Annotated in this window: 51 protein-coding genes and 1 pseudogene (1 of these 52 only partly in view); 18 read left to right on the top strand and 34 right to left on the bottom strand. The window is 63.7% G+C overall.

What is annotated here, in order from left to right; genetic code table 11:
- The 3 genes from JSV08_09095 to JSV08_09085 form a co-directional block, all read left to right on the top strand.
- On the top strand, window positions 1-339 hold the end of the coding sequence (locus tag JSV08_09095; GenBank protein ID UCF80646.1) for a cysteine synthase family protein. 657 nt of this gene lie to the left of the window's left edge; 339 of the gene's 996 nt are visible here — the last part of the coding sequence; its start codon lies off the left edge, out of view; its stop codon occupies window positions 337-339.
- Between the two features lie 56 nt (window positions 340-395).
- Complete coding sequence (locus JSV08_09090; protein UCF80645.1) at window positions 396-2747, top strand: sulfurtransferase TusA family protein; 2352 nt, start codon at window positions 396-398, stop codon at window positions 2745-2747.
- Window positions 2748-3216: 469 nt separating this feature from the next.
- Complete coding sequence (locus JSV08_09085; GenBank protein ID UCF80644.1) at window positions 3217-5166, top strand: FecR domain-containing protein; 1950 nt, start codon at window positions 3217-3219, stop codon at window positions 5164-5166.
- A gap of 67 nt (window positions 5167-5233) precedes the next feature.
- Here JSV08_09085 and argH read toward each other — a convergent pair whose 3' ends face one another.
- The 10 genes from argH to JSV08_09035 form a co-directional block, all read right to left on the bottom strand.
- The gene (gene argH, locus JSV08_09080; GenBank protein UCF80643.1) at window positions 5234-6481 is read right to left on the bottom strand and encodes an argininosuccinate lyase; all 1248 of its coding nucleotides are present in this window, start codon (window positions 6479-6481) and stop codon (window positions 5234-5236) included.
- Window positions 6456-7712 carry an argininosuccinate synthase gene (locus JSV08_09075; protein ID UCF80642.1) on the bottom strand — a complete coding sequence of 419 codons (1257 nt, stop codon included), beginning with the start codon at window positions 7710-7712 and terminating at the stop codon, window positions 6456-6458. Before JSV08_09075 ends, argH begins: the two co-directional genes overlap by 26 nt.
- A 42-nt stretch (window positions 7713-7754) precedes the next feature.
- The gene (locus JSV08_09070; protein UCF80641.1) at window positions 7755-8453 is read right to left on the bottom strand and encodes an ABC transporter ATP-binding protein; all 699 of its coding nucleotides are present in this window, start codon (window positions 8451-8453) and stop codon (window positions 7755-7757) included.
- Window positions 8454-8629: 176 nt separating this feature from the next.
- A complete protein-coding gene (locus tag JSV08_09065; protein ID UCF80640.1) occupies window positions 8630-10081 on the bottom strand; it encodes a sulfatase in 1452 nt (483 codons plus the stop codon).
- Between the two features lie 10 nt (window positions 10082-10091).
- Window positions 10092-10865, bottom strand: coding sequence for a thiazole synthase (locus JSV08_09060; GenBank protein ID UCF80639.1), 774 nt, complete (start codon window positions 10863-10865; stop codon window positions 10092-10094).
- A 27-nt stretch (window positions 10866-10892) separates the two neighbouring features.
- Entirely contained in the window at window positions 10893-11096 is a 204-nt protein-coding gene (thiS, locus tag JSV08_09055) for a sulfur carrier protein ThiS (protein ID UCF80638.1), read from the bottom strand.
- Window positions 11093-11740 carry a hypothetical protein gene (locus tag JSV08_09050; protein ID UCF80637.1) on the bottom strand — a complete coding sequence of 216 codons (648 nt, stop codon included), beginning with the start codon at window positions 11738-11740 and terminating at the stop codon, window positions 11093-11095. Before JSV08_09050 ends, thiS begins: the two co-directional genes overlap by 4 nt.
- 136 nt (window positions 11741-11876) lie before the next feature.
- Window positions 11877-13343, bottom strand: coding sequence for a tetratricopeptide repeat protein (locus tag JSV08_09045; GenBank protein ID UCF80636.1), 1467 nt, complete (start codon window positions 13341-13343; stop codon window positions 11877-11879).
- A gap of 175 nt (window positions 13344-13518) precedes the next feature.
- Window positions 13519-14085 carry a UbiX family flavin prenyltransferase gene (locus JSV08_09040; GenBank protein ID UCF80635.1) on the bottom strand — a complete coding sequence of 189 codons (567 nt, stop codon included), beginning with the start codon at window positions 14083-14085 and terminating at the stop codon, window positions 13519-13521.
- A complete protein-coding gene (locus JSV08_09035; protein ID UCF80634.1) occupies window positions 14082-14816 on the bottom strand; it encodes a ubiquinone/menaquinone biosynthesis methyltransferase in 735 nt (244 codons plus the stop codon). The genes JSV08_09040 and JSV08_09035 overlap by 4 nt, the downstream gene beginning before the upstream one ends.
- A gap of 251 nt (window positions 14817-15067) precedes the next feature.
- On the opposite strand from JSV08_09035, the gene JSV08_09030 reads away from it, so the two are divergent.
- The 4 genes from JSV08_09030 (at window position 15068) to JSV08_09015 (ending at window position 20646) form a co-directional block, all read left to right on the top strand.
- Window positions 15068-16216 carry a PDZ domain-containing protein gene (locus JSV08_09030; GenBank protein ID UCF80633.1) on the top strand — a complete coding sequence of 383 codons (1149 nt, stop codon included), beginning with the start codon at window positions 15068-15070 and terminating at the stop codon, window positions 16214-16216.
- Complete coding sequence (locus tag JSV08_09025) at window positions 16213-17163, top strand: divergent polysaccharide deacetylase family protein (protein UCF80632.1); 951 nt, start codon at window positions 16213-16215, stop codon at window positions 17161-17163. Before JSV08_09030 ends, JSV08_09025 begins: the two co-directional genes overlap by 4 nt.
- A complete protein-coding gene (locus tag JSV08_09020) occupies window positions 17160-18854 on the top strand; it encodes a serine/threonine protein kinase (protein UCF80631.1) in 1695 nt (564 codons plus the stop codon). The genes JSV08_09025 and JSV08_09020 overlap by 4 nt, the downstream gene beginning before the upstream one ends.
- 130 nt (window positions 18855-18984) lie before the next feature.
- Window positions 18985-20646, top strand: coding sequence for an FAD-binding oxidoreductase (locus JSV08_09015; protein UCF80630.1), 1662 nt, complete (start codon window positions 18985-18987; stop codon window positions 20644-20646).
- Window positions 20647-20808: 162 nt separating this feature from the next.
- Here the strand turns inward: JSV08_09015 and JSV08_09010 are convergent, their stop codons facing one another.
- From JSV08_09010 to JSV08_08990, 5 genes are all read right to left on the bottom strand, one after another.
- Window positions 20809-21186, bottom strand: a complete 378-nt coding sequence (locus tag JSV08_09010; GenBank protein ID UCF80629.1) for a hypothetical protein — start codon at window positions 21184-21186, stop codon at window positions 20809-20811.
- Window positions 21179-21676: a DUF2085 domain-containing protein gene (locus JSV08_09005; protein UCF80628.1), complete on the bottom strand. Its 498-nt coding sequence runs from the start codon at window positions 21674-21676 to the stop codon at window positions 21179-21181. The genes JSV08_09010 and JSV08_09005 overlap by 8 nt, the downstream gene beginning before the upstream one ends.
- Window positions 21673-22143, bottom strand: a complete 471-nt coding sequence (locus JSV08_09000) for a hypothetical protein (GenBank protein UCF80627.1) — start codon at window positions 22141-22143, stop codon at window positions 21673-21675. The genes JSV08_09005 and JSV08_09000 overlap by 4 nt, the downstream gene beginning before the upstream one ends.
- A gap of 106 nt (window positions 22144-22249) precedes the next feature.
- Window positions 22250-23665 carry an ankyrin repeat domain-containing protein gene (locus JSV08_08995; GenBank protein UCF80626.1) on the bottom strand — a complete coding sequence of 472 codons (1416 nt, stop codon included), beginning with the start codon at window positions 23663-23665 and terminating at the stop codon, window positions 22250-22252.
- A 181-nt stretch (window positions 23666-23846) separates the two neighbouring features.
- Window positions 23847-24554, bottom strand: coding sequence for a (d)CMP kinase (locus JSV08_08990; GenBank protein ID UCF80625.1), 708 nt, complete (start codon window positions 24552-24554; stop codon window positions 23847-23849).
- Between the two features lie 333 nt (window positions 24555-24887).
- On the opposite strand from JSV08_08990, the gene JSV08_08985 reads away from it, so the two are divergent.
- Both JSV08_08985 and JSV08_08980 read left to right on the top strand, forming a co-directional pair.
- Window positions 24888-25205, top strand: a complete 318-nt coding sequence (locus JSV08_08985) for a zinc ribbon domain-containing protein (GenBank protein UCF80624.1) — start codon at window positions 24888-24890, stop codon at window positions 25203-25205.
- Entirely contained in the window at window positions 25202-26239 is a 1038-nt protein-coding gene (locus JSV08_08980; GenBank protein ID UCF80623.1) for a zinc-binding dehydrogenase, read from the top strand. The genes JSV08_08985 and JSV08_08980 overlap by 4 nt, the downstream gene beginning before the upstream one ends.
- Window positions 26240-26293: 54 nt before the next feature.
- Here the strand turns inward: JSV08_08980 and JSV08_08975 are convergent, their stop codons facing one another.
- From JSV08_08975 to rpsF, 8 genes are all read right to left on the bottom strand, one after another.
- A complete protein-coding gene (locus JSV08_08975) occupies window positions 26294-27010 on the bottom strand; it encodes a class I SAM-dependent methyltransferase (GenBank protein UCF81875.1) in 717 nt (238 codons plus the stop codon).
- A 208-nt stretch (window positions 27011-27218) separates the two neighbouring features.
- Entirely contained in the window at window positions 27219-29108 is a 1890-nt protein-coding gene (locus tag JSV08_08970; GenBank protein UCF80622.1) for a GGDEF domain-containing protein, read from the bottom strand.
- 111 nt (window positions 29109-29219) lie between these two features.
- Window positions 29220-29630 (bottom strand): VanZ family protein, encoded by a 411-nt coding sequence (locus tag JSV08_08965; GenBank protein UCF80621.1) that lies wholly within the window; start codon window positions 29628-29630, stop codon window positions 29220-29222.
- Window positions 29627-29797 (bottom strand): hypothetical protein, encoded by a 171-nt coding sequence (locus tag JSV08_08960; GenBank protein UCF80620.1) that lies wholly within the window; start codon window positions 29795-29797, stop codon window positions 29627-29629. Before JSV08_08960 ends, JSV08_08965 begins: the two co-directional genes overlap by 4 nt.
- Complete coding sequence (locus JSV08_08955) at window positions 29794-30282, bottom strand: hypothetical protein (protein UCF80619.1); 489 nt, start codon at window positions 30280-30282, stop codon at window positions 29794-29796. Before JSV08_08955 ends, JSV08_08960 begins: the two co-directional genes overlap by 4 nt.
- Window positions 30279-30725: a 50S ribosomal protein L9 gene (locus tag JSV08_08950; GenBank protein UCF80618.1), complete on the bottom strand. Its 447-nt coding sequence runs from the start codon at window positions 30723-30725 to the stop codon at window positions 30279-30281. The genes JSV08_08955 and JSV08_08950 overlap by 4 nt, the downstream gene beginning before the upstream one ends.
- A 12-nt stretch (window positions 30726-30737) precedes the next feature.
- Window positions 30738-30959, bottom strand: coding sequence for a 30S ribosomal protein S18 (locus tag JSV08_08945; GenBank protein ID UCF80617.1), 222 nt, complete (start codon window positions 30957-30959; stop codon window positions 30738-30740).
- A complete protein-coding gene (gene rpsF, locus JSV08_08940) occupies window positions 30959-31426 on the bottom strand; it encodes a 30S ribosomal protein S6 (GenBank protein UCF80616.1) in 468 nt (155 codons plus the stop codon). Before rpsF ends, JSV08_08945 begins: the two co-directional genes overlap by 1 nt.
- A 309-nt stretch (window positions 31427-31735) precedes the next feature.
- On the opposite strand from rpsF, the gene JSV08_08935 reads away from it, so the two are divergent.
- Entirely contained in the window at window positions 31736-32143 is a 408-nt protein-coding gene (locus tag JSV08_08935; GenBank protein ID UCF80615.1) for a hypothetical protein, read from the top strand.
- A 111-nt stretch (window positions 32144-32254) separates the two neighbouring features.
- On the opposite strand, the gene JSV08_08930 is transcribed toward JSV08_08935, so the two are convergent.
- Complete coding sequence (locus JSV08_08930; GenBank protein ID UCF80614.1) at window positions 32255-33799, bottom strand: glycosyltransferase family 39 protein; 1545 nt, start codon at window positions 33797-33799, stop codon at window positions 32255-32257.
- Between the two features lie 363 nt (window positions 33800-34162).
- On the bottom strand, window positions 34163-34792 hold the full coding sequence (locus JSV08_08925) for a hypothetical protein (GenBank protein UCF80613.1): 630 nt from the start codon (window positions 34790-34792) through the stop codon (window positions 34163-34165).
- A gap of 543 nt (window positions 34793-35335) precedes the next feature.
- On the opposite strand from JSV08_08925, the gene JSV08_08920 reads away from it, so the two are divergent.
- The 5 genes from JSV08_08920 to JSV08_08900 all read left to right on the top strand — a co-directional run bounded on the left by JSV08_08920 (window position 35336) and on the right by JSV08_08900 (window position 42904).
- The gene (locus JSV08_08920) at window positions 35336-35953 is read left to right on the top strand and encodes a sigma-70 family RNA polymerase sigma factor (protein UCF80612.1); all 618 of its coding nucleotides are present in this window, start codon (window positions 35336-35338) and stop codon (window positions 35951-35953) included.
- A complete protein-coding gene (locus JSV08_08915) occupies window positions 35953-36201 on the top strand; it encodes a zf-HC2 domain-containing protein (protein UCF80611.1) in 249 nt (82 codons plus the stop codon). The genes JSV08_08920 and JSV08_08915 overlap by 1 nt, the downstream gene beginning before the upstream one ends.
- Window positions 36202-36383: 182 nt before the next feature.
- Window positions 36384-39692 carry a hypothetical protein gene (locus JSV08_08910; protein UCF80610.1) on the top strand — a complete coding sequence of 1103 codons (3309 nt, stop codon included), beginning with the start codon at window positions 36384-36386 and terminating at the stop codon, window positions 39690-39692.
- Window positions 39693-40095: 403 nt separating this feature from the next.
- Window positions 40096-40791 (top strand): hypothetical protein, encoded by a 696-nt coding sequence (locus JSV08_08905; protein ID UCF80609.1) that lies wholly within the window; start codon window positions 40096-40098, stop codon window positions 40789-40791.
- A gap of 28 nt (window positions 40792-40819) precedes the next feature.
- On the top strand, window positions 40820-42904 hold the full coding sequence (locus tag JSV08_08900) for a sulfatase-like hydrolase/transferase (GenBank protein UCF80608.1): 2085 nt from the start codon (window positions 40820-40822) through the stop codon (window positions 42902-42904).
- A gap of 7 nt (window positions 42905-42911) precedes the next feature.
- Here the strand turns inward: JSV08_08900 and JSV08_08895 are convergent, their stop codons facing one another.
- The 7 genes from JSV08_08895 to JSV08_08865 form a co-directional block, all read right to left on the bottom strand.
- Window positions 42912-43949 (bottom strand): tetratricopeptide repeat protein, encoded by a 1038-nt coding sequence (locus tag JSV08_08895; protein ID UCF80607.1) that lies wholly within the window; start codon window positions 43947-43949, stop codon window positions 42912-42914.
- A 37-nt stretch (window positions 43950-43986) separates the two neighbouring features.
- A complete protein-coding gene (locus tag JSV08_08890) occupies window positions 43987-45498 on the bottom strand; it encodes a trypsin-like peptidase domain-containing protein (protein UCF80606.1) in 1512 nt (503 codons plus the stop codon).
- A gap of 116 nt (window positions 45499-45614) precedes the next feature.
- On the bottom strand, window positions 45615-46064 hold the full coding sequence (locus JSV08_08885; GenBank protein ID UCF80605.1) for a protein tyrosine phosphatase family protein: 450 nt from the start codon (window positions 46062-46064) through the stop codon (window positions 45615-45617).
- Window positions 46061-47344: a serine--tRNA ligase gene (gene serS, locus JSV08_08880; protein UCF80604.1), complete on the bottom strand. Its 1284-nt coding sequence runs from the start codon at window positions 47342-47344 to the stop codon at window positions 46061-46063. The genes JSV08_08885 and serS overlap by 4 nt, the downstream gene beginning before the upstream one ends.
- Before the next feature lie 389 nt (window positions 47345-47733).
- Complete coding sequence (gene def, locus JSV08_08875) at window positions 47734-48282, bottom strand: peptide deformylase (GenBank protein UCF80603.1); 549 nt, start codon at window positions 48280-48282, stop codon at window positions 47734-47736.
- 4 nt (window positions 48283-48286) lie between these two features.
- Window positions 48287-49303: a cyclic nucleotide-binding domain-containing protein gene (locus tag JSV08_08870; protein UCF80602.1), complete on the bottom strand. Its 1017-nt coding sequence runs from the start codon at window positions 49301-49303 to the stop codon at window positions 48287-48289.
- Between the two features lie 29 nt (window positions 49304-49332).
- Window positions 49333-49818 (bottom strand): bifunctional nuclease family protein, encoded by a 486-nt coding sequence (locus tag JSV08_08865; GenBank protein UCF80601.1) that lies wholly within the window; start codon window positions 49816-49818, stop codon window positions 49333-49335.
- Window positions 49819-50043: 225 nt separating this feature from the next.
- Here JSV08_08865 and JSV08_08860 point away from each other — a divergent pair, with 225 nt between their 5' ends.
- The 3 genes from JSV08_08860 (at window position 50044) to JSV08_08850 (ending at window position 56477) form a co-directional block, all read left to right on the top strand.
- Window positions 50044-52365 carry a transglycosylase SLT domain-containing protein gene (locus JSV08_08860; protein UCF80600.1) on the top strand — a complete coding sequence of 774 codons (2322 nt, stop codon included), beginning with the start codon at window positions 50044-50046 and terminating at the stop codon, window positions 52363-52365.
- Window positions 52353-53318, top strand: coding sequence for an NDP-sugar synthase (locus JSV08_08855; protein UCF80599.1), 966 nt, complete (start codon window positions 52353-52355; stop codon window positions 53316-53318). Before JSV08_08860 ends, JSV08_08855 begins: the two co-directional genes overlap by 13 nt.
- 84 nt (window positions 53319-53402) lie before the next feature.
- Window positions 53403-56477, top strand: a complete 3075-nt coding sequence (locus JSV08_08850) for an aminotransferase class III-fold pyridoxal phosphate-dependent enzyme (protein UCF80598.1) — start codon at window positions 53403-53405, stop codon at window positions 56475-56477.
- A 149-nt stretch (window positions 56478-56626) separates the two neighbouring features.
- Here the strand turns inward: JSV08_08850 and JSV08_08845 are convergent.
- Together JSV08_08845 and JSV08_08840 are read right to left on the bottom strand one after the other, a co-directional pair.
- Window positions 56627-56971, bottom strand: a pseudogene (locus tag JSV08_08845) (redoxin domain-containing protein).
- A 3-nt stretch (window positions 56972-56974) separates the two neighbouring features.
- Window positions 56975-57112 (bottom strand): hypothetical protein, encoded by a 138-nt coding sequence (locus tag JSV08_08840; GenBank protein ID UCF80597.1) that lies wholly within the window; start codon window positions 57110-57112, stop codon window positions 56975-56977.
- Window positions 57113-57413: the final 301 nt, after the last annotated feature.

Genomic DNA, 57413 nt, shown 5'->3' with positions numbered 1-57413 from the left:
AACCCGGACATCGAAGTAATCGCTGTCGAGCCCCAGCAGGGGCATAGAGTCTCGGGGTTGAAAAACTTGGAGGAATCGAAGGAGCCGGGAATTTTCGACCGCAGCGTCGTCGACCAGGTAGTTCGCGTGGACGACGACCCGGCCTACGCCATGACCAAGCGCCTCTTCCGGGAGGAAGGACTGATCGTGGGGCCGTCCACCGGGGCTATCGTGCACGCCGCCGCTGAGTACGGAAAGAACAGGGAAGGGGTGGCCGTGGCCGTCTCTCCGGACAGCGGGCTCAAGTACAGCTCGTTTTTCGTGGACTTTCTAGGAGAGGAAGGCAAGCCGAAGGCATAAGTCGGGCCGGGGGCCGCGCGGGAACGCCCCCCAACCCGGGTAGGAAGAGAAGCACCATGCAAACAATATTTAAGCTGCCGGATTCCCTCGAGGATGATCTGAATAAATTCAGGGAGAACGTGGAGCGGTTCGGGAAAGGGGAAATTTCCGCCGCCGAGTTCCGCTCCTTCCGCGTTCCCCTCGGCGTGTACGAGCAGCGGAAAGACGGAACATTCATGTTGAGGGTACGCTTTCCCGCCGGCGGCGTTCTGCCACACCAGATGCGGACCCTGGCCGGCGTGTCCCGAAAGTACGGCAGCGGCGTCCTCCACGTCACCACCCGCCAGGACATTCAAGTTCATAATGTGGAGCTCGAGGGAATCCACCCCGCCCTGGTGAAGCTCTACGGCGCGGGACTCTCGACAAAGGGCGGAGGCGGAAACACCGTCCGCAACATCACGGCCTGCTACGACTCCGGTGTCTGCCCCAAGGAGGCCTTCGACGTGACGCCGTATTCCATCGCGGTGACGGAGTTTCTGCTTGACGATCCGCTGAGCTACCGGCTCCCGCGCAAGTACAAAATCGCTTTCTCGGGATGCGCCGAGGATTGCGCCGGCGCCACGCTGAGCGACGTGGGGTTCATCGCGAAAAAACAAGACGGCGAACCGGGGTTCGCCGTTTACGTGGGAGGCGGCATGGGCGCAAAAAGTCGTGTCGCCGACCTCTTAGAGGAGTTCGTGCCCGCGCAGGATGCCCACTTCGTTGCCGAGGCGGTCAAGCGCGTCTTCGACAAGCACGGTGACCGAAAGAACAAGCACAAGGCGCGGCTGCGGTTCCTGGTCGAGCGGATGGGCCCGGAGCGCTTTCGCACCCTGTACGAGGACGAGCTCTCGAAGCTGCGCCAAAAGGGCCTCCCTCCCCTGCACGTGCGCGACCTTCCGGGCCCAGGCACATCCGTCCCCAAAAACGGGGAGCCGCCTGAGGAGGGCTTCCGTGAGTGGCGCGAGAAGAACACCACGGCCCAGAAGCAGAGCGGGTACCGCCTTGTCCACATACCTCTCGTCCTGGGGGACATTGACGCGGGGACGTTCGAGAAGCTGGCCGACGTCGTCGAGGCGCACGGGGAGGGCATAGCCAGAACCACTCAGTTGCAGAACCTGGTGCTCCGCTCCGTTCATGACAGGGAGCTTGCCGCGCTGCACAGGAAGCTCGGGGAGCTTGGGCTCGCGGAGACTTTTTCTCCGATTGCGCGCAACGCTATCGCCTGCACCGGGGCATCCACCTGCAGGCTGGGCATCTGCCTTTCCCGGGGGCTTTCCTGCGCCGTCATTGACGAGCTGACACATAGCGGGCTTTCTCTTGACAAGCTCGGTGAGTTCAATCTCCACGTCAGCGGCTGCCCCAACGCCTGCGGCCGCCACCCCGTAGGACAGATAGGGCTTTTCGGAGCGGCGCGCCGCGTCGACGGAAGGCTCGTGCCCTGCTACGTGGTCCAGCTCGGGGGCAGGGTGGGCGAGGGAATTACCAGGCTCGCCCGGGGAAAAGACGTCGTTCCGGCGCGGAACGTTCCGGCTTTCATCTCCGAATTCCTGCACGCCTTCGCGGAAGCGCCCCAGTGCCCCGACTTCGACGTTTTCCTCGAAGACGGCGGCCGGGAGCTCGCCGCGCAACTCGCCCGTAAGCACGGCCGCATTCCGTCCTTCGAGGAGGACAAGAACTGCTATTTCGACTGGGGCTCAGAGGAGCTGTTCTCCCTTGCGGGTCGGGGACCGGGCGAGTGCGGCGCAGGGGTGTTCGATCTGATCGAGGTGGACCTCGCGAGCGCCCGCGAGGCCGTCGAACAGGGGAGACTCTTCGCGGCCACCGTCCTCGCCTCTCGCGCCCTGTTGGTCACGCAGGGAGAGGAAGCCGGAGACGACGCCGAAGCCCTCGAGCTTTTCACCAAGCATTTTATTGATACGGGGCTCGTCAAGGAGACTTTCCGCAAGCTGACCGAGGGGGGGCTGAGCAGCGCGTCGTCTGGCAATCCAGAAAAAACGTTTCGCGCGGACGCGGGCGACGTGTCCGCGATGGTCGACGCGGTGCAGAAGCTGTACGACAGCCTGGACCCCTCCCTTCGTTTCAGATCCGCGGACGATGCGCCCGCCTCGCAAGCGGAAAAGGAAGCGCCAGACAACAGCGCCCCCGGCGTAAAAAGCGAAGAGGCAAAGGTCGACCGGGAGGAAAACTTGCAAGGCGTCACCTGCCCGCTCAACTACGTCAAAACCAAGCTTCTGCTCGGCCAGATGGCGAAGGGCCAGGTGCTCGCGGTTTTCCTTGACGGCGATGGCGCTCGCAACGTCCCGCCAAGCGCCGAGAAAGACGGGCACCAAGTGCTGTCCGTGAAAGAGGAAGGAGACAGGTGGCGGGTGACCATACGTAAAGGATAGGGCTTCCCGGCTCATTACGCTCCCGAGCGGCGCCGGGGAATGAGAAGTCCCGGTTCGTCGAACATTCAGCTTATGGTTAAAAGGCCTGCCTGCTCAAATTCTGACCAGTGCGCCACAATCCCTTGTAAATAAAGGTGATTTGGCTGAAAAATGTGAGGCCAACACTCCTGGTATCAGCTATTGATCGCCCGCTCCAGGCGGAACAAGCGCAATTTAGGCGCAACAAACCGTTTCTTGGACTATGTAAAAGTCTTTTATTTTCGCTGACTTGCGGGCAATGTGCGCACGGACTCCAGACGGACATTGAGAAAGCTGGCACAGCAATTGCTTTCTTTAATGTCACGATGAAACTAAACCGTGGGTATGATTCGGGCGTCTTAAGAGTAAGAAGGAAGAAAAGGCGAACGGGTAAACTTTCCGCCCCGCCCCGACGGGCTCGAGGCTGGGGGGAAGAAAGGAAGGCGAAGCCATGCACGAGTCTACAGTCGCCGCCGTCAGGAAAACGCTGGGGGGGATCTGGATTCTGGCCGTTTTAATCGCGCCGCCCGTCCTGGCGCGCCACGAGGAGGGGGAAAATTACGCCCGCGTGGGTGTCGTCGATGGGGGCCTCTACGCCCAGTTCCCGGGCGAGGAAGAGCTTCAGATTCTCACGCGAAACACCCCCGTCTATCCCGGCATGTACCTCGTGACTGAGGCCGAAAGCCGCGCCTCCATCGAGCTTGCCGAGGGCTCGACGCTCTTCCTCGACGCGAACACGGCGCTCGAGGTGGAGGCGCTCGGCTTTGAGACGTCTCCCGAGGCGGCCGTCGTGCATCTCGACCGGGGCGGCCTTCTCGTCCAGAAGGCGCGCTACGCGGGCGACATCCTGGTCTATGCAGGCGAAGGACAGGTGCGCCTACTGCGCGAGGGTCTCTACCGAATTGACGCCTTCGAGGAGGGCGACGTCCGCGTCACGACGCTCGAGGGCACGGCCAAGGTGTCGAGCGGCGCCGACGTCGCCTACGTGGACGCGGGCTACCGCACGCACTTTTCGCCCTTCGGCGAGGTCGATACGCCGGCCATCTTCCGCGAGCGCGCGGATTCCCTCGTCCGCTGGGCGCGCAATCAGGGCTATCTCGAATACTTCTACGACGGGGACCCGGACTACGAGACGGCCGTCGCGCGCTACGGCTTCCGGGGCGCCTCGGTCCGCTATGCGTACGAGCTCGCCGCCTACGGGACGTGGGAATACTATCCCGTGTACGGCTCCTTCGTCTGGATTCCCAGGAACGTGCCCGTCTCGTGGCGGCCCTATTACAACGGCTACTGGCGCCCCACGCCGGTGGGCTATTTCTGGGCTTCCTACGAGCCGTGGGGCTGGATGCCCTACCACTACGGGCGCTGGGTGTGGGCGGCGGACTTCGGTTGGTGCTGGGTGCCGGGGCGCACGTTCGCTCCCGCGTGGGTCTCATGGAGCACGTACGGCGACACCGTCGGCTGGTGCCCGCTCGGCCTCTACGGCCGACCGGCGAGCACCTACATCGGTTTTTCCGTGGGCACGAGTTATCACTCGGGCTGGACGTTCGCGCCCGCGGGGAGTTTTTTCCACGTCAGTCTTCCCCTCTTCTCGTTTTCCTACAGCCACATCAGCCACTACGTCCCTACTTCGATGTCCACCTGCAACGTGACGCAGATTGTGAACGTCATAAACCAAAACGGCGGAGGCCGCCGCCCGCCCGACAACCGGCCTCCGGATAACCGCCCGCCGCACCATCGGCCCGGCATGGAAGGCGGAAAAACCCCGCCCGGGCACGGTGCAACAGCCCGCCGCGCCGAAAGGGGCGGCGAAAATGCAGCGAGCCCCGCCCGCCGCCTATGGTCTACCGAGCGGCCTCATCAAGGCCGCACGGAGCGCCCCGGCGTGCAATCGCGCGAGGGCGCGCGACGCGAGCGTCTGGAAAATATCGACAGGCGCATGGGGCGCACATCGCGACCCGCACCCTCGAACAGGCAAGAGCCGAAGCCCGCGCAATTGCAGCCGCGCCCTGAAAGACAGAAAGCGCGCACGAATCAAGTGCTTCCAAGGGAACGCGGGAATGCGGGCGGGCGCGAGCGCGCGCCCGAGCGGGCGCGTCCGCAACGGTCGCCGGAGCAGCGGCCTCCCGCGTTCGAGCGCATCATGGAACGCTCCCAGCGCTTCGAGAACATACGAAACAAGATGTCTCAAAGGATTTCGCCTCCCGCCGCGCCGGCGCCCTCCGCCCGCCAGAACCGCTCCGCCTCGCGCCCCGTCCAGCCCCCGCCGCAGGCGCGCCCCGACGACCGAAACGTCCAGCAGCGCTCGAACACCCATAACAGCTACGGCGGCGCGGGGGAAAGCGGCCGGTCCGAGCGCCCCGCACGCACGGTGCGGCCCGCGAGATCCGCACGGCCGAGGTAGGAGGACGCGCCAGCTTCAAGATCGAGTGGGAGGCTTTAGAGGGAAACCGAGGGAAGCGGCAGCGAAGCTAATACCTTCTCGCCACCTCCCGGTACGCCTCGCGGAACGGCACGCCCTTTCTGACGAGCCGGTACGCCTTCTCCGTCGCGTAAATCTCCTCCGTCAGCGCTTTTCGGCAATTCTCCTTGTTGACGCGCAGTTTCTTAACGAGCCGCGACGCGACGGATAGGCTTTCCTTCGCAATCTCCAGTCCCCGCATCGTCGGCTCCTTAGTGAGCTGCACGTCGCGGTTGTAGCCGGAAGGAAGATTTCCCGTTACGCTCTTGACGTAAAACTCGCACGAGACGACCGCGTGGTATTTCGCCCGCAGGAGCTCCAGAACGTCGGGATTCTTCTTCTGGGGCATCATGGAACTCCCGGTGCAGAATTCCCTTGGTATCTCGAAATAGCCGAGCTCCGGCATGCTGAACAGGATGAGGTCGGAAGAAATTTTGTTCAGGTCGAACATGATCTGGCCCAGCGCGTGAAGGAGCGTCGCCTCGAATTTACCGCGGCTCATCTGCGCGTAAACCGGATTCTGCTGCACGCGCTTGAAGCCGAGAAGCTTCGCCGTGCGCTGCCGGTCGATTCTGAGCGGCACGCCGCACCCGGCGCCGGTGCCCAGCGGGGACTGATCCATCAGCCCGAGCACCGCGTTCACGAGCTTCAAATTGTCCTTCATCGAATCGACGAAGGCGCCGGCCCACATGGCGACGGAGGAAGGCATGGCTTTCCTCGTGTGCGTGTAGCCGGGGAATTTCACCCTGCCGTATTTTTTCACGAACCCCCGGAGGCTCTGCACGAGCGCTTGCGCGAGCTTCCTGCAATCTCCAAGCTCCTCCTTGCAATACAGCCGCAGCGCCGTGAGCACCTGGTCGTTTCTCGACCGGGCGGTGTGAATCTTTTTTCCCGCCTCGCCCAGCCGCCTCGTGAGATGGTTCTCGATGGCCGTGTGGCAGTCCTCCTCCGAGCGTGAGATCTTGAATTTTCCCTTCCTGTCGAGCGCGATGATGCGGTTCAACTCCCGGGTGAGCCGCCGGACTTCCGTCGTCTTCAGCAGGCCCGCCTTGCCGAGCGCCCGGGCGTGGGCGATCGAGGCAAGGCAGTCGTACTGCACGAGCTTCCGGTCAAGAAGATAATCCTCTCCCACGGTGAAGCGCTCCGCTTCGGGGTCAAGCGCGGCCCCTTTGTCCCAGAGCCTTGTCCTGAGCGGAGCCGAAGGGCTTGCCTTCCGGCCCCGCGCGGCGCGCCTATTTTTTCTTCTTGCGCCACTCATAGGGTTTTCTCTTTCTCAGCACCAGGTGGTGCGCCTTCAGCCGGACGGCATGGATATTTATGAAGCCTGTCGAGTCCGTCGCGTCGAAGCCTCCCTCCACTTCCATGCTGGAGAGCTTCTCGTCGTAAAGCGATGTGGGCGACTCCCGGCCGACGGTCGTGACGTTTCCCTTGTAGAGCGAAAGAATCACCCGTCCGCTGATGGCCTCCTGGCTTTTCTGGAAGGCGCTCATGAGGAAATCCATCTCCGGGGAATACCAAAAGCCGTTATAGATCAACTGCGAGAACCGCGGTATGAGCATGTCCCTGAGGCGCAGGACCTCGCGGTCCATCGCGACGCTTTCCAGGTCGCGGTGAGCGTGCCATAGGATGGTCGCGCCCGGCGTTTCGTAAATTCCGCGGGACTTTATGCCGACGAAGCGGTTCTCGACCATGTCCACCCTGCCGACGCCGTTCCGGCTGCCTAGGGCGTTGAGATAGAGGAACAAGTCCAGGGGTTTCGTCTTGACGGTTCCCGTGTTCCGGTTGACCACCTTGACGGGCGTGCCGTCCCGGAAGTGAATTTCAAGCACGGTCTCCTTGTTGGGCGCTTTTCGGGGAGACGTCGTGACGCTGAAGACGTACTCGGGCGGCCGGTACATCGGGTCTTCCAGCTCGCCGGCCTCGTGGCTTATGTGCATAAGGTTCTCGTCCTCGCTGTAGGATTTTTTCACCGAGGCCTTGACGGGGATTTTCCACTTCTTGGCGTAGGCGAGCAGGTCGCCCCGTCCCTTGAACTTCCGCAGGAATTGCGGGTCCTTCCAGGGGGAGACGATTTTGATTTTGGGGTTGAGGGCGTAATACGTGAGCTCGAATCTTACCTGGTCGTTGCCCTTGCCTGTCGCGCCGTGCGACACGTAGCGCGCCCCCTCCTGCTCGGCGATCCGGATCTGCTTCTTCGCCAGCAGGGGCCGCGCGAGCGAGGTCCCGAGCAGGTACCTTCCCTCGTAGACGGCGTTGCCCCGAAGCGCGGGGAAAATGAAGTCGGTGACGAACTCCTCGCGCAGGTCCTCCACGCAGACCTTGGACGCGCCCGTCCGGAGCGCCTTCCTTTTGACCGCTTGGAAATCGTCCTTCTGCCCGACGTTTCCGACGAAGCAGACAACGTCGTATCCTTTTTGAATCAACCATTTCAGAATGACGGACGTGTCCAGTCCGCCGCTGTAGGCGAGAACGAGTTTTTTCTTGGGCACGGGTTTCTTCCTTATAGGTTTCGCCTTCGACAACGGCCCGTCCTATCCGGCAAGCAGTCCCGCGGGCGGGTCGGTGAGGACGCCCTTGTCGAGATAGCGAAGCGTCTTGCCGCGTTTTGCGGCGCGCGGGTCATGGGTGACAAGGACGATGGTTTTCTTGTGCTCCTCGTTGAGGCGTTCGAGCAGCGTGAGAATTTCTTCCGCGCTTCGGGCGTCCAGGTCCCCCGTGGGCTCGTCGGCCAAAAGGAGCGTCGGATCGGTGACGAGAGCGCGGGCGATGGCCACCCGCTGTTCCTGGCCGCCGGAGAGCTGGCGCGGGTAATGATCGCGGCGATCCGAGAGGCCCACGATGTCGAGGGCGGTTTCGACGTGCCGGCGGCGCTCCTTCCTGGAAAGCTTCGTCAAAAGGAGCGGGATCTCGACGTTCTCGTAGGCCGTGAGGACGGGCAGAAGATTGTAAAGCTGAAAGATGAAGCCGATGTGCCGCGCCCGCCAGCGCGCCAGGTCGCCCTCGCGCAGCCCGGCAAGATTAATCCCCGCCACTTCGAGCACGCCCGAGGTGGGGCGGTCAATGCCGGCCAGAAGATTCAAAAGGGTAGTCTTTCCGGAGCCCGACGGCCCCATAAGCGCCATGAAATCGCCCTCCTCGACGCGGAGGGAAATTTTTTCCAGCACCGGAATGCGCTGCGAATCGCGGCGGTACTCCTTCGAGAGGTCTTCAATGCGGACGACGACGTTCATAAATCAGGGGTCAGGGGCCAGGGATGAGGATTCGGAGAGTTTCGACAAGAGCCCATAGATCATTTTACCGCTTCCAGAGGCTTCTTTCAAAACCCCGTCGGCCCCCAGCGGCCGATGCCCCTCATTCGACTAGGCCCGTCTCGGGGCTCGAGGCCGGCGCTCTTTTGCTTCCGGCGCTATCGCGCATATCCCAGAGCCTGCAAAGCACGAACTTGTTCTTGAGAATACCGCACCTCTTCCCCGTCGCGGATGCGAGTGGCAAATGCCTTCGCCTTCTCGTCGAACACAGAAAGCATCTCCGCCAAACGTTCAAGATTGTCTTTGTGAGATAGCTCTGCCGGCTCAGAAAGCCGGAAATATTGCTCGCCCAAGGGCTTCCAGAAGCTGCCGCTGGCGGGATTTGGAGCGGCCCAGAATTCCGCGTCGTCCTTCGGGCGACGGTCGCGCCGCAAGAAACCGTGCCGAAAAACAATTCCTACTTGGTTCAGGCTTTCCACGTAGACTGCCTGGGCTTTCCGGCTTTCCTCTCCCTTCGCCAGGGGAAGAAGGCTGTCCGCCCAACCCCGGGCAGGCGAAGGGACTCCGAGAAAGTCCAAAACGGTAGCGAAGACAGCCCGCGTCGAGACCGGCTCGGAAACCACGCGCCCCTCCGGAATGCCCGGCCCGACCATGAGGAGGGGGACATGCACTTGATCCGTTCCCACGGAATGACTGTGGGCAAAGTAAAACCCGTCTTCTCCAAAGGCCTCGCCATGGTCCGCGGTCACGATGACCATGGTGCTTGCAAGCCGGCCCGTCCGTTCGAGGGCGTCGAACAGGCGGGACAGCTCATGGTCCGCGAAAGCGATTTCCGAGTCGTACCGTCTCACGTAATCCCCGTAGCGCCGAACGTCATAATAGACCTGATAGGCTGGGATGGCTCGATAGCCGGAGTGGTCCTCGCCCACGGGCAGGGCAAATTGAGCATCGGCATAATCGCGGTCGCGGAATCCGTCCCATGACTCAGGCGGCACATAGGGTCCGTGCGGGTCATGAAGATGAAGCCAGAGAAAAAACGCATCGGAAGTGAATTCTTCCATCTTGGCCAAGGCCTTGTCCACCGCCGTGTTCGCGTATTGTTCCTTGTCGGGGCGGTTGAGTTCCTTGCCGTCGAGATGATCATCGTAGCTCTGGAATCCTTGATTCAAACCCAACGCCTTGGACAAAACCGGGTTGCTGACAATCGCCGCGGTGGTGCAACCGTTCCGGCCGGCAATTTCCGCCAGTGTCTCGGTTTCCGAAGAAAGCGCGTAAATGCCGTTGTAGGCACCCACGGAGTGAAAGCTCGGATACAGCCCCGTCATGATAGATGCATGTGACGGTGCCGTACACGGCGCGGGAGAGAACGCGTTCGTGAACTGCACGCCCTTCGCCATGAAGGCGTCGAGATTCGGCGACGTGGGGATGGTGTAACCGTATCCGGAGAGATGATCTGCTCTTAATGTATCGATCGTGATAAGGACGACGGATGGGTGGGCCTCCAGGGAATGTATGCTCACATTCCTGGCCTGGCAAGCGGTTGTGCTGAACGTGGCGAGAACCAACAGAAACGCAGAAGCGCCTTGGAGTCGCAATCCGAGGTTCGGCATTATTATGCCTTTACTCGATGAGTCCCGTTTCGGGGCTTGAGGCCGAGGCGTAGCGTTTCCTGGGGATTCTTCCTGATTCGTACGCAAGGCGGCCCGACTCGACGGCGAGCTTCATGGCGCACGCCATCTTGAGGGGATCCTTCGCGCACGCGACGGCCGTGTTCATGAGCACGCCGTCCGAGCCCAGCTCCATGGCGATCGCGGCGTCAGAGGCCGTGCCCACGCCCGCGTCCACAATGACGGGAACGCCCGCCTGCTCCAAGAGGAAGCCCAGGTGAAGGCGGTTCTGGACGCCCATCCCCGAGCCGATGGGGGCGGCGAGCGGCATCACGCACGAGGCGCCTGCCTCCTCCAGTTTCTTGGCCACGATGGGGTCGTCGTTCGTGTAGGGCATGACCACGAATTTGTCCTTGACCAGAACGCGCGTCGCTTCCAGCAGCCCCGCGGTGTCGGGGAGAAGGGTCTTCTCGTCGCCGATGACCTCGAGCTTGATGAAATCGGTTTCGCACAACTCGCGCGCCATGCGAGCCGTGCGGATGGCCTCGTCGACGGTATAGCAGCCGGCGGTGTTGGGAAGGAGAGAGATTTTTTTCGTGTCGATGTAGCTCCAGATGGATTCCTTCCCCCGGTCGGCCAGGTCGATGCGCCGCACGGCGACCGTCACGAGCTCGGTTCCCGACGCCTCGTGTGCTTCCTGCATGATGCGGAAGTTTTCGTACTTGCCGGTGCCGAGGATGAGGCGCGACCGGAACGTGCGCCCTCCGATTTTTAAGGGGCCTTTCACAGTTCTACCAATTTCCTTTCCGGCCCCTCATCCCCCTCCCACGAAGCGAACGACTTCCACCTTGTCGCCCTCGTGGAGGGCCGTTTCGCTGAACTCCGAGCGGCGCACAAGCTCCCGGTTCACTTCCACGGCCACGCGCTCGCGGGAAAGCTCCAATGCCTCGAGAAGCTCCGCGACGCAGAAGCCGTCCCCCTCCGCGTCGAAGCGCTCGCCGTTCACCATGAGGGTCATGGCTTGACGCGCTTGACGAATTGTTTCAATTCGTCGCTTCCGAGCTCGGACGTGCCCTTGAGGATGACGGCGGCGTTGCCGCCCTCGAGCACGGGAATGGTCACCGTGGCCGTCGCCCGCCCCTCGGCGTCGGTCTTGCCCTCAAAGAGCGTCGTGGGAGGTGCTGCCGTGCTGATGAGTTTGACGAGGACCGAAACGCCGGGCATGGGCTTGCGCGTGCGATCGTTGCAGGCGGTAATCTCGACGGAGGTTTCGCGTCCGTAGACGAACTCCGCGCCGTGGTTCATGCTGAGCTCAAGGTGCGCCTTCTGTTTTTCTTTGGACAGGTAGTCGATGATGAGGTCGTCGAGTCCGCGCTGGGCCCGAAGCGACTGGGTGCTATCCCGGCCCGCGACGCTCGAGATGGCGGCCTCGTAGGCGCCGCTTCGAATTTTTTTCAGGATGTCCTGGTGCTGCTTCTCCAGGAGCGCGTCGATTTCCTCGCCCTTCAGCGCCTGGTCGTAGGAAGAGCGCACGGAATCGAGGACCTGCCCTCCCACGTAGACGAGGCTCTCAATCAGGGGGTTGACGTCCCCCTTGTCCTCGGTCTGGACGTGGTAGAGCGTGGAGCCTCGCTTGATTTCCGTATTGAACCCGGTACGCATCGCGCCTCGCTTGCACTGCTCTTACGGTAGGATACGGGCGGTGCGTTCCGGTGTCAAGCGAAAGGAAAGACTTCGGGAGGCTGACTCCCGACTCGCCGCGGCCGGCCCCCGACGGTCGGAGCGGGTGACGCTTTTATTATCCCGAAAACTCGAACTGGACGTTCGCTACGATGACCTGGTAATCGGCCGCGTCTTCGACGCCGTCGACTTCCACGTTGAGAGGCCGGCTGCTTTTGGGTTGAAGGCCCTTGATCTCTTTGCGCACCCTCTGCATCTCGGCACCCGAAGCGTTGAGGAAGCGCACATCTATGAAGGCGTTGAGGAGGGTGTCGCTTTCGTTGTTCACCGTAGCGAATATGTAGGTAAGGGTCGCACCGCCCACCTTGGAAGTCGTGCGGCGGGGCTCGGTGACCTTGATGAGCTTCAGGAGGCGCTTGCGCTCGGCCTCGTAGCGCCTCTCGCGATCGGCAGCCGCCTGGTCGGCGAGGTCCGCCTCGAGGTTAACTCCCAATGCTTCCACGCGCGCCATGTCCGCGGCGGCGACACCGGGCCGAATCTGGTTGACCCGCTTGTAGGCGATGGTTGCCTGGGCCAGAGCGTCGGCATCCTCCTCCTTCTTGAACTTGTTCTCGTACGCCCAGCCCAGGTCGCGAAGGATGCGGTGGTCGTTGGGATCGCATTTCGAGGCGCTCGTAAGCGTCCTGACGGCGCTGTTCCAATCCTTTTTGAAGTTGTAGGCGCGTCCGAGGTTGTGCTTCGCAAGGCAGTGATCCGGGTCGAGGGAGGCGGCCTTCTTGAGCGAGGCAATGGCCGAGTCGAACTGTTTCGAGCCAATCTGCGCTTCTCCCAGGAGGCGGAAATACTTGGCCTCGTCGGGTTTTATCTTCGTGAGCGTGGAGGCGAGCTTGGCGGCCTCGGCGTAGTGCGAGGAGTTTTTCTCGCGGCGGGCCTTGTCGACGTAGATATCGGCCAGGCGGTACTTGGCGTCATGGTTCTTTGAATCGAGCGAGACGGCGTCTTTCAAAAAGGGAAACGCGGCGTCGGGATCATTGTCCAGCGAAAGAGAAAGGCCTGCCATGTAGGAGTTCTTGGCGGTCTTTTCGAGCCTGCAGGCCTGCTTGTAGCTTTCGGCCGCGGCGCCGTAGCGCTTGTTGTCGAAATGGAGCTTGCCGCGCAACGCGTAAAATCCGACGCGCTCCTCCACCGGAAAATTCGCCGGATCCACCTTTTCAAGAAGCTCCTTTGCCTTTGCGCCCTCGCCCTTCTGGTGATAGATGCCGATGAGGTTCGTGAGCATGGAAAGCGACTCGTGGCCGCTTTTGCGGGCGTTGGAGTAGCACTTCAGGGCGTTTTCGGGACTCTTAAGCTTCAGGTAGCAGTCTCCCAGCGCGCTCCAGCCCTCGCCCCACCGCTGGTTGTAATCCAAGCAGCACTTCCAGTGCGGGATGGCCTCCTTGAACTTGCCGGCGCTCATGAGCCGGACGGCGGCGGCGTAATTCATTTGCGTCGCCCCGTAGTCTTCCTTGCACTCCTGCGCCCAAAGCGCCGCCGCAAGAAGAAGGGCCGCGCCCAGTACCGCAATAAAACATTTAACTCTCAGCATAGTTTGTCTTCCCTTGTGTTAAGCCGCGAGTCGCTTCGTCTCATACTAACGTTACGCGCCTCCGCGCCCAAGCGTTTATCCGTTCCATCGCTTGCCCCTGCACCGGCAGGAGGCGTATTAAGACAGCCATATTAGATTAAAACGCCTCAAACCTCAACTTTTTTCCAAAAAAAACTCATTCCCCGCCGCCCCAGGGAGGCATGAGCGTGTGCGGAATTCCCATGTGGTCGAGGACGCGGGCGACGACGGTATCCACCAGGTCCTCCTTCGTCTTCGCTCCGCTGTAGAAAACGGGGGCGCCGAGGAGCACCGTTCCGCCGGCGCGCGTCACCGAGGCCATGTTCTCGATGTGCACGAGGGAGAGTGGCGACTCGCGGAACACGAGCAGCAGCTTCCGCCGCTCCTTGAGCATCACCTCCGCCGCGCGGGTAATCAAGTCCTCCGAGGCGCCCGACGCGATGCGCCCGAGCGTTCCGCCGCTGCAGGGAACGACGGCCATGCCGTCGTAGGGCGCCGAGCCCGAGGCGAAGGGCGCGCGGAAGTCATCTTTGCTGTAAAGGCGAAACGGCCAGTCCTCAAGCGGCGCGCCGGTCTCGTCGCGGTAGATGGCCCTGCCGTTCGTGCTCGCCACCATCTCGACCCGAAGGGTGCGGTCTTCCTCGGCGCGCTCGGCAAGAAAGGCAAGGAGGCGCTTCGCATACGCCGCGCCCGAGGCCCCCGAAACTCCAATGACCCACTTCACGGCTTTTCTCCGACCACGAGCGTCGCGACGCCGAGCGTCTGCGGCTCGCTCCAGACATTTTGAAAACCCGCCTCGCGCATGGTTTGCTCAAAGGCCGCCACGGTGCAAAACCCGTTCGCCGAGGACGGAAGGTATCTGTAAGCCCTCCAGTCGCCGGAGACGAGCCCTCCGACGAGGGGGATGACCGTACGCCCGTAGGTCCGGTGAAACGCCTTCGTCGCCCCGCGCTCGGGCCTGAAAAACTCCAAGACGGCCGCCTTGCCGCCCGGCCGCAGCACGCGGAAGATCTCTTCGACGCCCCGTTGGAGCGCGTCGAGGTTGCGAATGCCGAAGCCGCAGACGGCCGCCTCAAACGAATCCTTTCGAAACGGCAGCCTCAGCGCGTCCGCGCACGCCGTGCGAATCGCCTGTGCGCCGCGCTTCTTCCTTCCCTGCGCGAGCATGGGAAGGCAAAAATCGGCCCCGACGAGGCGGACGTCGGGCTGCGCCTTGCGGGCGGTGAGCGCGAAGTCGAGCGTGCCAGCGCACACGTCGAGCACGCGCGCCCGGGGGGGAAGCGGCGCGAGCGCTCCGACGGCGCGCCTCCGCCATGCGCGGTCCCGGCCCAAACTCAGAAGGTGGTTCAGGCAGTCGTATCGTCCTGCCACGCGGGCGAACATTTTCCGAATCTCATGCCCCATACCGCCGCCCGCGTCGGCGATGCGATCCCTGCTCGTGAGCGATGCGCGCATATTCCGAGGATTATGGCACGAGCGGTGGGAAGGGTCAACGAATCGAGCCCCGGTTCTTCGCTGCGCCGTGAATTGTCCCTCAAGCTATGGCATAATGGAAAGAGAATCGTATTTCGTATGGCGTATGGAGTATATCGTATGAAAACAAATGCTCCGAAGCCTCTGAAAAAGCTCACGACATAGAGGAGGTCTTTAGCGATTTCCCTTTATACGCGATACGCTATACGAGACACGTTATACGAATTATGAGCATGACGCATACTCGAAGCGAACGCTGGGCGCGCCTCTCGGTGCTGGCGCTGTCGGCCGCCGTGGGGCTTTTCGTGGGAGGGGGATATTTCCTCTCTTCCCAGGGCGCGCGGCCCGGCACCTATGAGGGGCTCGAGGTGCTTGCGCAGGCCTACAGCCTCGTTACGACGCGCTTCGTCGAACCGGTGGACGATGCGCGGCTGGGCGGAAGCTCCTACCGCGCCCTCGCCGAGAGCTGCGATGCCTACAGCAGCTATCTTTCCGCGAAAGAGGTTCGAGAGCTCAGCAAGCGCCGGAGCCCGGACGCGGACGTGGGGCTCGATCTCGTCAAGCAGCACGGCTATGCCTACATAGTAAGCGTTCGCCGCGGAAGCCCCGCCGAGGAGGCCGGCATCAAGCCGGGGCAGTATGTTCACTCCGTGGGCGGTGGCAGCACGCGCGCCATGACACTCCATCAGGTGCGAAGCGTCCTTCGGGGGAAGCCGGATACGGAGGTGACGCTTTCGCTCGTGGACTCGGGGGAAGGCGGGGAAGAAAAAATTACTCTCAAGCGCCGCGCGCTGAGCGAAGAACCCGTGATTCAAAAACGGCCCGAAGCCCGTTACATCGTGCCGCCGCCGATGGCGCAGAGCACGCTCGCCGCCTGGAAAGCGCTCCTTCAGAAAACCGCGCCCGACCTGCCCCTCGTCCTTGACCTCAGACGCTTCGTCTCGCAGGACTTCGAGGCCGCGCTTGAAATCGCCGACTTCCTGCTCGAGGAAGGGGAGACAGCGCGTATCAAAACGGTGTCGGAGGAGTCGGTGCGCTTCGCCGAGCCGGAGCGAATCGACGCGCCGGAGCGCCTCGTGTTCCTGGTGGACGGCTCGACGGCCGGGGCACCCGAGCTTCTGGCCGCCGTGCTTCACGAGTACGCAGGCGCCACGCTCGTCGGTGACCGGACGTTCGGATGGGGACGCGCGCAGGAGCTCGTGGAGCTGTCCTCGGGTGCCGCCCTTTGGATCTCGACCAGGGAGTATTTCCTTGCCGGGGGGGAGCCGCTCGAAGGCCAGGGACTGATGCCCGACCGGCCGCAGGCCGACGATCCGGAGACTCCCGAAGACGAAGTGCTCGACGCCGCGCTCAGCGCCCTGAAGGAGAACGCCACGTCGTGAGCCGCCGGCGCAGCAAGGCCCCGTCCTTGAAATGGGCTATTTTGGCGCTCGGCGTGCTCTGCGCCGCCGCCTACGCCGTGCTCCTCTACCTGGAGGACACGGGGCTGCCCGCGCCCGACGTGGCTCCGGTGGATGAGACCGCACCCCCGCCGCCAGCGCCCAAATATATTCCCGATCCCAGCGTCCAGCAAGGGGCCGAAGGTGCCCCGCCCCGGCCGGAGCCCTCTTTTCCGCGCTCGCATCCCGTGCGGGCGCCCGGCGAGCCGGCAAAAATCGCCATTGTCCTCGACGACGTGGGCTACGACGAGGCGGCCGTCGAGCGCGCCATGGCCGTCGGTGCGCCGCTCACGTTTGCCGTGCTTCCCAACGCGCCGCGCGGCGATGCCCTCGCCCGCCGGCTTCACAGCGAAGGCTTCGAGGTGTGGCTTCACCTTCCGATGGAGCCCGAAGGCGAGGGCGCCAATCCGGGCCAGGGCGCCGTCCTGACCTCCATGACGCGCGAGCAAATCACGGGCTCCGTGCTCGACGCCCTCAAGGCCGTGCCCTACCTCCAGGGCGTCAATACGCACATGGGCTCGCGCGCCACTACGCGCCGCGACGTGATGGAGTGGGCGCTCGCCCCCGTCCGCGACTGGGGCCTTTTCTTCATTGACAGCAAGACGACCCCCGATACCGTCGCGTTCGAGACGGCCAAACGCCTCGGCATCCCCTGCTCCATCCGCGACGTTTTCCTCGATACGGAGCCGGCATCGGCGTACACGAGGCAGATGCTTGAGCGCCTAGAAACCCTCGCGCGCGAGCAGGGCACCGCCGTGGGCATCGGCCATCTTTATCCGACAACGCTCGAGGTCCTGGAAAAAACCCTGCCGCGCCTCGAGGCGCGGGGCGTGCGGCTCGTCTCGGCGTCGGAGATTGTGGAAGAGGAAAACCTCCCGCTCGAGCCATGACCGAAGCGCCGACTTACTCGACTAAACCGCTTCCGAAAAAGCTCGGACGCTACAAAATCGTGTCCGAGGTGGGCAAGGGCTCGATGGGCGTCGTCTACAAGGCCAAGGACCCGACCATCGGCCGCCACGTCGCGCTCAAGACGCTCAACTTCGCGCTCCCGCTCTCGGAGAAGGAGGAAACGGAGTTCCGCGCGCGTTTTTTCCGTGAGGCCCAGGCCGCGGGCAACCTGGTCCATCCCAACATCATCCAAATCTACGACGTGGGCGAGGAGGCGGAGACGCATACGGCCTTCATCGCCATGGAATTCGCCCCCGGGGCCAACCTGCGCGACTTTATGGTCAGCGACCAGCTTCTTCCCATCCCGAAAATTCTCGACATCATGAAGCAGCTCGCGCGCGCCCTCGACTACGCGCACCAGCGCAACGTCATTCACCGCGACATCAAGCCGGCGAACCTCATCCTCACCACGGCCGGCGAGCTCAAGATCACCGATTTCGGCATCGCCAAAATCCCCCAGTCCTCGCTCACGCAGACGGGAAAGCTCCTGGGGACGCCCTACTACATGGCGCCCGAGCAAATCCTGGGCACCGACCTCGACCACCGCGCCGACATCTTCTCGGCCGGCATCATCTTCTACCAGCTCCTCACGGGCCGCCTGCCATTCTCGGGCTCCTCGATGGCCGCCGTGGCCTACCAGATCGTCAACACCGACGCCCCGTCGCCCTCGAAGCACCGCACCGACCTGCCCGAAGGCATCGAGGACATCCTGGCGAAGATGCTCGCAAAAAAGGCGCAAAACCGCTACGCCCGGGCGCTGGACATCATCCAGGCCATCGAGGACTTCGAGGCGGAAGAGCGGGCGAAGCAGGCGACCGCGCAGCCCTGGTGGGCGCGCCTGGAGGGCGAGTTGCGCCGAAGTCCGGCCATGCTGGCTGCCCTGATCGGCATCCCCCTTCTCGGCTTCGTCCTTGTGCTGGGCGTGGGCTTTTGGTCGCGCTCGAAAAACTCTTCGCACAATTCGGCGGGCGAGATCGTAGAGCTTCCGCCACCGTTCGTGGCCGAGGCGGCGCTTGAAGAGCTGCCCGTCCCGGAAGGCGGCATGCCCCCCACGGAGCAGGCTCCGTCGACTCAAGAAGAAGCAATTTCCCCGCCCGCCCCGGCCGAGGAGCCTCCGAAGCAAGAGGCAAAGGAACAGCCTCCGCCGCTTCCTCCTCCAAAACCCGAACCCGCGCCCAGGCCCGTGCGCACCCCGCCCGCTGAAAAGCCTCCGCCCGCGCCCAGGCAAAAGGCGCCGCCCAAAGCGCGGAAAGTCGAGGTGGCGCTCGGCCTCAAGCACAAGCTCGACAGCGGAACCGTCACCGTCAAGAACGAAAAGGGGCGAACGCTCCTGAGGGACGCGTTCGAGAAGGAAAAGAAGGGGGTCAAGAAACGGTTCACCCGCTTCTTCAAAAAAGGCTTCGACTGGGAAAACGTCCTGACGGTCTACGAGGGAACCCGAACGCTGGCGATAACGCTCGGCGGTCAGGAGGGCGAGAAGCGTTTCCTTGCCCGCTGCGACCTTCGCCACGCGTTCTCTCCGGACGTCGAGCGCGCCATTCATATGCAAGCCAGCTGGAAAAAAGGCGAGGCGGTGCTCGAGTGCTCCGTGGAGGAGGAGGTGGTGGAGGAGGAGAAAGAGAAGAAAGAATAGCGCGCCGACGTCGGCGCGGCGCTCCGCCGCCCGTTCATTGAACCACTTTCAGGGAGCAGGCCGCGGCATACAATCCGGGCGTGATATCTTCAAAATGCAGGAACGAAGCGAATCCGCGTAATATCAGATTATGGACACCGGCTACAGAGTGATTGAGCGCGAACGCGTCGCACTGGCGGGCGCTGCATACTTGCGGGATGAGTCAAAGATCATAATCGCGGAGCCCCAGGCGGCTTTAAAGATCGTGTTTCCCGGGACGACCGAGGAGTTGGAGGAAATTACTGCGAAAGCGTTCGAGACCGGTATTCCCGTAAGAGTCCAGGGTTGGAGATCCGGGTTGGCGGGCGGATGCGTTCCGCGTATGGGCCGGGATAAGAGACCGGAGGTCGTCATATCAATGGAGGAGTTTCTGACGGTGCCGGACGTCAGCGGGTTTGAAAAAGTCACAAAGCCGATCGAAACGGACACCCTGGGAACCCGTCAAATCACCTACGCCGTGAACGACGACGGAAGCGAAGTGCTGCTGCCGGCGGGGGTGACCCTTAAGGAGCGAAAGGAAATATTGGCACGCGCGGGCAGGATGTTTCCCGTCCAGCCGACAGACCAGGGCGCGTCATTCGGCGGGAACGTCAAGACGAACGCAAGCGGTCTCGAAGCCGCGTTCGGCTCAACGCGCGACTGGGTGACGAGGCTCGGCCAGGTTCTGGCGTCCGGGGCCAGGATGGATCTGGCGCGCGGAGCGAGAACCGAAAAGCCCGACTCCGTGGCTTTGGCAACCGGCGCGGGAGAAACGCTGCACCTCGACGTTCCAACGTATCGCTGGCGAGAAAACCTGAAGAACTCGTCCGGCATCTTCACGGGCCCCGGCTCGTATCCGTTCGATTTGTTTGTCGGCGACGAAGGGGCGCTGTCCATTTGCGCCTACGCCGGGATAAGAACCTTGCCGAAAAGGACCGGGGCGGGAGAAGACGTTTGGACGGGCGTGATATTCTTCGACGACCCTTACAAGGCGCTGGACTTCGTCGTAGAGGCCGCTTCGGACTACGGGTTGCGGAACGGAGCCGAGCTCGTAAGCCTCGACGGCGACGGCCTCGGGATTGTCGGGATTGACTGGATAGGAGGGGGGGGCCTGGAGCTGGCTCAACGCTTCCTGGACAAACAGGAAGTCAAAAGGAAGATCCCCTCTGCGGCCAAAGTCGCTCTCGAGGTGGGCCTGTTGATGCATGACGAAAAAACCGCGGAGAACGTCATGGGGCTCATGAGCAAGTACGATGTTTTAGAGGACAATTGGTTTGATCCCGATGCGGTGGATACCGTGAGGGCTCTGCGGCATTCCGTTCCGGTTCAGATAAATGAAAGGTCCTGCAGGAAGGTCGGGACGGACTGCGCCGTGCCTCTCGACAAATTATTCGAGATGCATCGCTACTGGGAGCGCGAATCCGCGAGGTACGCCAGGTATCGCGAGAACAGGGGCATTCCCGGCCCGCACGTCGTCGAAATCGGCCATCCCTTCAATGGGCACATGCATTACAACGCCCTGACCGCCGACGAGTCGGATTACGCCGAGGCAAGGATACTTCAAGGGGACGCGATTCGTTTCGCCGTCTGCAGCGGCGGCGTGCCGAGCGGAGAACACGGTCTGGGCGCCAAAACCGCTCTGGTACAAGGACGCGAAATCCCCTTAATGCAGTCCGTGTACGGGGAAAAAGCGTTGTTCGACGTTCAGAAAATAAAGAAGCAAGCGGGCAGCGCCGATCTCAACAGAGGCGTAATGGTGCCGCTGGAATATTAAACGATTCATTGCAGGGAGCGGTGAGTCGGTTGTCAATTGCAGACTTCGCGGAGCCGCCGCGCTGCAAGGCGGGAGGGGGCTGGCCGCCAGAGGCCAGCCGTCAGGGGCCGGGCAATCTTTTGCGCAGTGGTTTGAGGCTGGCAAGCCCGCTCGAGGGTTTGGCTAAAACCATTTGAACCTCGGGCGGGCGCGGCGAAATCTTCTCACCTCCTTCCACGTGTCCACGAGATGCCGAATGTCGCGGTCGCGGGAGGCGATTTTATCCACCTGGGCGTCGAAGATGCGAATCTTCGTAAGCGACCTCACAATCAGGTAAACGCCCAGAAGGAAAAACGAGAAGCACAAAATTCCCAATGTCCAGAGCGCCATCTTCATCTCTCCCGTGTCGTAATAGCGCGAGGTAGCCACCAGGAAGGACGCGATCGTAAGGGGCAGCGCGGCGATGAGGATGCCCGTGCGGAGCGTCGCTAGCGAGGTGCGCTTCATGGCGAGAAGGAGCTGGATCTCGTTGATGCGCAGCGCCTCGCTTTTTTCACGCATAAGAGAGCTCCCGCACGGCGTCCTTCCCGGGCGGCTTCGTGAAAAGCACGTGCCAGACGAGTGCGATGGCGGCGCCGCCGAGGGCGCCGGTCACGGCCCGAAGCGCCGGGGCGTCGTAGATATCAAGTGTTTGGAAAAAACCGTCCACGGCCATCGGCGCAAGCGCCGCGGCGGCGGCGAGCATGCCGCGACGCGTCGAGGGGCGCCTCCACGCGGCGGCCAGCGCGAGCAGGGCCGGGGGAATGGCCGCGTATATGGCCGTGCAGCGGGTGCAGAGCGCCATCGGCGCGCCCGCGATGGTAAACGCGCGCTCGGGCTTTTGATGGCACGCGCCGCTCAACGCCCTGCGGCAGAGGGATGCGGTGCCGGCGCGTCCCGCCGACTCGAGAAGCGGTGCGGCGGCGCCCGCCGTGAACACCCCAAGCGAGGCGGCGGCCACGCCGATGCGAAGCCACGCCCCAAGGCTCGCCCGGCGCCGGCCAGAGCTCATTTCCACACCTTTTCATAGAACCACGCGCCCAAGGCCCCGCCCGCGACCATGAAGATGACGTCCACAATGCTGCAACAGCCCGCGCTGACGACGCTTCCGATCCAATAGCCCGCCTGGGCCCCCGGCTCCATGAGATCTCCCGGAGAAACCCATCCCCATTCGACCAGCATCTCTTCAATGTACTTCATCGATTCTTTCGAAAGCACTGCGCCGATCATGCGCCCGATGACGTCGCCCACCACCATGAAGGCGCTCGCAAGCGCCGCAGCCTTGGCCCCTTCTTTAATGGAGCTGCGTGGCGTCGCACTGAACGCGTGCACGATCTGGGAGGCCGTCACGCCCCCGCACAGGGCGCCCAGTCCGAGGACGACGACGAAATTGCAGCAGCCCAGGAAAGTGCCGAAGAAACCGGCCAGCAGGAATCCCGCGATCCCAAAAATCAGCCCCCACTTCAGCGCAATGTCCATCGGGATTACTCCTTACGGCGTATCTCGCTCCTCCTCCCACCCCCTTCCCCGGGCGGGGCGAGCATCGGCCATTGTCTCGACGTGGTCAGGAATCGAAAATTTTTCGTCATTCCGCCCCGGCCTCTTTGAGAAGTTCCGCAATCTCCGTGTGGCCCTTGTCCTCCGCCCACCTCAGGGCGGTCTTGCCGTCTGCCTTGTCCTTGGCGTTTATGTCCGTGCTCTGGTCGAGCAAAGCTTTCACGGTTTCGGTGTGGCCCGAAAACGCCGCGATAATCAGGGCGGTCCAGCCGTCGCTTTGCATCGCGTTCACGTCCGTCCCCGCCTCAATCAGGGCGTTTGCGATATCGGCATCGCCGTCCCAGGCCGCTTCCATCAAGGCGGTCGCGCCGTACTGATTCTTCATGTTCACGTCCGTGCCCGCGTCAATCAAAAGCCGCACGATTTCGACGTGGCCGCCTTTTACCGCCTTCATCAAGGCGGTAAAGCCGTTGTTGTCCTGCGCGCTCACGTCCGCGCCAACCTCGACCAGGACCTTCGCCGTCTCGGTGTGGCCCTTGTGCGCCGCAAGCATCAGGACGGTCCCGCCGTCTTCTTGCCTTGCGCCCAGGTCCGCGCCCGCCTCAAGCAGGGTTATTACCGTTTCCGTGTGGCCGCTTCCAACCGCTTCGGTCAGGACGGTCCGGTTGTCTTCGGTCTTCGCGTTCACGTCCGCCCCCGCCTCAATCAGGGTTTTTGCCACCTCCGCGTGGCCTTTGTGCGCCGCAAGCATCAGAACGGTCCAACCGTTTCGTTGCTTTGCGCTCAGGTCTGCACCCGCCTCAATCAGGGTTTTGACCGTCTCCGCGTGGCCCCTGTCCGCCGCAATCACCAAGGCGGTCAGGCCGCCGTAATTGCTCTTCGCGTTCACGTCCGCGCCCGCCCCCATCAGGGTTTTTGCCGCCTCCGCATGGCCCCTGTCCGCCGCCCACATCAGGGCGGTCTGGCCGATAAAATCTCTCGCGTTCGCGTCCGCGCCTTGTTCAAGCAGTTGTCCCAGGGCGTCGGTTTTGCCGGTCTTCGCCGCGCGCAGCAAGCTCGAATTGATTTCGGCCTGTTTGAAAATTTCCACAATCTCCGTGTGGCCCGAACGTTCCGCGGCATCCCGGGCCGTCATGCCGTTCTCGACTTTCGCGCTCGCGTCCGCCCCCGCCTCGAGCAGGACGTCCACCGTCTCCGCGTGGCCCCCCGCCGCCGCCTCCACCAGGGCGGTGTAGCCGTGTGCGTCCTTCGCGTTCACGTCCGCGCCCGCGCGCACCAGGGCCTCCGCCGTCTCGGTGCGGCCCCCGAACGCCGCCGTCATCAGGGCGGTCCCGCCGTGTTCGTCCTTCGCGTTAGCGTCGGCGCCTTGTTCAAGCAATTGCTTCACGCCGGCGGTGTCTCCGGCCTTCGCCGCGCCGATAAGGTCTGATCCATGTGCCGCATACCCGAAGAGCAGCGGAAGCAAGAGCGAACCGGCCTTGAGAGAATAGTTAATTTTTTTCATCTTTTGACGTCTCCTTTGTTGGGTTGTTGAAGTCGTTCACGCGGTTTGTCCTGTAGGACAGTGGGTTGCATCTTACTCCATGCACCGGCAAGTCCCGCAGAGCGAGGATGCTCGACTTGTCGGAACTCGTCGGGGGCGCAGGCGAGCCCCCGCCTTTTGCGGCGGCCGATTCCTGAAGCGCTCATCCGGGCCGCTCCGACGACTGGGCCGCTTGAAAAGACATCGATTCCATATGCTTCAAAATTTTTTCCACCACTTTCGGGACGCCGAGGTCCGTCGTGTCAACGGTATGCGCTCCTTCGGGAACGCGCAGCGGCGCCGTCGAGCGGCTGCTGTCGAGCGCGTCGCGTGAGCGGATCGCTTCCTGCACCTTGGGGTGGTCGAGGGCGGCGCCCTGCGCGCGCAACTCCTCGAGGCGCCTTCGGGCGCGCTCGGCTTCGTCGGCCTCGAGATAGAACTTGTACGGCGTGTCGGGGAAGATGGCCGAGCCGATGTCGCGCCCTTCCATGACGACGGCCGGGTGCCGCTCGGCCATCTCGCGCTGGCGCTCAATGAGCGCCTGCCGCACTTCCGGCAGCGCCGCAAGGCGCGAGGCGCGCTCGCTCACCTCCAGCGTATGCAGCCGCTCCGTCAGGTTTTCCCCGTCCAGGAACACATGCGCCTCGTTCCCTATGGCCCGCAGCTCGATGCGCCGCTTGTTGAGCCACGCCCACACGGCCTCGGCGTCGTCCGCCGAAACGCCGTCGTGCAGGGTTCCCCAAGCCGCGGCGCGATAGACCAGGCCGCTTGAGACGTATACGGCGCCCAGCCGCTGCGCCAGCGTCCGCGCCACCGTGCTTTTTCCGACCCCGGCCGGCCCATCGAGCGCCACGACGTAACGAGCCCCCATGTTCACACTCGCCCCGTTCTCATGTAGGAGGAAAGACCGAGAGCGCGCTCTCCCATTCTTCCGCTGGCTTTCCAGGCTTATGCACAAGCATCAACTTGATGTATGCGGACAGAAGGTTGCGTATTCTCTTCCATCGTTTTAGGGTTCTCGTTTACCCTCCTTGCTTTAACTTGATATTATAGACGCACGGGGGCCGCCAGCGCAACTTTCCGTGCTGAGCTGGGCGCGCGCGTTTCAGGATTGAGGCAGGGCGCGGCCCCAGCCCCCTCCCAGTCGACATATGGTAGAATAGGCTGTTTTTTTTCGCGTAGCGGAAGAAGAGAAGAGAAAACCATGCCCATCTACGAATACCGGTGCCGCGCATGCGACTGCACGTTCGAGCGGATGCAGAAATTCTCTGACCCGCCCGTGCGGAAGTGCCCGAAGTGCGGCAAGGGCAAGGTGGAGAAACTCATCTCGCGCTCGGCCATCAAGTTCGAGGGCACGGGCTGGTACGTGACGGACTACGCCCGGAAATCCGCCCGTCCCTCGGAAGCGAGTCCCGAGGAAGGCGCCGGTGACGCCAAGGGCAAGAAGGAGAAGAAGGAGGAAAAGAAGAAAGCGGAAACTTCCTCAGGCGGAAAAAAGCCGAAGGCCAAGGACAAGAGATGAAGGCGGTCGTCATCCGGGAGCACGGGGGCGTGGAAAAACTTCTCTTTGAGGACGCGCCCAGGCCCGAGTGCGAGCCGGGGGGCGCCGTGGTCAGGGTAAAGGCCTGCGCGCTGAACCATCTCGACCTCTGGGTCCGAAACGGCCTCACGAAGCGCGCGTTCCCCTTTCCCCTGATCCCCGGGTGCGACGTGGCGGGCGTCGTGGAGGAGGTGGGCGCGGGCGTGGATGCATGGAAGCCGGGCGCGGAGGTGGTGATAGCGCCGGGCCTCTCGTGCGGCTCCTGCGCGCACTGCAAGGCCGGCGACGACAACCTCTGCCCCTCCTACGCCATCCTAGGCGCGTGGGCGAACGGCGGCTGCGCCGAATACGTCTCCGTGCCCGCCGCGAACCTCTTTCTCAAACCGGGAAGGCTCTCGTTCGAGGAGGCGGCCGCCGTGCCGCTCGTGTTCCTCACGGCGTGGCAGATGCTCGTCACGCGCGCGCGTGTGCGCCCGGATGAAGACGTCCTCGTCCATGCCGCGGGAAGCGGCGTCTCCTCGGCTGCCGTCCAGATAGCGAAGCTCCACGGCGCGCGCGTGTTCGTGACCGCGGGAAGCAAGGAAAAGATTCAGAAGGCGAAAGAGCTCGGCGCCGACGAGGGCGTCAACTACAGGACGCACGATTTCACGGAGGAGATCATGCGCCTCACCGACAAGCGCGGCGTGGACGTGGTCGTGGACCACGTCGGCGGGGAGGTTTTCTCAAAAAGCCTCGCCTGCCTGGTGAAAGGGGGCCGCATCGTCACGTGCGGCGCCACCTCGGGCTACGACATCTCCTTCAACGCCGCGCTCGTCTTCTACAAGTGCGTCTCCGTGCTCGGCTCGACGATGGGCCGGCGCGCGCACTACTTCGACATCCTCGAGCACGTCGAGGCCGGCCGCCTGGAGCCGGTCGTGGGCCGCGTCCTCGCGCTTGAGGAGGTGCGCCGGGCGCACGAGCTTCTTGAGAGCCGCGAGATTTTCGGAAAAATCGTGCTCCGGGTCTCCTCACCCTGATAATCGGAAAATGAAAAACCGCGGCGCGGGGACGGGGAGAGGTTTTTAGGAGAATTATTTCTTCCGGGCGATGACGACGTCCTGGTAGTCGGAAGAATCAATTTTCCCGAACCACGAGCCGCGGCGGACGGGCTCGCTGATTGTAAGCTCGTACTTCCGGTGTAGGTCCCGGACGAGGGATTCATCGTGGGCGATGGAGTGTTCGTGCACGTCCTTGTTTATGGTGCGGTAGGAGCCGAAGGCGTACTCGAAATTCAGGGCGAGCGTCTTTTCCCGGATGGCCCGCAGCGACTCTTGGTTGAGGAGGTAGTAAGTGAGGTAGGCCCGTTTCCCTTTTTTCAGGACGCGCGAGATTTCCGCCATGTAGCGCTCCATGTCTGCGGGGAGCATGTGGGTGAACACGGAGAAGAGGAACACCAGGTCGAACGTCTCGTTCTCGTAGGGGAACGTGAAGGCGGCGGCGGGAATCCCGCCGCGGGGGTTGTAGGACCGGTTTTGCACGTCCGCCACCTGGAAGTGGAAATTGGGGAATTTATTCGAGATGTTCCTTTGTGCCCAGTGGATGCTTTTTGCGTCCACGTCGAACCCGTCGTAGCGTCCCTTCGGGCCGAGGTAGCCGGTCAGGCCGAACGCCAGGCGCCCCGCGCCGCACCCGGCGTCGAGCACCCGCTCCTCCGGCTCGAGTCCGCAGAGGTCGACCAGGCTCCGGACGAAGTACACGGCCACGTCCTTGTACGTTTTCTCGCTTCGGCCCCCGTATTGGTGGAGCATGATTTTCGATGGGGGCAGCCCCCGGCGGCCGTGGCCGGACACGAGGTCGAGGACGTCCAGCGCGAGAGAATAAAAGGGCTTCAGGACTTTCTTTATCCATCGCGGCGTTCGCCTTCGCACCGCGGCCAGGGGGGTTAGCGGATACGGCACGGCGTCTTTTCCTCAGGGCTTATTGCTCGTGCAAGCGAGTTCGAATCGAGGGGTTTTTTCATGGCTGAACACTCCGCGCCTCCGCGGCGAGCGCGTCGGCGTGGCGGGTGCAGTTTCGCCCCGCCTCTTTCGCCGCGTAGAGGGCGCGGTCGGCGGAGCGCAGGAGCGCGTCGGCGGAGAGGGCCGCGTCGGGCCCGCTTGAGCCGGCAAGGTGGGTCGCGGCGCCGACGCTCACGGTGACGTCGAGCTGCGTGCGCTCGTGGGAAAACGTTTCGGCCTCGACGGCTGCGCGGACGCGCTCGGCGGTGCGGAGGGCGTCGGCGGCGTCGGTGTCGATCAGGAGCACGGCGAACTCTTCGCCGCCGTAGCGCGCGGCGACGTCGATGTCGCGCACCGTGCGCCGCAGCAGGGCGGCCGTCTGCCGCAGCACCGAGTCGCCCGCGGGGTGGCCGTAGGTGTCGTTGAGGCGCTTGAAGTGGTCGAGGTCGAGCATGAGGAGCGAGAGTGCGGCGCCGGTGCGCTCGGCGCGCCGCACCTCGTCGGAGAGCGCCGCGCGGAAACGGCGGTGGTTGTAGAGACCCGTGAGGCCGTCGGTCACCGCGAGTTCCTCCATGCGCCGGTACATGGCGGCGGCTTCCATGGAGAGCGCGGCGTGGGAAGCCAGGACGGTGAGCGTCCGCAGGGAGCGCGCATCGAAAGAATTCTCGGAAAAACTTCCCGCCACGAACGCGCCGAAGCGGCGTTTAGCGGAGCAGAGCGGCAGGCCCGCAAACGACGCGAATCCCCGCGTCGGCTCCCGGAGCGAGAACAGGGGCATGGCCGTTCGCTCGCGGGTCGAGTCCTGGGACTGAAGGTCGCCGAACGAGACGGCCTCCTCGGCGTGTTCGAAAATCCAGCGCGCCCAGGAGGCCCCGGTTTTCGTTTCCCGCCACTCCTTGAAGGCGCCGTCCTCGAAGGCGGCGACATGATAAGGCCCCTCGCCGGACTCGAACGAGCACACCGCCGCCGCGTCGTAGGGCGCGGCGTCGTGCGCGAGCGACAGGAGCTCCTTCGCGATGCCCTGGCCGTCAAGAAGGGCCGAGAAGCGTTGCGCGCCCTCGAACAGCACCTTGAGCTCGCGGGCGCTTTCTTCCGCGTGCGCCACCTGGCGCCAGAGCGCGAGGGTTTCCTGCAGGTGCCCGGCCCACTCGCGGAGGCGCGCCCGGTCGCCCGCCACGAACGCTCCGACGTCGGGATGGTCGACGATTAGCACGCCCTCGAACCCCGGCCGGCGGGATCCGCCCGCGCCCTCGACGGGCGCCGCCGCGAGCGAGCGCACCGCTTCGCCTTTTTCGTAATAGGGAAGCGAGACCGGCGCCTCGCGCGAGGGCGCCGTGACGAGCGGCTCGCGCGAGCGCATGAGCTGGGCGAAGGGAAAAACGTCCTTCGAAAGCACGGCATGCGGCTTCATGTGCATGCTGTCGCTTGCGTGCGCGCGCAGAAGGAAATGCTCCTCCGCGGCGCTCCACTGGAAGAAGGCCGCCGTGCGCGCTCCCATCGCATGCTGCAGGAGCGCCATGGTGCTGTCGAAGTAGCGGTCGGCGCCGTCGAGCACGTCGGCGCGCGCCGCGGAGGGCGGTCCCTCCTTGCGCGAAAGGTCGCTCAGGCGGTGCCGCAGCGTGCGCAGGTCGAGCGCCTGCTCCATGTGGGAGCGGCGAAGGCGGCCCATGCTCCAGGCGGCAAGCGCTCCCGCGGCGATTCCCGCTCCGGCGGCGGCGGAGTCCGCCCATGCCGGCGTGCGGGCGAAAGCGCGCGCGCCCTCGAACACGAGCAGCGTGAGCGCGGCAGTCCACGGCGCGGCTCTGCGGCCTGCGCTTCCACGCCGGGGCGGGCCGGTGCTCCGCCGGTTGACCACAGTTGCAGCAGCCACGATCAGGAGCACGTAGAGGGGAATGCGGAACGGCGCCAATGGGGGGAAAAGGGAACACGCGCCGGCCAGGCACAGCGCCCATGCCGCAGGGACAGCGCTGTGCCATACGGGTTTCCAGCTTGTCCGCTTCGGCGGGCTCGCCATCTGACGCTAAGAACGGATAGGCGAATGCGCGGCCCGCCGTCCCCGCAGCGCCCGGACGAGCCCTGCGAACGCCGCCACGCCCACGAAGGCGCCGACCGTGTCGGCGAGCGCATCCCACGCCGTGGCCCAGCGTCCCGGGTGGAACGACTGCCACACCTCGTCGGCCGCGCCTATGGCCCCGGCGGCCGCCACAACGATGGCCGCCTCGACGAAGCGCGGAGGCCGCGCGAGGCCGCTCGTTACGGCGCGGATCCAGAGAAAAGACAGGCCGGCGTATTCCACGATGTGAAGGGCCCAGGCGGGCGCGGGCGGGACGCCCGTGATTTCAAACGGATTCGGGAGCGAGGAAAGATAGAAGATGCAAGCGACGTAAATTCCGACCGGCGACCAGAGGAGAATCCACCGCCGTGCGCTCATCGCGGAAACGGAGCCAGGATCCACGCGACCGCGAGTGACGCGACCAGCAGAATGAGAAACATTTTCACGGCGAAGACGGCGATGGCGCGGCGGTCGTTCCGCAGGAGCGTGCCGAAGAAAAGCGAGATCATGCCCATGTAGAGCACCATGAGGCCTACGTGACTCATAGCGATTTGCTTTTTCGGCCCACGGCGATGTCGAACGCATCGAGCATGAGCAGGAGATTCATCACGCCCGCCGTCAGGATGAAGCGGTTGCCGTACTCGGCCCAGGGGGAGTAGGGGTCGCCGTGGGAAAACGGAAAGGCGCGCAGGAGAAAATACGAAGGCCCGACGCCGAGGCAGGCGTAAGAGCCGAAGAGCGCAAAGAGATCGCCCTGCTGCGGCGTGTAGAGTTTCCCGTCGAGGGCGAATCCCACGCCGAGGGCGCACGCGATCAGAAGGAAAAAGACGAGCGCCTTGCCCCAGCGTCCCAGGAACAGGTGGCCCGCGCCGGGAAACAGCCACGCCAGAAGGGGCGCGATAGTGCGCGTGAGCGCGGTGTAGGGCGCCTCCATGGCGGCGGGCTTTTCTTCCGTATGCTGCGCCGTTTCCGAGATGGGCTCCATCGCTTCCGCAAGCGGCACGAAACCGTCCGGCCTCTCCTCGCTCATTCTTCCTTGACGACCCAGACCTTGACGACGGGCTGCACCTCGTGGTGCAGCTCGAGAGTCACGTCGTAGATGCCCAGCTTTCGGATGGGCTCGTTCAGGCGAATGAGCTTTCGGTCGATTTCAAAGCCCGCCTCGCTCAGTTTTTCCGCAATCTCGGCGACGGTGACGGAACCGAACAGCTCCTGGTTTTCGCCCACCTTTTTGGCGAGCGTCAGCGAGACGTCGCGCATGCGCTCGGCGAGCTGCGCGGCTTCCTCATGCGCGCTCGCTTCCGCCACGACGATGCGCTTGCGTTCAGCCTCGATGCGACGCATGCTGGCCTCGCTCGCCGGAAGCGCGAGCCCCTTGGGAAGCAAATAGTTGCGGGCGTAGCCCTCCTTGACCTCCACGACCGTCCCGCGGCCTCCGAGTCCCTCCACGTGATCGCGCAGAATGAGCTTCATGAAAAAATCTCCTTAGTCCGTCACGAAAGGAAGGAGCGCCACCATGCGGGCGCGCTTGATGGCGGCGTTCAGGCGGCGCTGGTGCCGGGCGCAGGTGCCCGTGATGCGGCTCGGGGTGATCTTGCCGCGCAGGGGAACGTAGCGCTGCAGAAGCTCCACGTCCTTGTAGTCAATGTAGTTCCGGCCCTGGCTGCAGAACCAGCACGTTTTTCGTCGCAAGAAACGCTCGACCATTACGAAGTTTCCTTTTCCTGTTCCTGGGATTCCGTCGTCGAATTCTCCGGGGCTCCGGCGGTTGCTTCCGTTCCGGCGGCAGGCTCCGTTCCGGCGGCAGGCTCCGCTCCGGCGGCCGTTTCCGCTCCGTCGGGACGGCTCGCCTCGCGCATGTCCGCATGCTTTTCGGCATAGCGCATCTCTTGGTCAAGACGGATGAGTAGGAAGCGGGAAACGTCCGGATCCAGGCGCAGGCGCCGCTTCAGCTCGGTGTTCGTGGAGCCCGACGACTTGAAGCGGACAATCGCGTAATACGCCTCATTCTCGTGACGGATGGGATAGGCGAGCGGGCGCCGCCCCCAACGGGTGACATCCTTGAACTCTCCTCCGGCCTCTTTGACGAGAGACTCGCAGAGCGAGAGCTTCTCGTCGACCTGCGCCTCCTCCGCCGAGGGAGAAAGCAGAAGCATTAGTTCGTATGTTCGCATCCTTTCGGTTCCTTTCCCCCGACTTTAGTCGGGGGACGTTTGGAGTTTCCCCGACTTTAGTCGGGGGAACAAGGAGTATTCCGCTTGTTTTTTTAGGCCTCTTTTTCCACCCGCATCGAATTGGCGTTCCGGGCGAAAAGCGGACCACGCCGAAGGATAGCACACGTGGAGGCTTTTGACAAGCCGGATGCCCTGCGATATCATAGTTCACGCCAGGAGCATGACCATGCCCAAGCGAATACAGCGCCTTTTTCCACGCTTGTTCGATGAGATTTAAACTTTTTATCCCATGAGGAAAGGAGGTTTCCGATGAAGAAACTCAACGTCAGCCGTTTCCTGTTGGCGAGCCTTGTCGTTTGTGTGGCGGTGTTTGTTCTCGAGGGGCTCATCCACGGGTGGCTCCTTCATGACTTCTACCGCAACCCGCTCTGGCGCCCCTGCGACACATGGATTTTCAGGCAATACGCTTCGCTCGTCGCGAGCGCGGTCGTGTTCGCGCTGTCCTTCACGTGGATTTTCCACTTCGGCTACGAGGGACGCAAGCTCGAAGGGCTGCGCTACGGCTTCTACATGTGGCTTTTGGCGACCGTCACCGTGACGTTCATGTGGTACGCCGTCCAGCCGGTGGGCTGGGTCGCGGTCTGGTGGATCGTGACCGGGTTTTTCAAGATGCTCATCTTGGGCCTGCTCGTCGCCGCCGTTTACAAACCCAGATAAGGGGTCAGACTCGACCGCGGCCTAAGTTGGACGGCGGCCCTTTCGCGAAGGCGGCTCGGCGGGGCGACTTGCTCCCGGGCGGGGGCGCGGGAGAGCCGAGCGAAGGCCGCCCTATTCCTTCGGCGCGAAGCGAAAAGTGCGAACGGAGCAGGGGCCCAGACGCACGGAATGGCTCTCGCGCCAAGAGCCCGTGAGTATGCTTTCGAAGGCGGCGTCCTCGTCCGGCCGCTCTTCGATGGCCAGGTGAAGCTCGCTGGCCTGCCTCGATTCGACTTCTTCGGGAAAACGTCCCTGCCGGATCTGGAGCACGGTTTCTTGGGAAGGGTGAAAAAGGGTGAGGCCCGAGTAGATGCACAAAATATCCGAATTCGTGATCAGAAGCGAATCGGGCGCCGCATGCTCGCGAAGCCACAACCCGGCTTCCCGACACCCGGCGTGGCTCTCGCTCTTGTGCTTGAGAAGGTGAACGCCCGTGAACCCGAAAGGCACCACGAGGAGGGCCGCGCTGAACACGACAGGGACCCACCGCCGCGCTCCGAAGAAACTCTTGAGAGTGCCTTCGAATTCCGCCATTCCGCGGGCGAGCCATGGCACCAAAAGCATCCCGAACTGCAGGAGGTAGCGATCTTCGAGATGGATCAAAAGGTAAGGGAGCGTTGGCAGCATTCCGGCAAGAAGCAGGAAATGAATTCGGGGCCGGGCCCATGCGGACGCGGACAAAAGCCCCAACCCTATCCAGAGCCATAAATGAAGGGGAATCACTTTCAGGCCGCCTGCGATGTAGAAAAAATCTCGCCCCGTAATGGACACGCGCTTGATGAAGCCCTTGGGATTGTGCAGGAAAGCGTTTAAAAAAGTATGCGGGGCGTCGCCCCAGATCACGGAGGCGTCCGGTTCGTAGGCATAGGACATAAGAGGCCATGTCTGGGGAACGTACCGAACGGCCTCCGTCTCAACGCTGGCCGCCCAGTGTCCGGTGTGATAGCGCAGAAATACGAGGTACGGGGAGGCGACGGCGAGAAAGACGGCGATGGCGAGCAGGACGTTCGGCCAACGCCTCCACCACCGCTCCGGGCTCAATAGCCAGGCGACCCCCAGGAGCGCGAAGAAGTAAAGCAGCCCTTCGGCCCGGCTCAGGTAAGCAAGCCCTCCCCAGATTCCGAGCGCAACGAAGGAGAGCGGGCGCGTATCCCCGCGAATCATGCGCAGCGCGGTGTGCATGAGAAGCAGCACGAACACATGCATAAGCCCGTGGGTTGGCGTCGTCAAAAGGACGCTGTTTGCCAGGGGAAGCACCGACCAGACCAAGGCCGCGTAAAGGGCCGTGCGCTTTCCGAACAAGGCGCAGACAAACGTGTAGAGAAGCCAGAGTCCGAGCGTTCCCGTCACGATGAAGACCAGTTTTACCGTCGTCTCGGCGGAGATCCCGAGAAAAAGGTTCAGCCAGATGACGACGGTAAGAAGCGGAGGGCGCGTGAGCTCGATATCGCCGAAGAGCGAGAGCCACCCCTCTCCCTGGTAGAAGCGCTCGGCCGCCCGCACCTGGTAGCCGAGCTCGCCGCTTATGTGGGGATAGAAAACAGTTTGAAACGCATGCCACGCGAGGGAAAGAAGCAGGAAGAAGATAAGCGCTTTTCGAGAGAGTCCGTGTTCCATGAAGGAGCCTATTTTACTCTGAGAAAGTTCCTTATGCTACGGGGGGTATAAAACCGTTTGACTTCCTCGGAAGCTTGGAGGTGCTGCATGTGCCGAAGGTGCCGCAGGTGCAGGCCGCACATTCCGCACCTCCCGCACTTTCAGCACGTTCACCGAACGCGGCAGCCTCGAAACTATTTCGCGTTCTGATTGGCATGTTGTTTTCCATGGAAGAATCGGTGTTCCGTCAAGCCGTACGGCATAGACGAGTATAGCGTATCGGGTTCGTTCGGGGAAACGAACCTGAAGAAATCCTTTGTTTGCACCACTTACTTGGGTTCGTTTTGTAAATTGAAGGGGGGAGGGGGGTGCCCCCTTTCCTGCTCATAGGCGAAGCGACAGGTACAGGGGCGGCGCGTCCTCGCCGCGCGCGGCCTGTTGCTTCCGGTGCTCCAGCATGGCGTAGCACCGCGTCCACTCCCGCTCCAGGGCCGCCGCGTAGCGCAGGATGTTGACGAGCTTTTCCTCCGGGGGCATGCCGCGCCTCGCGGCGATGCGCTCGGCCTCCTCGTCGACCCGCCCGCCGCGCTCCTCCATGAAGGGCGAGGTCTCGAAGCGGTGCAGGTCCTCCTCGGCGAGGGCGCGCTCGAAGCGGTGCAGGCGGCGCAGCCGCCAGAGCGCGCGCACCATCTTATCGACGAGCATCCGCTCGAAGGCGTCCTTCGGGGCGAACGACTCCCGGAAGCGCTCCAGCATTCTTTCGAACTCGTCCCTGCTCTCGTCGGCGAGCTTGGTGCGCAGGACGGCCTCGCGCGCGAAGACGCCGTGCTTGATGGCGTTCATCGAGGACGCGGCCTTGCCCCGCATGGAGCGGGGGCCGGTCGAGCGCCTGGCGTTTCGGCGGCTTGCCTCGACTTGTCGCGGGCTCGCCTTGCGCTGGGCCTCGGTCGGAACACGCCGGGCGGGAAGTTCCAAAACGGTTCCGTTCTTGACAAGAGGTTGTGTTTCCTTCATGGAATCGGACTCCTTTCCGTTTGCGCGCATATCCCTCAACACTCGCGCCCCGCGCGCCTCTTGTCAACGATTTTGGCCGACTTGCCTAATTTGCCGTTTTTGCCGCTTTTGCCGGAGCTTGCCCAGACTCTTAGTCTGGGTTGCCGGCCCCGACTCTCTGCGTCGGGGTAAAATTTTCTACCGCAGAGACACCGAGAAAATTTCCGCTCAAGTCGCCCCTCCCTTGAGGGGAGGGGATTCAGGGGAGGGTGATTGTTTCCACCCCCACCCCTGGCATGTCCGCCAGGACAAGCTTACCTCCCCCCTCAAGGGGGAGGTTGTAGGGCGCGGGTTAGACCCCGCGCCTTCAAACCACTACGATAAAAATTTACCCCGACTAGAGGCGGGGTTGACCAGTCCATGGCCGCTTGCCCGCCTCCGGCGGGAACGGACTTGTCCGAAAGGGCCGTTGGCGAGCGGAATTTAATTTTTCTTGTGTCATTTGATGAAAAACGCAGACTATAAGATAATAAGGGCATGTTGGCAGCTGAAACGTTACGAACCATGGAAGATAAAACGCTTGCGCAGAAGTCGGACGAAGAACTTTTGGCTTTGTGGCAGTCCGAGCCCTCGAAAGCCGAAGCGTGCTTTCATGCCGTTTTCGAACGCTACCGGGAAAGAACCTACCGCTTTTACCTGAAACTAACCCGTAACGAGGAGCTGGCCAAAGACCTCAACCAGACGCTCTACACGGAGCTGTTTTCCTCGTACAAGAATTATTCCGGCAAGGGGCGTTTCATTTCCTGGCTCTTCCAGATCGCCAGGAACGTCTTCTACGACGCCGTCATTCGCCCCTACGAAGGCGGCCTGGTTCGAGTCGAACCGAGCGCCTTCGCTCAACCCCGGGATACCAAGGACACCACCTCCAAGCAGCCCGACCGAATTCTCGAGAAGACCTTGCGTTTGGAGCACTTCCTTCAATGCTTTGAGCAGCTCCCTTCGATGGAAAAGCTCATTTTGCTGGAGCACTATTTCCGGGGGGCGCCGGTGGAAGACCTGACGAAACGCTTAGGGTTGGAGAATCCCTCGGGAGCACGCAAGTACAAGGTTCGCGCCCTTCGCCATCTGCAGGCCGCCCTTGACGAGCTTATGGAGAAATCGAAACAAGGGGGTTCCTGCTGATGTTCGCGATCTCGGCGGAAATGGCGTGGAAGGACCTGTGGCGGCATCGGTGCTTGAAAATCGATCCCGATACGCTCATCGCATACCTCGAAGGAAACCTCGGGGAGGACGCGAAGCGCGAGGCGGCCGCCCACGTCGAACACTGTCCCACCTGCCAGTCGTTCACAAAGGATTACCATTCCTTTATGGAGCTCCAGGACGCTCCGCCGACGGAGTCTGCAAAGCAGTCGGGCTCTTCAAAAGCCTAGTCTCGCAATTTCTCCGCACAAAAAAATTCCGGCCTGATCACCGCTTTTAAACGGGAAAGCGGGCGGTCTTTCTTTCGTTTCTAAGAAAATTCTGTGCTTTTTCAAAAAAATCGGAGACTACATTATATGAGGCGAAAGAAAATGAAACGTTTAGCGCAAAGCATCGTACGAGGTGAAAGAACATGAAACATTTAGTGCAAAGCATCGTAGTTCTTTCGACGTGTGCGGCGGCGGTGATGGTGCAGGCGGAGACGGCGGGCGCGGCCGCGCATCCCGGAGCGGGGCGGGCGCAGGCGCCGGCCGTTGGCGGCGAGATCGCGATAGACTCTCTTCCTTTTAATGCGGGCGAAGTCATCCGCGCCGTCCGTGAAAACCGCGGCCTTCCCGAAGAACATCCCAAGCAGGGTTTCCATGCCGAAGCAAGAGGCGAGCGGCCGTTTGTTTCCAAAGGAAATGCCTTCTCGCATAAGACGCCGCGGTTCCAGGCGGAGATCGACGCGTACGGGCTGCGGTATTTCGCGCAAGGAAATATGGAAAATCCCGATTTCGAAATTCTCTCTGTAAGCTTCGAGCGGGGAAACGTCTCGCAGACGGTGTTCGGAAAGAATCATCTGGAGGAGCACGCGCCCGGCCTGCTTCAGGGAAAAGCGCGCGACGGCGTTACGCCTTACGTGAGAAACCGCGGCAAGGAAGGCGTGGAGATGTATTGGGCAACCGATGAACCGCTCTCGTCCGGGGCGTCAGCGCTGCGTGTGCACTTCTTGATTCGCGCTGCGGGCGAACCGGAGGTGCATCCTGAGGGGCTGGTGTTTCCGGCCTGGCGGGAGGAAGGCCAAGTAACTTTATCCAACGTCACCGTGGTTGACGCGGCGGGGCGGCGGGAGCGGGTTCGGCCTTCGCTTGCAACCAGTCAGGAAATCCTGTTCGAGGTGCCGCACGAGTTTCTTGCTTCCGCCCGATACCCCATCCTGATCGACCCGACGGTGGGACCGGAATTTCCCGTGGAGCCGAGTCCGGTGATCGGCCCGGCGGCATACAACCAGTCCAACCCCTCGGTAGCTTCGAACGGGACGGACTATTTCGTCGTGTGGGATGACTGGCGAAACGGCGCGGACGCCGACATCTACGGAACGCGCGTGGCCTTGGATGGGACGGTGCTCGACCCCACGGGCATCGCCGTATCAACGGCGGCAAACTGGCAGGAGTCTCCCTCCGTGGCTTCGAACGGGACGGACTATTTCGTGGCGTGGATGGAGCTGCGAAGCGGCACGCTCTACGACGTTTACGGGGCGCGCGTGGCCCCGGATGGGACGGTGCTCGACCCTGCGGGCATCGCCGTATCAACGGAGGCTGGCAGCCAGTTCAGCCCCTCCGTAGCGTCAAACGGGACGGACTATTTCGTCGCGTGGGAGGATCGCCGAAGCGGGACGAACTTGGACATCTACGGGGCGCGCGTGACGGCAGGGGGAGCGGTGCTCGACCCTGCGGGCATCATCATCTCAACGGCTGCGAACAACCAATGGTTTCCCTCCGTGGCTTCGAGTGGAACGGACTATTTCGTCGTGTGGGAGGACTACCGAAGCGGCACGGAATTCGATATCTACGGGGCGCGGGTGCAGGCATCCAATGGTTTGCTGCTTGACGGCCCGCCGGACACAGGAGGCGTCGCTGTCTCCACGGCGACAGGCTGGCAGGACGCTCCCTCCGTGGCTTCAAACGGGACGGACTATTTCATCGCGTGGCGCGACTGGCGGAACGACGGTGGATGCTGGTGCAATACGGACATCTACGGGGCGCGTGTGGCCTCGGATGGTACGGTGCTCGACCCCGCGGGCATTGCCGTCTCCACGGCGGTGGATGAACAATGGGTGCCCTCCGTAGCTTCAAACGGAACGGATTATTTCATCGCGTGGTCTGATAACCGAAGCGGCACGGACTACGACATCTACGGAGCGCGCGTGGCCCCGGATGGGACTGTGCTCGACCCTGCGGGCATCGCCGTCTCCACGGCGGCAAGCGACCAGCAGTATCCCTCGGCAGCTTCGAACGGGACGGACTATTTCATCGCGTGGCGTGACTTTCGGAACGACATTGATGCGGACATCTACGGGGGGCGCGTCCGCGCTTCAGACGGTGCACTGCTCGACGGACCGCCTGACACGGGAGGCATCGCCGCCTCAACTGCGGCCAACAACCAGGAGTACCCCTCGGCGGTCTCGAACGGGACGGACTATTTCGTCGTGTGGGAGGACTGGCGGAGCGGAACGAACAGGGACATCTACGGAGCGCGGGTGGCCCCGGATGGAACGGTGCTCGACTCTACAGGCATCGCCGTGACCACGGAGGCAAACGATCAACGGTATCCCTCCGTGGCGTCGAACGGGACAGACTATTTCGTCGTGTGGGAGGACTGGCGGAGCGGCACGACCGACATCTACGGGGCGCGCGTGGCCCCGGATGGTACGGTGCTCGACCCTGCGGGCATCGCCGTGTCCACGGAGGCAAACGGCCAGTTCAGCTCCTCCGTGACTTCAAACGGAACGGACTATTTCGTCACATGGGAAGACTATCGGAACGACGGCGGATGCTTGTGCAATACGGACATCTACGGGGCGCGTGTGGCCCCGGATGGAACAGTGCTCGACCCTGCGGGCATCGCCGTCTCCACAACGGTGGACATCCAGCTGTACCCCTCGGTGGCCTCGAACGGGGCGGACTATTTCGTCGCGTGGGAGGATTGGCGGAACGACGGTGGATGCACCTGCAATAGAGATACTTACGGGGCGCGCGTCACCTCGGCGGGGACGGTGCTCGACCCTGCGGGCATTGCCGTCTCCACGGAGGCGAATAATCAGCTGTATCCTTCGGTAGCTTCAAACGGGACGGGCTATTTCATTGCGTGGGAGGATTCACGAAGCGGCACGGGTATGGATATCTATGGGGCGCGCGTCACCTCGGCGGGGACGGTGCTCGATGCAACGGGCCTGCTCATTCAACAGAGTTCTTATGACGACCTCCGTCCCGCCGTCGCCTATTCGGCCTGCGGAAAATATCTCGTGGCCTACTTCCGTTTCTACGACGACCCCGACTTCCAATCTCGGCGCGTTATGGCACGAACGATGGAGGATGACGTTCCTTCCGCTGGAGAGGTATCTGCACCAGGTACCGATAGGCCCTTGACCGTGGAGCGGGCCTCCGGCCAAGTAAAAATCTTTTGGGAGGGGCTTCCCTCCGATTGTGCCGGTGTTATCCAATACAACATCTACGAGGGCGACCTCGACGCGCCGCTCTACAACCACTTCCCGCTCGTGTGCTGGACGGCGGGGACGGACGAGGGAGACGGCTACCTGAGCGAGATAATTACGCCGGTCGCCCCGAACGCCTACTATCTCGTCACCGAATGCGACACGGCGGCGGAGGGAACCCCGGGCTACGACAGCGCTGGCGTCGAGCGCGACAACCCGCTCGGCACCTGCGGCCCGCATCCGTAAGCCAGCGGCCAGCTTCCAGCAACCAGAGGCCAGAAAAACGTAGGGGCGACCCTTGTGGTTTACTGACCCCTAGTGACTGCTTGGCTGTGCTATACTTTGGGCCGAGGGATAATCGAAATCATGGACTTTACCCGCTAAGGCAAGCGATGGATGATAGCGTTTTTGGTGACGGCGGGAGTTGGAAGCGCTGCGAAAGCGGCTCGATCCGTTTGCGTCAGCCGAAGCGATCGAGCGAAAACCAGGAAATCTGTGGCAGCTGAGGGAGACGGCGCAACGACTCCACAAACAAGATAAGAAGACCGCTCATGGTTAGATTCTGTTTTGGCGCGACGATACCCCCTTCGGTAAGATTCGGTTTCTGCTTGATAGGACTCCTCAGTTTGCTAAACTGCACTAAAGCCCGATGAAAATCAACATAAGACATCTGAGGTGGATTTTTCTCGGATTGTACGTCGTCATTGTCACTGGCTTATTTGCCATGGCTTACGAAGAACTGCTGCCCGAATGGTCGTGGCTATTCATAGCATTCGGCGACAACGCTGTTTGGACAACTATTGTACTGCTCGTGACCGTAGCTTCTCAGGCGCTATTCGTGTACGGGGCGGGAACGATCAATCTGTGCCGCCCCATCGGGCGACGCCGACTGCTTGCGCCCGTTGTTATCGCAGCACTCATGATGACAATTCTCATGGCGGCGTTGTTTTGTTCTCTTACAGAGCTTTTCAAAGTCGACGATGAAGAGTGGTTAATCTGGATTTTTTGGACACTCGTTGGGGTAAATTGGGTTGGCTGGTGCGTTTTCTTCTTCGTCCGCTACAGACAGGCAGAGCGGCTTTCGGCAGTGAGAGGCATGGTGGCGACTGTTCTCGTTGGAAGTCTAGCGGAGTTATTGATCGCCGTGCCTTCACACATCATTGTGAGCAGACGACCCGGGTGCTTCGTGGGCATGCTAACGGCCGTTGGCATCGCAGGCGGCCTCCTCGTGATGCTCTGGGCACTAGGGCCCGGGATCATCCTTCTCTTCCTGCAAGAGAGACGTAAGAAGGAATTGGCAGAAAGAATTCAACAGACGAATGCACCAGAAAGGGGCGGCTCGTGAAGCGCCCCTACTTTTGGAGGAATTTTGCATGAGGTACCGCATTCGCTTTGTTTGCTCCGTAGCCTTGTTCCTTCTTGGCCTGGGTGCGACGTCCTGCGGCTTCTTCGGGCCGGGTTCGGAGGAAATTACGCGCCGCCCTAACGTCCTGCTCGTCACCGTGGACGCCCTCCGGGCCGACCGCCTCGAGCCCTACGGTTACGGGGCCGCCGGCACGCCGGCGTTCTCCGAAGTGGCGCGCGCGGGCGTCCTGTGCGCCCAGGCCGTCACCCCGGTTCCCGTCACGCTCCCCGCCCACGCCTCGCTTCTGACGGGCCTCTACCCGGCGCGGCACGGCGTGCGCGCGAACGGCTCTCTCCCGCTCGCGGAAGGCGCCCCCGTGCTCGCGGAAATTTTACGAAACCACGGCTACCGGACGGGGGCGTTCGTCGGGGCGTCCGTGCTGGACCGCCGCTTCGGGCTCGACCGCGGCTTCGACGTCTACGACGACGGGGGCATGGTGAAAGTCCCGCCCCATCATTTCGCCGAGCGGCGGGCCGAGGACGTCGCGAGGCCCGCGCTGCGCTGGATGCTCGATGAAAGCGAAAAGAAACCCTTCTTCGCGTGGCTGCACCTCTTCGACCCGCACAAGGAACACGCGCCGCCCGAGCCGTTCTCGGAAGTTTACTCCGCCTCCCCCTACGACGGCGAGGTCGCCTACGTTGACCACACCCTCCAGCAAATCTTCACCATCTTCGGCCACCAAGGGCTGATGCGCGAGGCCCTCGTCGTCCTCACGGCGGACCACGGCGAGTCGCTCGGCGAGCACGGGGAAAATACTCACGGCCTTCTTCTCTACGACGCCACGGTCCGCGTCCCCCTCCTCCTTTCCCATCCCGACCTGCCGCGCGGGCGGCGCGTCGAGTCCCAGGTTCGCCTGATAGACCTTTTGCCCACGCTCTGCGATTTCCTGGGCGTTCCGGCCCCCGGGACGGACGGGCGGTCGTTCCTCCCCGGCGTGGAGGGGAAATTCCAGGAAGAGCTCCCGTGCCGCCTCGAATCGCTTGCGGGCTATTTCCTCTACAACTGGCCGGCGTTCCGGGGCGTCCGCACGCCGGAGTGGAAGTACATCCGCGCCGTCGGGGAGGAGCTGTACCGCCTGCCCGAGGACGCGCGGGAGGTGCGGAACGTGTTCGAGGAAAAACCCCGGGAAGCCGCCCGGCTCGCGGAGGCGCTGGAAGGGATGGAAAAAGAATTTCCGACGCCCGCCCCGCCCGAGCCTCCGGGCGGCGAGGAGGCCGGCCCGCCGCCTCCCCCGCTGGAAGCCCTCATGGAAATTTTTTCGGAAATCGCCGCCGCCCGGGACGAGATCCGAGTGGGCCGGAGACGGGAGGGAATCGCGCGCCTGGAAGCGCTTCTTGAAAAGAATCCCTCCTGCGTGGACGCGCTGCGCGTCCTTGCGGAGACCCACCTGGAGGCGGGGGAGTGGGAAAAAGGCTTGAAAAATTTCGACCGCGCCGTCGCCCTGAGCCGCGCCTACGACGACGCCTTGCATCTAGGCCGCGCCCAGTGCCACGCGGGACTGGGGCGGATGGAGCAGGCCATGGAGGAGGTGCGCGCCGTGCTCGCGCGGGTTCCGCGCCACGCCGGGGCCCGCCTGCTCGCGGGAGAGCTAGCGCTCGAAGCGGGGGAGCGGGACGAAGCGCGCCGGCACTTTGAAGGCGCCCTGTCCCTCCGCCCGGACGAGCCGAAGGCGCTCTACGCGCTGGGAGTGCTTTCGCTGGAGGAGGAAAAGTTCGACGAGTCCTCGGAATTTCTTCAAAAGGCGGCCCGCGTCTTGAGCGAGGCGCCCGTCCCCGACGTCTTGCTCTCGGCCGACGTCCTGGCGGCGCTCGGGACGGTAAGCGTGGCCCGGGGGCGCTGCGACGAGGCCGGGGAGTTTCTCCGGGGGGCGCTTCAGCTCAACGAGGACCATCTCCACGCACACTTCGCCCTGGGTCGATGCTTGTTCGCCGACGGGAAATTTTCCGAAGCCTCGGAGCACCTGCGCCGCTACCTCGCGCTCGACACGCGCCCCGCAAGCAAGCGCCGCGCGGAGGCGCAGCGGATGATGGGAACGATGGAGCCGTTCCTGTAGGGGCGGCCTAAAAAAGCGTGGCGGCCAGGTCGGGCGCCTGCTTTTTCAGAATCTCGTACTGCTCGTAGGCCTTCTTAACGTCGTTCAGGGCAAGGTAGGCGCGGGCGAGGCCGTAGCGCGCCATGGTGTCGTCGGGATCCAATTCGACCGCTTTCTCGTAGGCGGCGGCCGCCTCCACGAACCGCCCCGAGCTTGAGTACGCCCAGCCGAGGCCGCGATGAACGAGAGAAAACCTCGGCGCGAGCACCGCGGCCTTGCGGAAGGCGCGAATCGATTCATCCCAGCGCCCCAGACTTCCCAGAACCTCCGCCAGGAGGCGGTGGATGTCCACGTTGCCCGGGTCGAGCTCGAGCGCGCGCTGGAACGCCTCGAGCGCCGGCTCCCAATGACCCCTGCCGCCCAAGCCCATGTGGGAGCGTCCCAGCCCCGCGTACGCATCGGCCAGGTTCGGACGCTTCTGCACAAGTGCCTTGTAGGCCGCGACGGCCCTCGGCCAGTCCTTCTTTTCCTCCAAGATGCGCGCCGCTAGATACAGGTCACTCCAGCCGTCGGTGCTCGCCTTCCGCGTCACCTCCTGCTGCACCGCCGCCGGCGCCTCCTTCCGCGTCACCTCCTGCTGCACCGCCGCCGGCGCCTCCTCCTGCTGCGCCTCCTCCTGCTGCGCCTCCTCCTGCGTCACCTCCTGCGCTTTCTTCTGTGCCTCCGCTTCCTGCACCGCCTTTCGCACCGCCTCCTGCGCCCATGCCTTTCGCGCCCCCTCCGGCACCTCCTCCTGCACCGCCGCCGGTGCTTCCTCCTGCTGCGCTTCCTCCTGCGCCTCCTCCTGCGTCACCTCCTGCGCCTTCTTCTGTGCCTCCGCTTCCTGCACGGCCTTCCGCACCGCCTCCTGCGCCCATGCCTTTCGCGCCCCCTCCGGCACCTCCTCCTGCACCGCCGCCGGTGCTTCCTCCTCCTGCGCTTCCTCCTGCGCCCATGCGTAATTGGGGTAAGCGAAAAGACCTAACATCAGCGCAACCGCTGAAATTACCAAAGAAGTGGTTTTCATGTCAGCCTCCGTGTGTTTCATGCCATATTACCCGAAATCACCATTCCGCTTCAAGCGGCACCCAGTAGCCGTAGCGCCCGCGGACGACGTTGAGCATCACGCTTCGCTGCCAGAGCGAGCGTCCTACGGCGCGATAGAACGCCGCCGTGTCGGGCGTGGCGAAGCTGTTCAGTTGCAGGATCGCATCGCCCGGCGCGAGACCGAGCGCGCGGGCCGGGCCGCCGCGCGCGACCTCGGTGACGAGGGCGCCCTTCTCCGTAGCGAGGCGGTGGCGGTCGGCCAGAAGGGCGGAGTTGTCCTTGACGCGTAGGCCGAACTTGTCCCACGCCAGGCGCTCGCCCGCCTCGGGCGGAAACGCGGCCGCCTGCACGCGCTTTCGAAGAATCTCTCCGCCGCGGTGGAGCGTGAACGTGAGCGAATCGCCCACCCTGGCGCGCCGAAGTCCCCGGATGAAAGCTTTTCTCGAATGAATTTCCCGCGTCCCGAGCTTGACGATGACGTCGCCGCGCTCGACGCCGGCCCGGGCGGCGGGGCCGTCGGGATAGACGCCCGCGACCACGACGCCCCCCTTACCCTCGTAGCCAAGGTACGCGCGCAGCTCGTTGGTAAGCGGCTGCACGCCCGTGATGCCGAGCCACAGCGGCTCGACGTAGCCGAGCTCGATCAGGCTCTCGACGACGGACATGGCCGGGCCTATGGGCGTGGCGAAGCCGATGCCCTCGGCGGCCCCCAGGATGGCCGTGTTGATGCCGATGAGGTCGCCGTGGACGTTGAGGAGCGGCCCGCCGGAGTTGCCGGGATTGATGGCCGCGTCGGTTTGGATGAAATTCTCGTAGGTGTTGCCCTTGATGGTCACGGAGCGGTTGAGGGCGCTCACGACGCCGCGCGTGACGGTGTGCGAAAGCCCGAAGGGGTTGCCGATGGCGATGACGTCCTCGCCGATGAGAAGGTCGTCCGAGCGGCCGACCGGAATCGTGGGAAGTGCACCCGGCGCGTCGATTTTCAGCACGGCCAGGTCCAGATCGGCGTCGGAGCCGATGACGCGCGCCTCGAACTCGTCGCCCGAGGCGACGAGCACGTGCACCTTGTCGGCGCGCGCCACGACGTGGGCGTTCGTGAGGATGTAGCCGTCGGCGTCAACGATGACGCCGGAGCCCAGGTTCTGCCGCTTGCGGGCGCGGGGGGCTTTGAAAAAACGGTCGAAGAATTCCCTCGAGAACGGGTCCGAGAAGAAGGGATGGCGGGGGCGCGTGCGGACGATTTCCTCCGTGGAGATGTTGACCACCGCCGGCGCGGCGCGGCGGACGGCCCGCACCACGGCGTTCTCGCGCGAAATCTTTTCCTCCTCTTCCGCCTCCGCAGCCGGAGCCTCGGGCGGCGCCTCGAAAGACTCTTCTGTTTCCGGCGAGACCGACGCGTCCGCCTCTTCCTCCGTCGCCGGCTGCTCCCGAAGCATCAGCCTCTCCATGCTCACGAGCAGCGCGAGAAGCACGACGGCGAGAACGAGGAGGAGCGGGATGAGGGCGGGGCGGCCAGTGGAGTCAGGCATTATGGTGAATTCTCAATGGCACAAGCGCGGCGAGCGCGCCGATTCGACCCTTTGCCGTTCTTAATTCCACGGGCTTCTTTCTCTTACGCTCCACATGGGGAAAACGCTTACGCGGCCTATTTGTTTTTTCCAAACTCGTCGAGCAGCGCCAGCACGGGCCGCTCCACGCTCGGGTCGAGGCCCATGGTGCGCGCCTCTTCGAGCGCCCGCTCCCGGGGCGCCCCCTCGTTCAGCACGCGGTGCAGGAGCCACATGGCGCTGCACCGGTTTCCCGCGCCGCAGTGCACGAAGAGGGGCTTTTCCCCTTCGGCCACGGCCTTGCCGAACGCCTCTACGCTCTCGGGCGTGAGGATCCGCTGCGTGACGGGGACGCGGTCGTAGCGCATCCCGAGCGCCTCCACCCGCTCCCGCTCGTCCGCAAGCTCGCCCTCCTCGCCCGGGGCGCGCAGGTTCAAGACGGCGCGGCAGCCCTGCCCGGACAGGTCTTCGAGGTCCTCGGGCGTCGGCTGCGCCCCCGATTTGACGTTCTCGTTCAATTCAAAGAAATTGCGGATCCGCGTTCTCATGCCCGCTCGACGCGCTCCAGCCCGTCCATGTAGGGGCGCAGCGCCCCGGGAACCGTGACGGTGCCGTCCTCGTTCTGGCACTGCTCCAGTACGGCGACGAGCGTCCGGCCCACGGCGAGGCCCGAGCCGTTGAGGGTGTGCACGAAGCGCGCCTTCGACTTGCCCGCGCCTGGGCGGTAGCGGAGGGCGGCGCGGCGCGCCTGGAAGTCCGTGAAATTGGAGCAGGAGGAAATCTCCTTGTAGCCCTTCTCCGAGGGAAGCCACACCTCGAGGTCGTAGGTCTTCGCCGAGGCGAAGCCCAGGTCGCCCGAGCAGAGCGAGACGATGCGGTAGTGCAGGCGAAGGCGCTTCAGGATCTCCTCGGCGTTTTCGGTGAGCGATTCGAGCTCGTCGAAGGAGGTCTCGGGCGTCGCAAGTTTCACGAGCTCGACCTTGTTGAACTGGTGCTGGCGGATGTAGCCGCGCGTGTCCTTGCCGTAGGAGCCGGCCTCGCTTCGGAAGCACGGCGTGTAGGCGGCGTACTTGACGGGAAGCGCCGCCTCGTCGAGGATCTCGCCGCGGTGGATGTTCGTCACGGGCACCTCGGCCGTGGGGACGAGGTAGTAGCCGGAATCGTGCACGCCGAAGAGGTCACGCTCAAACTTCGGAAGCTGCCCCGTGCCTATGAGGCTCTCGCGGTTGACCATGAAGGGCGGAAGAACCTCCTCGTAGCCGTGCTCGCGCGTGTGTATGTCGAGCATGAAGTCGATGAGCGCGCGCTCCATCCGCGCCCCCGCTCCGCGCAGCAGGGCGAAGCGCGCCCCCGCGATCTTGGCCGCGCGCTCGAAATCCAGAATCCCCAGCCCCTCGCCGACCTCCCAGTGGGGCCGGGGCTCGAACGAGAATTCCGGCGGCTCCCCCCACTTGCGAATCTCGGCGTTGTTCTCGCTCGTCGTTCCGACGGGAACGCTATCGTCCTGGAGGTTGGGCATGGCGAGCTCGATCTTCAGCATCTCCCCGTCCACCGCCGCCACGCCCTCCTCCATCCCGGCGATGTCGTCGCCCACGCGGCGCATCTCCGCGACCTTCTCCTCGGCGTCCTCCCCCTTCTTCTTGAGCTCGCCGATCTCCCTGGAGACGGTGTTCTTGAGGTGCTTGAGCTCCTCCACCTTCTGGAGCATCCGGCGGCGCTTCTCGTCGAGCGCCAGGTGGGCGTCCACGCTCGCCGGGGGGAGGCCGCGCTCTGCGAATTTTTTCTTGACGACGTCCGGGTTTTCCCGGACGAAATGGCGGTCGAGCATAACGAACCATTATACGCGAAGGAAAATTTTTTGACACGCATGGAAGCAGAAAGGTGGTCAGCCTCCAACCAGGTAAGCATCGACCCGATCCGGCAACTCCGGCAAATTAGGCACATGCGGCAAGTTTTACCCGCCTCCGGCGGGGCCCCTTAAAGGGAAATTACGAACGAACCCAACAACTCCGCGAAAACAAAGGATAATTTTTTTCAACAACCCGAGAAAACCCGAGAACCCGAGAAAGAGAGCACGTCGGAAAGAGGCACTCTTTACTCTTCCATGAGGGTTTCACTTGTAAGTGGTGCGGATAAAGGGTTTTTTAAGGCTCAAACGAGCCCCGACACGGTCGGGGCAACCAGTAAAGGAAAGAAAGTGAAAAATCCGCTGCCGCTCTACAGCGCCCCGGCGCGGCGGCCCGCAAACTCCGTGCTCCACTCGCCCTCGCGCTGGCGGCGCTTGATCTTGCGCTTCGTGCGCTCGCGCACGAGGAGGCTCACGCGGTCGATGAAGAGGCGGCCCTCGACGTGGTCGAGCTCGTGGTGGAGGGCGCGCGCGAGGAAGCCCTCGCCCTCGACGCAGAGGGGCCACCCGTGCTCGTTGAGCGCCTCGATGCGCACGCGGAGCGGGCGGGTCACGTCGAGAAAAATGCCGGGAAAGCTCAGGCAGCCCTCCTCGCCCGTCTGCTCGCCGCCCTCGAGAAGGATCTTCGGATTGACGAGCTTCAAAATCTTCCTGGCGTCCTCACCCGCCGAGACGTCCACGACGATGAGGCGCTTCGAGACGCCGACCTGCGGCGCGGCGAGGCCCACGCCCGGCTCGCGGTGCATCGTCTCGACCATGTCTTGCAGCAGCTGTGCCACCTCGGGACCGACTTCCGCCACGGCGTCGGCCCTTCGCCGGAGCACGGGATCGCCGTATAGAACCACGTCGCGGGCGGCCATGGGCTCAGAGCTTCGCTTTCTGCTGGAGCGTTTCGACGGTGTGCTGTACGCGCTCGGCGTAGAAGTTCTCGACCGTCTTCATAATGAAGGGGTATTTTTTCGAGATGCGGTCCAGGTCCTTCTTGGTCATCTCGAGAAGCTCGACGTCCTTGAGGGCGACGATCGTCGCGGTGCGGCGCACGCCCTTGAGGAGCGAGACCTCGCCGAAGAAATCCCCCTCGTCAAGGTCCGTGAGAACCACGTCCTCCCCGTGTTGGTCGCGCGTCCGCACCTGCACCGAGCCCTCGCTGATGACGAACATGGAATTTCCGACAGCGCCCTCCCGGACGATGACCGCGCCGGCCGACTCGGCATGATGCTTGAGTCCCTTCACGAACGCGCCGAACTCCTCGGGGGGGAGGTCCGAAAACAGCGGAACCCGCGCCTTGATGTAGGACTGCTTCGCGGCCGCGCCGAGGGCGATCGCTTCCTCGCGCGGCTCCGCGACAGGTGGGGGCGGGCCCTCGCTTTCGGACACTTTCGCGGCGGCGGCCTCCATTTCCTCCCGGGCGATCTCCTGCGTCGGAATCTCCGCGGCCTGGACCTCGGCTTGGGGAATGGAAGGACGCGTGGCTTCGAGCGCCGCCGCTTTCGGAGGCACCTCGGCCTTCACCTTGGGCCGCGGCGCGGAAGGACGCGTGGCTTCGAGCGCCGCCAGTTTCGGGGGCGGCGGCGCCTGGGCCATCTGGGCAATCTGCTTGAGGCTCTCCTCGCGGGTGGGATCCAGCTTCAGAATCTTCTTCTGAAGGGCGACGGCCTTCAGCAGAAACCCTCTTTCGGCATACAGCCCCGCCGCTTTCTCGTAACAGCGGATGCCGTCGTCCTTGGAGCCGATAGCGACCAGGGCGTCGCCCAGCTTGATGCGCAGGCCGACGTTGTCGGAATCCCTCTTGAGGAGCTTTTTGAATCCCTCCACCGCCTCCTTGTACCTTCCCTTGGCGAGAAGCTCGTGGGGGTCGCGGTCTCTTTTCCAAAGTGCCATGGCAGGGTCATGCGCCGCCAGGCGCGGCCTCACATCTCGTACTTGCCGAGGTCCTCCGGGTCGAGGCTCTCAAGCCACTTTCGGATGCGCTCGGAACGCTCCTGGTCGTCCTTGACCGCCATGGTTTTGGACTTTTCGAGCACCTCCTCGTCGGCGTATATGGGGGCACCCGCCCGAAGGGCGAGCGCGATGGCGTCGCTCGGGCGCGAGTCCATCTCGACGGCGGCGCCGTTCACGTCAAGCGTGATGAGGGCGTAATAGGTGCTGTCGACGAGGCCCGTGATGGCGACCTTGGTGATGGACGCGCCGGTCTGCTGCAGCAGGCTCTTGATCAAATCATGGGTCATGGGACGCGGCGTCTTGATGTGCTCCACCTCGAGGGCAATGGCGTTGGCCTCGAAAATGCCGATCCAGATGGGAAGAATGCGCTTGCCGCTCTCGTCGCGCAAAACCACGATGGGCGTCTTTGTCACCGGGTCGACCATCAAGCCTTTAAGCGACATCTTTATCTGCATAGGATACCCCTTGCTTTCTTCGGGTTCTTACGAATCCTCATAAAAGTATAGGTCACCCGCGACCCCATGTCAAGTGATGGTGTAGACCCAACCCCGATATAGAAACGTGAAGGAGTAGCTTTTTGGTCTTCGGAGCTTGTTTTTCCGTTTCGGCGGAGCGAGGTCGCGCTTTGCCGCTTCATGCTTTTTCGATTCTATCGGGGGTTTCGTGCTATAACGTTTCCCATGCCCATCGCACGAATGCTTCGGTGTGTTCGCACGGGTGCGTTCGCCGCCATGGCCTGCACCCTGATCGTCTCGGCGAGCCCCGGTTCGGAAGACGCACCCGGGCCTGCGGAAGCGGCGGAAGATTCTTCCTCCTGGGCCGAACGCGCACGGGAAACGCTCCTGGAGGCGGCGGCCATGGAGGGGACCGAAGCGGCGCGGGCGCTCGCGGGGCTTCGGGAAGCGAACCCGGCCCTCTTCTCCGCAAACCGCCTTCCGCTCGCCGAGGCCGCACACCTCGAGAGGGCGGGCCGCCTCGAAGAAGCGCTCTCGCTCTATGAAGCGTATCCCGCGGACGACCCGCTCGCCCCCCATGCGCGCTATCGCGCCCTCCTGGTTCGCGACGAGCTCGGACGCGCCGAGCCCAAGACCCGGGCGAGGGCGCTCGAGCGCGCCGTCTTCGAGTATCTTGAAAAGAATCCGCGCGGGCTTTTCCGCAACGAGGCGACACTTCTCCTCGCGCGCCGCCTTACGGCCCCGGAGGAAGACCTTCCGCCCGGGGCGGACCGCCAGCGCAAGAAAAAATCCATCGACTCGCTGGAGCGCCTCCTGCGCTTCCGCTCGCTTTCGAAAGCCGTCCGGCGCGAGATCGGCTACGGGATTCTGCACCATCGCGTTGCGCGGGATTCGCACAAGGAGGCGGCCTCGCGCCTCCTCCGCTTCCTGCGCGAGCGTGACTCGGACGACTGGGCGCTTCGGGCCGCGAGGGAATTCGTGGAGCGTTTTCCCGGAGCGAAAAAGGCGCGCCCTGAAGAGCTCGCCTGGTTTCTCGCCAAGGTGTTTTACAACAACCGGGAGTTTGAAGAAGCCGAGAACCGTTTCGCCGCCTTCGTGGAAGAATATCCGCGCTCGCGCAACCGGAGCGAAGCGCTCTTCCTGCGCGGGCAGGCGCTCGTCCAGCAAAAGCGCTTCCCGGAAGCGCGCGCCGTCTTCGAGGAGCTCGCGGCGTCCAAGGAGTGGGCCGCACGCGCCGCCTACCAGGAAGCTCTTATCTTGGAGCAAGAAGGTCTTTTCCCGGAGGCCGTTCGCTCCCTGTCGGAAGCACTCAAACGCTTCCCCCGGAGCAGCAAGCGCGACAGCCTCCACGCCAAGCTGGTCGCCCTTCACCGCAGGGCGGGTGAAGAGGAGAAGGCGCTGCGGGCGCTCAAGGAAATTCGGCCTGGCGGCGAAAACCGCCTCTGGGAGCGCCTGATGTTCGAGCGCGGCGTCGAGCTTTCCTTCTCCGAAGACTCGGGCGAGGAAAACGGTGAGAACGCCTCCGCGCTGTTCGAGGAGGTGCTCCGGCGCACTCCTCTCGCATCCTACAAGGAGGAAGCCGCCTTCCGGCTCGGGCGCCTGGCCGAGCGGGACGGCGACGAGGACGAGGCTCGGCGGCGGTACGTGCGCGTCCTCGACGCGAACCCGAGCGGATACTTCTCTGATTTCATCGTCCGGGAAAGCGGCTGCCTCTGGGCGGGCGGCGACGAAAAAGGAAGCGAGTCGTTCGCGCTGGCGCGCTCGCTGCGCGAAGCGCCGCGCTCCCCGCCCGGCGCGGAGGAAACGCCCGCCCTTTCCGAAATATCGCTCGACGGCACCCTGGGGCGGGCGCGCTACTTGACGGCCCTCGGACTGAGCGAATGGGGCGCGCACGAACTGCGGCACCATCTCCGCGCGGGCAGGCCGATCTCACTCGCCGACCTGCGCGACGCGGCGCTCTGCGCCCGCGAGGCCGGCGATTACCGCCTCCTGGTGCGGCTGGCCGGGCGCACAGCCTCCGGTGAACCACCCGAGGTGCGGGCCGACCTCTTGCTCCGCCGCGCCCTCTATCCCCTTCCCTACTGGGAATTTCTCTGGAGCATCGCGTGCCGCGACGGCGTCGACCCCTACCTGGTCGCCGCCGTGATGCGCGAGGAGAGCCGCTTCGATCCCCGCGCCAAGTCCTGGGCCGCGGCGCGGGGCCTTATGCAGTTCATTCCCTCGACGGCGCGGCACTACGCCGCCCTCCTGGACATCACGTTCGAGAACGAGGACGCGCTCTACGATCCGCAGACGGCCATCCGCCTCGGCTCGCGCTACCTGGCCGACCTTCTGGAGATGTTCGACGGGAATTTTTCCCATGCCGTCGCGGCCTACAACGCGGGCGAGCACCGCGTCGAGGAGTGGCGCGATAGCCTTCGAAGCGACGACCCGACGGAATTCCTGGCGCGCATTCCCTATCTCCAGACGCGCAACTACGTCAAACGCGTCCTCAACTCCTACGGGCACTACCGGTCGACCTACGGAGGCTCGCCGTGCGGGCCATGATTTTGGCGGCGGGCCGGGGCGAGCGGCTCCGTCCGCTCACCGACGCGTGCGCGAAGCCCGCCCTGCCGGTTCTCCACGAATCCCTCATCGTCCGGGTGCTGAAGTTCCTGCGGCGCGAGGGCGTCGAGCACGCCGTGATCAACCTTCACCACTGTCCCCGGAGCATCCGGGACGCCCTCAGTGAGTCCCGCGCTCGCGCGCAGAGTTTTCCCGAAGTCGAGTTCTCCGAGGAGGAAACGCTGCTCGGCACCGCGGGAGGTTTGCTCAAGGCGCGGGCGGTTTTTGAAAAGGAAGAATTGTTTCTCCTCGCAAACGGAGACTGCATCTACGATTTCTCCCTCCGCGAAGCCGTCGCCCGCGCCCGCCGAAGCACGGCGGCCGCCACGCTCGTCTGCGCGCCGCACCGCGCCGAGCACACGGCCGTCTGGCGCGACACGGAGGGCCGAGTCCTCGCGTTCGGAGGCGACGCACCCGCGGCACAGGCCCATGCCTCGACGTTCGCCGGCGTCCACATCCTGCGGCCGGACGTTTTCTTGAAAATTCCCGCCGACCGGCCGTGCGGCATCGTGCGGGACGTGTATCTCCCGCTTCTCGAAAAGGGCGCGCGCATCGAGGCCCTCGACGCGGAAGGGTTCTGGGAAGAACTGGGAACTCCCCGGCGTTTTCTCGAAGCCTCGCGCCGCTTCGCCGGGCACCTGGGAAAAACCCTGCCGCTCATGCACGAGACGGCCAGCGCGGACCTCTCGGCCCGGCTCGAAGGCTTCGTCGTCCTCGAGCGCGGGGCGCGCGCGGACGAGGAATGTTTTCTCGAAAACACGATCGTCTTAGACGACGCCCGCGTCGGACGGGGCGCCCGCCTCCGGGACTGCCTCGTGGCACCCGGCGCGAGCGTCGAGGACGGCGCGGAGTTTCGGGAAAAAGTTTTGACGAGCGCGGGGGCCGCGGAGCTCTGAACCGTTTCTTCTGCTGTTTGAAACACAGGGAGTGTGGTAAAATTCCAGGCAAGTTAATCGTCCGAGTCTTGAAACACACAGTATATGTACCTCGTTAGTGAAGTTTTTTCCGGCATCTCCGTCGAGAGGGCGGAGGAAGTGGTCCGGGAGCTCTACGGCTTCCCGGTCCGCGCGCGCCCGCTGACCGGCGAGCACAACTATAACTTCCACGTCCGGGACGACGAGGGGCGCGAGTTCGTGCTGAAGATCCATCCGGAGAAAGAGAACCTGGACGGACTGGACTTCGAGGACCAGGTCCAGGAGAGACTCGCCGAGCGCATCCCCTCGGTGAGCTGGCCGCGCGTCCAGCCGACGACGGGCGGGGAAAGGCTGGCGTTCATCCGGGACGGCGACGGGGCCAGGCGTCCCGCGCGGCTGCTGACCTACCTTCCGGGAAAAATCCTGGGCGAGGTGGAGCCCCACAGCCCGGGCCTGCTCCGGGGCCTGGGCCGGTTCGTCGGAAACATCGACCGGGCGCTCGAGGGATTCTCCCACCCCGCGATGCACCGGGACAACGAGTGGTACGTCGACAACTCCCCCGCCATCATCCGGGAAGAGCTCAAAGAGCACTCCCCTTCGCGGCGGGCGATCCTGGAGACGTTTCTCGAGCGGTTCGAAAGGTGCACGGCCCCCGTCCTTCGGGGCCTGCGCACCGCCGTCATCCACAACGACGCGAACGACATGAACACGGTCGTGTCGCTGACGCCGGAGGGCGAGCTCGAGGTTTCCGGGCTCGTCGACTTCGGCGACATGGTGCACACCTACACGGTGTGCGAGCCCGCGATCGCAGCGAGCTACGTGCCGCTCGAAAAGGAGGAGCCCCTCGCGGCGGCGGCCCACGTCGTGCGGGGCTACCACGAGGCGTACCCCCTGACGGAGCAGGAGGCGGACGTCCTCTTCGACCTCATCTGCATGCGGATTTGCACGGAGGTCTCGCTCGCGTCCTTCCGCAGGAGGCTGAACCCGGCGAACGAGTACAACTACCTCGCCGAGGAGCCCGGCTGGGAAACCCTGGAGAAGCTTGTGGAGGTCCGCCCGGAGCTCGCGACCGGCGTCCTCCGCGAGGCGTGCGGCCTGCCTCCCTGCGCGAAAACCCAGCGCGTCGTCCGGTGGCTCGAAAAAGAGCGCGACCGCATCGGCCCGCTGACGGAGCCGGACGTCCGGAACTCCTCCCGCGTCGTCCTCGACCTGAGCGTCGGCAGCCCCGACCTTCCCGGCGACCCGGCGAACATGGGCTGCGAGGAGCTCACGCGCCTGCTCGCCGAGAGGATGAAGGAGGCGGGCGCCGCGGTCGGCATAGGCCGCTACGACGAGGCCCGGCTCCTCCACACCGGGAAATCTCCCCCGCTCCCCGCCGACGAGCTGCCCGAGCACCGCACCGTCCACCTGGGGCTCGACCTCTTCCTCGAAGCGGGTTCCTCTGTCCTCGCGCCGCTCGACGGAACCGTCCACAGCCTCGGCGACAACGCGGACGACGCGGGCGGCGGCCCGACGCTCATCCTCGAGCACTCGACGGGGAAGGACTCGGCGACGTTCTTCACGCTGTACTCGAACCTGAGCCGCGACTCCCTCAGGGAACGGCGCGAGGGCGACCGCGTCCGCAGGGGCGACGCGCTGGGCCGCGTCGGCGCTTCTTCCGAGAACGGCGACCGCCCCCCGCACCTTCACTTCCAGGTCGTGAGCGACCTGATGGGCCGCAAAGGAAATTTTCCCCATGCGGCCCGCCCGGGCGAGCGCGACGTGTGGCTCGGCTTCTGCCCCGACCCGAACCTCGTCGCCGGCCTGCCTGAGGAGGAGCTCGCGGGCGGCGCTATGACGACGGAGGAGGTGCGCGACCGCCGCCAACGCGCCCTAGGAGAATTCCTCTACACCAATTACCGCAGGCCGCTCCACTTCGTGCGCGGCTACGGGCAGTTCCTCTACGACGACGAGGGGCGCGCCTACGTCGACGCCGTCAACAACGTGCCGCACGTCGGGCACTCGCACCCCCGCGTGGTGCGGGCGGCGCGGCGGCAGATGGCGGTCCTGAACACCAACACGCGCTACCTGCACGGGCACGTCGTGCGCTACGCCGAGCGCCTGGCGCACTCCATGCCCGAGCCGCTGCGGAGGTGCACGTTCGTGAGCTCGGGGAGCGAGGCGAACGAGCTCGCGCTGCGCCTCGCGCGCGCGCACACCGGGGGCACCGACGTCATCGTGCACGAGGGCGTCTACCACGGCCTCACGTGCGCCCTCACCGACATCAGCCCCGCCGAGGTCGACGACTTCGGCCGGGAGGGCGGCGCGGCCGAGCACGTGCACCTGGTCCCTCCTCCGGACACGTACCGGGGGAAATACCGCCGCGACGACCCCGACGCCGGCAGGAAGTACGCGGCGGACGTGGCCGGGACGATAAAGAAATTGCAGGCGAAGGGGAAAAAACTCGCGGCGTTCTTCAGCGAGTCGCATCCCTGCTCCCCGGGCCTGATATTCCCCCCGCGCGGATACATGGAGGAAGTGTACCGCGCGGTGCACGAGGCGGGCGGCGTCTTCGTGTCGGACCAGGTGCAGGTCGGCTTCGGCCGCCTCGGGACGCACTTCTGGGGGTTCGAGGAGAACGGCGTGGTGCCCGACGTCGTGACCATGGGAAAACCCATCGGGAACGGCCACCCGATCGGCGCGGTGGTGACGACGCCCGAGCTCGCGGCCTCGCTCGCCGCGAAGACCGGCTTCTTCAGCACCACCGGCGGCAACCCCGTCTCGTGCGCCGTCGGGCTGGCGGTGCTCGACGTCCTCGAGGACGAAAAATTGCAGGAGCACGCCCTGCGGGTGGGGAAAAGGCTCCTCGAGGGCCTGGAGGAGCTGAAGAAGGATTTTTCCATCATCGGCGACGTGAGGGGGAGCGGCCTGTACCACGGCATCGAGCTCGTCCTGAACCCGGAGACGCTCGAGCCCGCCGAGGATGAGGCCACGTACGTCACCGAGCGGCTGAAGGACCACGGCATCCTCGTCGCCGTCGAGGGCCTCCTCTTCAACGTCATCAAGATCCGGCCGCCCATGCCCTTCTCCGAGCAGGACGCCGACCGCCTGGTCGAGACGCTCGACAAGATCCTCGACGAAGACCTGGCTCAGGTGGACTAGGCATAGCGCCGCCAACCGCTAATCCCTAAACCCTGTCTCCTATCCCCTATCTGTCATTTGTCATCTGGCCGTAGGCCCATCCCAAACCACTACGAGAAAGATTGAGCAGTCCCTGGCCCCTGGCTATTGGCTTAGGTGCGGTTTCCCCGTTACGCGTCCTGCTTCTGGTAGTACTCGATCAGTCTCAGCGAGTCGGCGGGCGTAAGGCGGCCGATGGGGCCCGTGCTGTAGGCGGCGATGCGCACGCTCCCGTCCGGCCCGAGCAGGAAGCCGGTCGAATGCAGGAACTTCCGCTCCGCGTCGTAGAAGGCGCCGCACCGGGCGGCGACCTCCAGCGCGTCGAGCCCGTATCCCACGGGAAAACTCAACCCTTGCTCCGTCACCGTCTTTTTCGCCTCGTCCAGCCCCTCGACCGACGCCGCGACGACCCGGGCGCCGAGCTTTTCGAAACCGCCGAGATTCTTCTGGAAGTCAGCCAACTGCTGACGGCAGACGGGTCACCAGTTCCCCCTGTACACCAGGAACACCGTCCACTGCTTCAGCGGGAGGCGCAGCGACGCCCCGGTTACGAGGTCGAGGGAAATCTCCGGAAAAACGTCTCCCGCGTCGAGCTTCTTCGTCTCGTGTTGTGCCATGCCGCCTCCTTTCGGTGTAGCGTTCTTACGATCGCGCCGGAAAACCCGGCGGTTACCGCGGCATGATATTGGGCCGGGGAAGTGCTGTCAATCGGAGCAGGAGGAAGGGGTTAGGGATTAGTCGTTAGGGGTTAGCAGAAGGAATTTTTTCTAATCCTTGTTTTCTTAATCCCTAATCCCTATTCCCTAATCCCTGTTAGGCTGGCCCCTGGCCTATCGCGCTCTTTTCTTCAAATCCTCTCTGATCTTGTAGGCCCTTTCGGCGTCTTTCAGGATGGCCGTGTCCACCTCCTGTACGAAC

The sequence above is a fragment of the Acidobacteriota bacterium genome (assembly GCA_020349885.1).
Lineage (GTDB): Bacteria > Acidobacteriota.
The sequence above is the reverse complement of the archived record's forward strand: the minus strand, read 5'-3'. Positions and strand labels throughout refer to the sequence as shown.

Coding starts and splice junctions, on each gene's coding strand:
- JSV08_09090 (UCF80645.1), top strand. CDS start 396: ATGCAAACAATATTTAAGCTGCCGGATTCCCTCGAGGATGATCTGAAT.
- JSV08_09085 (UCF80644.1), top strand. CDS start 3,217: ATGCACGAGTCTACAGTCGCCGCCGTCAGGAAAACGCTGGGGGGGATC.
- argH (UCF80643.1), bottom strand. CDS start 6,481: ATGAGTGGCGCAAGAAGAAAAAATAGGCGCGCCGCGCGGGGCCGGAAG.
- JSV08_09070 (UCF80641.1), bottom strand. CDS start 8,453: ATGAACGTCGTCGTCCGCATTGAAGACCTCTCGAAGGAGTACCGCCGC.
- JSV08_09065 (UCF80640.1), bottom strand. CDS start 10,081: ATGCCGAACCTCGGATTGCGACTCCAAGGCGCTTCTGCGTTTCTGTTG.
- thiS (UCF80638.1), bottom strand. CDS start 11,096: ATGACCCTCATGGTGAACGGCGAGCGCTTCGACGCGGAGGGGGACGGC.
- JSV08_09050 (UCF80637.1), bottom strand. CDS start 11,740: ATGCGTACCGGGTTCAATACGGAAATCAAGCGAGGCTCCACGCTCTAC.
- JSV08_09045 (UCF80636.1), bottom strand. CDS start 13,343: ATGCTGAGAGTTAAATGTTTTATTGCGGTACTGGGCGCGGCCCTTCTT.
- JSV08_09035 (UCF80634.1), bottom strand. CDS start 14,816: ATGCGCGCATCGCTCACGAGCAGGGATCGCATCGCCGACGCGGGCGGC.
- JSV08_09030 (UCF80633.1), top strand. CDS start 15,068: ATGACGCATACTCGAAGCGAACGCTGGGCGCGCCTCTCGGTGCTGGCG.
- JSV08_09020 (UCF80631.1), top strand. CDS start 17,160: ATGACCGAAGCGCCGACTTACTCGACTAAACCGCTTCCGAAAAAGCTC.
- JSV08_09015 (UCF80630.1), top strand. CDS start 18,985: ATGGACACCGGCTACAGAGTGATTGAGCGCGAACGCGTCGCACTGGCG.
- JSV08_09010 (UCF80629.1), bottom strand. CDS start 21,186: ATGCGTGAAAAAAGCGAGGCGCTGCGCATCAACGAGATCCAGCTCCTT.
- JSV08_09005 (UCF80628.1), bottom strand. CDS start 21,676: ATGAGCTCTGGCCGGCGCCGGGCGAGCCTTGGGGCGTGGCTTCGCATC.
- JSV08_09000 (UCF80627.1), bottom strand. CDS start 22,143: ATGGACATTGCGCTGAAGTGGGGGCTGATTTTTGGGATCGCGGGATTC.
- JSV08_08995 (UCF80626.1), bottom strand. CDS start 23,665: ATGAAAAAAATTAACTATTCTCTCAAGGCCGGTTCGCTCTTGCTTCCG.
- JSV08_08990 (UCF80625.1), bottom strand. CDS start 24,554: ATGGGGGCTCGTTACGTCGTGGCGCTCGATGGGCCGGCCGGGGTCGGA.
- JSV08_08985 (UCF80624.1), top strand. CDS start 24,888: ATGCCCATCTACGAATACCGGTGCCGCGCATGCGACTGCACGTTCGAG.
- JSV08_08980 (UCF80623.1), top strand. CDS start 25,202: ATGAAGGCGGTCGTCATCCGGGAGCACGGGGGCGTGGAAAAACTTCTC.
- JSV08_08975 (UCF81875.1), bottom strand. CDS start 27,010: ATGCTCCACCAATACGGGGGCCGAAGCGAGAAAACGTACAAGGACGTG.
- JSV08_08965 (UCF80621.1), bottom strand. CDS start 29,630: ATGAGCGCACGGCGGTGGATTCTCCTCTGGTCGCCGGTCGGAATTTAC.
- JSV08_08960 (UCF80620.1), bottom strand. CDS start 29,797: ATGAGTCACGTAGGCCTCATGGTGCTCTACATGGGCATGATCTCGCTT.
- JSV08_08955 (UCF80619.1), bottom strand. CDS start 30,282: ATGAGCGAGGAGAGGCCGGACGGTTTCGTGCCGCTTGCGGAAGCGATG.
- JSV08_08950 (UCF80618.1), bottom strand. CDS start 30,725: ATGAAGCTCATTCTGCGCGATCACGTGGAGGGACTCGGAGGCCGCGGG.
- JSV08_08945 (UCF80617.1), bottom strand. CDS start 30,959: ATGGTCGAGCGTTTCTTGCGACGAAAAACGTGCTGGTTCTGCAGCCAG.
- rpsF (UCF80616.1), bottom strand. CDS start 31,426: ATGCGAACATACGAACTAATGCTTCTGCTTTCTCCCTCGGCGGAGGAG.
- JSV08_08935 (UCF80615.1), top strand. CDS start 31,736: ATGAAGAAACTCAACGTCAGCCGTTTCCTGTTGGCGAGCCTTGTCGTT.
- JSV08_08930 (UCF80614.1), bottom strand. CDS start 33,799: ATGGAACACGGACTCTCTCGAAAAGCGCTTATCTTCTTCCTGCTTCTT.
- JSV08_08925 (UCF80613.1), bottom strand. CDS start 34,792: ATGAAGGAAACACAACCTCTTGTCAAGAACGGAACCGTTTTGGAACTT.
- JSV08_08920 (UCF80612.1), top strand. CDS start 35,336: ATGGAAGATAAAACGCTTGCGCAGAAGTCGGACGAAGAACTTTTGGCT.
- JSV08_08915 (UCF80611.1), top strand. CDS start 35,953: ATGTTCGCGATCTCGGCGGAAATGGCGTGGAAGGACCTGTGGCGGCAT.
- JSV08_08910 (UCF80610.1), top strand. CDS start 36,384: ATGAAACATTTAGTGCAAAGCATCGTAGTTCTTTCGACGTGTGCGGCG.
- JSV08_08905 (UCF80609.1), top strand. CDS start 40,096: ATGAAAATCAACATAAGACATCTGAGGTGGATTTTTCTCGGATTGTAC.
- JSV08_08900 (UCF80608.1), top strand. CDS start 40,820: ATGAGGTACCGCATTCGCTTTGTTTGCTCCGTAGCCTTGTTCCTTCTT.
- JSV08_08895 (UCF80607.1), bottom strand. CDS start 43,949: ATGAAAACCACTTCTTTGGTAATTTCAGCGGTTGCGCTGATGTTAGGT.
- JSV08_08890 (UCF80606.1), bottom strand. CDS start 45,498: ATGCCTGACTCCACTGGCCGCCCCGCCCTCATCCCGCTCCTCCTCGTT.
- JSV08_08885 (UCF80605.1), bottom strand. CDS start 46,064: ATGAGAACGCGGATCCGCAATTTCTTTGAATTGAACGAGAACGTCAAA.
- serS (UCF80604.1), bottom strand. CDS start 47,344: ATGCTCGACCGCCATTTCGTCCGGGAAAACCCGGACGTCGTCAAGAAA.
- def (UCF80603.1), bottom strand. CDS start 48,282: ATGGCCGCCCGCGACGTGGTTCTATACGGCGATCCCGTGCTCCGGCGA.
- JSV08_08870 (UCF80602.1), bottom strand. CDS start 49,303: ATGGCACTTTGGAAAAGAGACCGCGACCCCCACGAGCTTCTCGCCAAG.
- JSV08_08865 (UCF80601.1), bottom strand. CDS start 49,818: ATGCAGATAAAGATGTCGCTTAAAGGCTTGATGGTCGACCCGGTGACA.
- JSV08_08860 (UCF80600.1), top strand. CDS start 50,044: ATGCCCATCGCACGAATGCTTCGGTGTGTTCGCACGGGTGCGTTCGCC.
- JSV08_08850 (UCF80598.1), top strand. CDS start 53,403: ATGTACCTCGTTAGTGAAGTTTTTTCCGGCATCTCCGTCGAGAGGGCG.
- JSV08_08840 (UCF80597.1), bottom strand. CDS start 57,112: ATGGCACAACACGAGACGAAGAAGCTCGACGCGGGAGACGTTTTTCCG.